Below are 55,604 nucleotides of genomic sequence, written 5' to 3' on the forward strand. Positions count from 1 at the left end.
CGAAAAAAGACGCTCAGCGCGACTGTTCGCCCGCGGTGGCCGTCATCCGGTCGACCAGGTCGCACCAGCCGGCCTCCAGGCGCTCCAACGGCATCCCGCACTGCCGGGTCAGGTGATGGATCAGGTCGGGGCTCACATATCCCATCAGCGTGTGGGCGAGGAGCTCGACGTCCGCGTCCGGGACCGCCTGGCGCAGCAGCAGGGCGACATGGCTGCGCAGGACGCGGCGGGGCGGGGCGTTGAACCGGCGTTCCGCGCTCGGTTCGGCCGCCAGTTGCAGGTCGAGTTCGTCGACCGAGCGGCGCAGCAGGGCGCAGCCGAAGGCGCGCAGCCGCTCGGCGGGGGGCGCCCCGGGGCCCAGCGGGGCGGGGCCGCTGAGGAAGGCGGCCTGGAACTTCTTCTCGGAGTGGTCGAGCAGGGCGGTCAGCAGGCCGGTGCGGTCTCCGAAGCGCCGGAACACCGTCCCCTTGCCGACGTTGGCGGCCACGGCCACCGCCTCCATCGTCACGCCGGCCGCGCCGTGCTCCGCCACCAGGCGGGCTGCGGCCTCCAGCAGCCGGGCCCGGTTGCGCGCGGCGTCGGCGCGCAGGCAGGGCTCGTCCTCCAGGGCACCGACCTGCAGCAACTCGGGCTGGGCGACGGGCTCCTGAGGCTGCGGGAACGGGGGCAGGACGGCGGACATGAAAACAGCGTAAAGCATCGGGAACAAAACTGGACCGCGGTCCGGTTAGGGTGCTAGAAAGTTAAACGGACCTCGGTCCGGATCGTGACGGCACTGTTTCAGCACCCAGGAGTTTCGCATGTCTGTTCGTATCCTTGCGCTCGTCGGCAGCCTCCGCGCCGGTTCGACCAACCGCCAGCTCGCCGAGGCGGCCGTCAAGCACGCACCCGAGGGCGCGGACGTGGTGCTGTTCGAGGGACTGGCCGACATCCCCTTCTACAACGAGGACCTCGACGTCGAGGGCAGCGTCCCGGCCGCCGCCGCCACGCTGCGTGAGGCCGCCGGCTCCGCCGACGCCTTCCTGCTCTTCTCCCCCGAGTACAACGGCACCATCCCGGCCGTCCTGAAGAACGCGATCGACTGGCTGTCCCGCCCCTACGGCGCCGGCGCCTTCGGCGGCAAGCCCGTCGCCGTGGTCGGCACCGCCTTCGGCCAGTACGGCGGCGTCTGGGCGCAGGACGAGGCCCGCAAGGCCGTGGGCATCGCCGGCGGCAAGGTGATCGAGGACCTCAAGCTCTCCATCCCCGGCTCCCTGACCCGCTTCGCCGAGACCCACCCGGCCGACGACGCCGAGGTGGCGGCGCAGCTCACCGAGGTCGTGGCCCGTCTGCACGGCCACGCGGGCGAAGCGGTCGCCGCCTGACGGGTCCGGACCCCTCAAGGGGCTGGAACCGCCGTATCACCGCAGGTCCCGAAGGGGGCCGGAGCGCGCACAGCGCTCCGGCCCCCTTCGGCGTTTCCCGCGCGGGCGCTTCCTGGTACGTCACGGTTTCCTGCGCGGGCGCTTCCTCGTACGTCACGCCACCGCCGTGGGCGCCAGCTCCCGCAGCTCCGCCAGCGCGGCCACCACGGCGGGGCGGGTCCGGCCGCCCCGCCGGGTGCAGGTGAGCAGCTTGCGGTGCGGGTTGCCGGTGCAGTGCACCCGGACGATCGGCAGGTGCGGCGTGAGGTGGGCCAGCCGGGGGATCAGCGCGACGCCGAGGCGGTGGGCGACCAGGTGGGCGGTGACGTTCCAGTCCAGCGCGTGATGGACGATGTCCGGCGTGAATCCGGCCTCACCGCACGCCGACAGCACATGCGGACGGCAGGGGCTCTCCGGGACCGGGGCGATCCAGTCCTCGTGCCCCGCCTCCGCGAGGTCGACGCGTCCGCGCCCGGCCAGCGGATGGTCCGCGGGGACGACCAGGTCGAAGGGGTCGTCCAGGAGGGGCTGCTGGTCGAAGCGCGCGTCGCCGAGCGGCGGGTTGTGCGGGGTCGCCTCGACGACCGCCAGATCGGTCTCCCCCTCGAAGAGCAGGTCGAAGCTCTCCGGCACGCCCGCCTCCTGGATGCGGACGGCCAGTCGCGGGTGCCGCTCGCGCAGCCGGACCGTCATCGGGGCCAGCAGCACCGAGACGGCCACCGGAAAGCCGCTCGCCCGCAGGGGCCCGGCGGGCTCGCCGTGGTCGGCCCGGAGGTCGAGTTCGGCCAGTTCCCAGCGGGCCTGGATGGCGTCGGCGTGCGCGAGCAGGCTCTCGGCGGCCGGGGTGAGCCGTACCCCGCGCCCCTGCGGTTCGAGGAGGTCGACGCCCAGATCACGGGCGAGCTGGCGGATCTGCTGGGAGGCGGCGGAGGTCGTGAAGTGCAGGGCGGCCGCCGCGGCGGTGACCGTGCCGTAGTGCGCCACCGCCCGCAGGACATGAAGCCGGCGCAGGTCAATCATGAAGCCCACGCTTCAAGGTCGGCTCCAGAAAGTCAACCTGGACGTGTACGAAGCCTCCGACGCACCCTGGCTGTGTCGCGACGGCCCATCAGACCCGTACGAAGGAGTCCTCATGACCAGCACGACCGGCGCCGTCTGCCCGCACTGCGGTTGGCCCGACGGCGCCGAGCCCTTCCACGTGGTGTCCCGCCACGGCACGGCGGAGGGGAGCACGGTGTGGACCCGCTGCGGCTGCGGTTCGCTGCAGGTCCGGATCGTCGACGGCCGGGGCACGCGGATCGTCTCCCGCAGCCGCCCGGCCGCGGCTCAGTCCAGCTCCGCCAGCCGCTGAACGGCCGGGGCCGCGAAGCGCTCGATCCACTCGGCCGGCTCACTGATGCGCGGCGCCAGGATCACCGTGTCGATGCCGAGACCGGTGTAGCCGGCGATGTCCCGGGTGAAGGCGTCCAGGTCGCCCTCGGTGGCGGGCTCGCCCATGTAGGCGACGGTCCTGCGGATCTCGTCGGGATCGCGGCCCTCGGCCTCGCAGTGGCCACGCAGGACGTCGAGCTTGTGCCGGACCTCTTTCGGCGAGGTGGCGAACAGGTTGCAGGCGTCGCCGTACCGGGCGACCAGGCGAAGGGTCTTCCGCTCGCCACCGCCGCCGATCATGATCTCGGGGTGCGGGCTGCTCACCGGCGCCGGGACGCACAGGGTCTCGGCGAGCCGGTAGTGCTCGCCCTCGAAGGGGCCGTTCGCCTGCGGGTCCCACATCCGCAGACAGATCCGCAGGGTCTCCTCCAACCGCTCGAAGCGCTCCGCGAGCGGCGGGAACGGCACGCCGAGCCCCTCGTGTTCACGGTCGTACCAGGCCGCCCCGATGCCGAGGGTGGCCCGCCCCCCGGACAGCACGTCGAGAGAGGTGACGATCTTGGCCAGCAGTCCGGGGTGGCGGTAGGTCACGCCGGTGACCAGGGCGCCGAGCCGGACCGTGGAGGTGTGGGCCGCGAGGTAGCCCAGCGTCGTGTACGCCTCCAGCATCGGGGCCTCGGCGCCGCCGTTGAACTCCATCTGGAAGTAGTGGTCCATGACCGACAGCCGGCTCACGCCCGCCGCCTCGGCCGCGGCGCCCGTCGCGGCCAGTTCGGGGCCGAGGGCGCTGCCGCCCCCACTGTGCTCGAACCGGTTGATGTGCACGCCCACCCGCATGTCCGCCTCCGCTCACCGCGACCGTCCGGCCCTTCGCCGACACCGTGACGCTAGGTCTTGAAGCGCTCTCGAAGTCAAGCGTGGCGGCGGCGCCGTCAGGCCACCTGTTCGGGCTCGGCGGCCTCCTGCCGCTTCGCGGCCCGCAGGCTGGTCAGCGTGGTGACCGCGAGGACGAGCACGATGAAGCCCAGCGAGAAGGGGATGCCGATCTCCGGGACGTGGACGCCGGACTCGTGCAGCGCGTGCAGGACCAGCTTGACGCCGATGAAGCCGAGGATGATCGACAGGCCGTAGCTGAGGTGGACCAGCTTCCTGAGCAGGCCGCCGATCAGGAAGTACAGCTGCCTGAGGCCCATCAGCGCGAACGCGTTGGCCGTGAACACGATGTACGGGTCCTGGGTGAGGCCGTAGATGGCGGGGATCGAGTCCAGGGCGAACAGCACGTCGGTGGAGCCGATCGCGAGCATCACGACCAGCATCGGTGTCATGACCCGCTTGCCGTTCTCCGTGATGAACAGCTTGGTGTCGTGGTAGCGGTCGGCCACACCGAAGCGCTTCTCCACCGCTTTCAGCAGCTTGTTCTCCTGGTACTCCTCATCGTGCCCTTCCTTACGGGCGTCCTGGATCAGCTTCCAGGCGGTCCAGATCAGGAAGGCCCCGAAGAGGTAGAACACCCACGAGAACGCGGAGATGATCGCCGCGCCGGCCGCGATGAAGCCCGCGCGCAGCACCAGGGCCATGATCACGCCGAACATCAGCACGCGTTGCTGGTACTGGGACGGCACCGCGAACTTTCCCATGATCAGCACGAAGACGAAGAGGTTGTCGACGCTCAGGGACTTCTCGGTGACGTACCCGGCGAAGAACTCACCAGTGGGTTCGCCGCCGCCGAAGAGGAACAGCCCGAACCCGAACAGACAGGCGAGGACGACCCAGACGACGGTCCAGGTGCCCGCCTCTCGGACCGACACGTCATGGGGCTTTCTGCCGATGAAGAAGTCCGCGGCGACCAGCGCGCACAGGGCGGCGACGGTCAGCAGCCAGACGGTGAGAGAGACGTTCACGGGTACTCCTGATGCGTGGGGGGCATCGACAGCGTTGTCAGCGCATCCGGTCCCTTCCACCGACGGAAGATGAAGAACTGGCCATGTCCTGGTAAAGAACGGCAGGTCACACTGGGGCATGGCCGAGAAGCGCGGGCGCTCACCCGCCGTACGGCGGACAGCTTCCGCCGGACGGCGGCGCTCCGGAGACCGGCCGGTGCGCGAATCATGGCGCAACGAAGCGCCGCGCCCCGCGTCAGGAGATCCCATGAGCCACGTCCCGCCCCCGTTCGACCCGGAACTCGCCGCCGCCCTGGAAATGATCAAGGACCTTGTGTCACCCGGTTTCACCCCGGACGAGATCGACGCCGTACGCCAGGGCCCGGGCGTCCAGCTGCTGGCCGAGCCGGACCTGACCATGGACGGCCATTTCAAGGTCGAGGACCGTACGGTGCCAGGGCCCGCGGGTGCTCCCGAGATCTCGCTGCTGATCTGCCGGCCCACCGCTCCTGAGTTGGTTGGTGTGCCGCAGCCCGTCGTGTACCACGTGCACGGTGGCGGCATGATCCTCGGCACCAACCGGTTCGGGGTGGACGGGCCGCTGGCCTGGGCGAAGGAACTGGGCGCGGTCGTGGTGTCGGTGGAGTACCGGCTGGCGCCCGAGCATCCGCACCCGGCGCCGGTCGAGGACGTCTACGCCGGTCTCGTCTGGACGGCCGAGCACGCGGCGGAGATCGGCGGCGACCCGGACCGCATCGTCGTGGCGGGCGCCAGCGCGGGCGGCGGTCTGTCCGCGGCGCTGGCGCTGCTCACGCGGGACCGCAAGGGTCCGCGGCTGATCGGCCAGCTGCTGATGTGCCCGATGCTGGACGACCGCAACGACAGCGTCTCCAGCCACCAGATGGCGGGCCTCGGCGTGTGGGACCGTACGGCGAACGAGACCGGCTGGGGAGCGCTGCTCGGCGAGGCGCGCGGCGGTCCGGACGTGTCCGCGTACGCGGCGCCGGCCCGCGCCGAGGACCTGTCCGGACTGCCGCCGGCCTTCCTCGACGTGGGTTCCGCGGAGACCTTCCGGGACGAGGTCGTCGCCTACGCCTCCCGGCTCTGGCAGGCGGGAGGGGTGGCCGAGCTGCACGTGTGGCCCGGCGGCTTCCACGGCTTCGACGGCTTCGCCCCGCAGGCGGCGCTCTCGCAGACGGCCCGGGCGGCGCAGTCGGCGTGGCTGGGCAGGCTCCTGGGCGGCGACCACTGAGGCACCGACCGGGCCTCCGGACCACACGCCGCAACAGGCTTCGCCCGCAGGCAACACACCCGCTGACCGCCAACGCGGCGCAGTCGGCGTGGCTGGGCAGGCTCTTGGGCGGCGACCACTGAGGCACCGACCGGGCCTCCGGACCACACGCCGCAACAGGCTTCGCCCGCAGGCAACACACCCGCAGACCGCCAACGCAGCGCAGTCCGTCCGGCTGCGAAGACTCCTGGGCAGCGACCACAGAGGCACCGACCGGACCTCCGGACCACACGCCGCAACAGGCTTCCCCCGCAGGCAACGCACCCGCTGACCGCCAACGCGGCGCAGTCGGCGTGGCTGGGCAGGCTCTTGGGCGGCGACCACTGAGGCACCGACCGGGCCTCCGGACCACACGCCGCAACAGGCTTCGCCCGCAGGCGACACTCCCGCAGACCGCCAACGCTGCGCAGTCCGCCCGGCTGCGTAGACTCCTGGGCTGCGACCACTGAGGCACCGACCGGGCCTCCGGACCACACGCCGCAACAGGCGTCGCCCGCAGGCGACACTCCCGCAGACCGCCAACGCAGCGCAGTCCGCCCGGCTGCGAAGACTCCTGGGCAGCGACCACTGAGGCACCGACCGGCCTCCGGACCACACGCCGCAAGTGGCCGCATCCCGCAGGCTCCCCGGAACGGGACCGCATAGCGCACCATGGACGCATGAAAGAGCTGGCCGGGCGCCTGACCGCGCTGGACCCGGACGCCGGCGCCGCCGTCCGGGTCATCGCCTACTTCGACCGGCTGGCCGAGTCCCGGGCCGGGCTGGAGGCGCTGGTCCGTGGGGCCGCGGTGCTGGCCGGGGTGCCCGCGCGGCTGGTCGACGCCGACCGGCGGGTACACGTCCGCGTCGAGGCCGACGGCACCCGCCGGGACACGGACCGTCCACCGGACGCTGCCTGGCCGTCCGCCGCGCTGGCGCCGGGCGGGGTCGCCGCCCTGTGGCTGGAGCGGGCGGAGGCGGCGCCCAGCGTGGTCGACGCCGTGATCCTGGAGCGGGCCGCCGGCGCCGTACGGCTCGTCCTCGACCGCACCCGGGGGCGGGCCCGCGCCGACGATCCCGCACTGATCGAGACGGTCCTGGACGCCTCGGCCCCGGAACCGGCCCGGCTGCACGCGGCCCGCGGGCTGGGCCTGGACCCCGCGGCACCGGCACGCGCCCTGGCCCCGCGCGAGGGCCGGCCCCGGATCGTCGCCGCGCACCCGGATGCCTCACTCCCCACCGGGCGGCTCGGCGTCGGGCCCGCCGTCCCGGTCCTGGACCTGCCGCGTTCCTGGGCCGCCGCCCGTACCGCCCTGCGGTTCACCGCGGACGGCACCGCGCAGGACCCCGGACCGCGTGTGGTGTACGCCGACGAACTCGGCGGCATCGCCCTGCTGGCCGGCCTGGTCGCCCCGGGCGCCGAACCGCCGCCCGACGTCCGGGCGCTGGAAGCGGCGGCCGCGACCACGCCCTGGCTGCCGGCCACCCTGCACGCCGTGGCCGCGACGGCGAGCCTGCGCGCGGCGGCCGCCGAGATCAACGTGCACCACTCCACGCTTCAGGACCGGCTGACCCACGCCGAGCACCTGCTCGGCTGGCCCCTGCGCACACCGCAGGGCCGGCTCAGACTGCAGCTGGCCCTGACGATGAGGCACCTGGCACGGTCGTAGCGGTCACGCGGGCGCCGAGGGGCGGTCACCTGGTCGGAACTCGTGGACGACCTGGATCCTGCCGACGATGTGGTCGTTGAACTCGTCCAGCTCCTCGGCGGGAACCCACAGTTCGAGGATCGTCCGGCCGCCGGCCCGCTGGACGGGGTAGCGGCCGAGGAACTCGGTGTCGACCTCGAAGCGGGTGACGTAGCCGGCGCCGTCGTGCTTGACGTTCCAGTCCCGGGCGATCCGGACCGCGTAGTCCTCGTTGAGGACCGGGTAGAAGATCGGCTGCTCGGGCAGTCGTGGCGGCCAGGCACGCCAGTCCAGCGCACGGACCAGCGCCAGCTCCATGGGTCCGGTGGGACGCCAGAGGGTGGTGGTGGCTCGACGGCCGGTCATGGGGCTCACTCTCCGTGCCTGGTGACAGTGGGGGTCCGGACCCTATCGGGGGCGCGTGCGGGACGGCCACGGAGTTATAGACAATGCTTGCATGCGCGCTATAAGCGCATACGCTGGAAATTTCAAGCATGCCCTATCCTGGATGGTCAGTCACCTCGGGACGGAGGAGCAGGCCCCATGACCGCCACAGACCCCGCACTCACCGCTCTCGCGCAGGGCTGGTGCGCCCTCTCCCTGCTGCACGGCAGGATCGAGGCCCACATCGAGCGGGCCCTGCAGGCGGGACACGACCTGAGCGTGCGCGAGTACTCCCTGCTGGACGTCCTCGGCCGCCAGCACGACGGCGAGGGCGGCCACCTGCAGATGAAGCAGGTCGCCGACGCCGTCGTCCTCAGCCAGAGCGCCACCACCCGCCTGGTCACCCGCCTCGAGGACCGCGGCCTGCTCTCCCGCTACCTGTGCCCCACCGATCGCCGCGGCATCTACACCGACGTCACCCCCGCCGGTCGCGAACTCCTCGAAGAAGCCCGCCCCACCAACGAGGCAGCCCTGCGCGAAGCCCTCGACGAGGCCGCGCGGAACCCCGAACTCGCCCCGCTGGTACGGGCCGTCGAGACCCTCGGCGCAGCCGCATGAGCCTGCCGCCGCTTCCGCTGTCCGGGATCACCGTGGTCAGCCTGGAGCAGGCGGTCGCCGCTCCCTTCGCCACGCGGCAGCTCGCCGACCTCGGCGCCCGGGTCATCAAGGTGGAACGGCCGGGCGACGGCGACTTCGCGCGCCGCTACGACACGACCGTGCACGGCCACTCCAGCTACTTCGTGTGGCTCAACCGGTCCAAGGAGTCCCTCACGCTGGACCTCAAGGCCCCCCGGGGCCGCGAGATCCTGCACGAACTCCTCGACGGCGCCGACGTGTTCGTCCAGAACCTCGCACCGGGAGCCGCCGACCGGCTCGGCCTGGGCGTGGACCTCCTCCAGGAGCGGTGGCCGCGGCTGATCCCGTGCACCATCTCCGGCTACGGCACGACCGGCCCGTGGGCCGGCCGCAAGTCGTACGACCTGCTGGTGCAGTGCCAGACGGGCCTGGTGTCCCTGACCGGCACCGCCGACGAGACCGCCCGCGTCGGCATCTCGGTCGCCGACATCGCGGCCGGGATGTACGCCTACACCGGCGTCCTCACCGCCCTGTTCACCCGCGCCACCACCGGCACGGCACACCCGGTCGAGGTGTCCCTGTTCGAGGCGCTGGCCGAGTGGATGGGTCAGCCCGCCAACTACACCCGGTACGGCGGCACCCAGCCCCCGCGCCTGGGCACCCAGCACGCCACCATCGCGCCGTACGGCGCCTACACGGCCGCCGACGGCAAGGACGTGCTGTTCTCCATCCAGAACGAACGCGAGTGGGTCGCGCTGTGCGCCGACTTCCTCGGGCGGCCCGACCTGGCCGGCGACCCGCGCTTCGCCACCGGCTCCGACCGGGTCGCCCACCGCGAGGACCTCAACGCCGTCGTCGCCGAGCGCGTCGCGCGCTCCGACGCCGAGGAGGTCCTGAAGGACCTGGAGACCATCGGCATCGCCTGCGCCGGGGTCAACGACATCGCCGGGTTCCTCGACCACCCGGTCCTCGCCGCCCGTGGCCGCTGGCGCGACGTGGGCGTACCGGGCGGGGAAACGGTGCGGGCACTGCTGCCGCCGGCCGACCTGGCGGGGCTGCCGGCGCGCATGGACCCCGTACCGGGCGTGGGCGAGCACACCGAGGCGATCCTCACGGAACTCGGCCGCGGCCGCGACGACATCGAGGCACTGCGGGCCGACGCCGTCATCTGAGCACGCCGTCATCTGAGCACGCCGTCATCCGAGCACGCCGTCATCCGAGCGAGGAGGACCGCCTGCGGAGCTGCCGGGGTCGGCCGGGTCTCACCAGGGCAGTCGGCCCTCGGCGTCGAAGTAGCCTCCGGTGGGACCGTCCGGGGCCACCTGGGCCATCCGCACGATGATCTCGGCGCCCTCCTCGACGGTCTGCGTGCCCGTGTTCCCGTTCAGGTCCGTCGCGGTGTAGCCGGGCTCGACGGCGTTGATCCGCATGTCCGGGAACGCCTTCGCGTACTGCACGGTGATCGCGTTGACCGCCGTCTTCGACGTCGGGTAGGCGACACCCGGGTAGAAGGACGCCGGATGGTCCGGGTCGGAGAGCGCGGTCAGCGAGGCCAGGCCGCTGCTGACGTTGACCACGACCGGCGCGGCCGACCGGCGCAGCAGCGGGAGGAAGGCGTGGGTGACGCGGACCACGCCGAAGACGTTCGTGTCGAACACGGTCCGCATCTGGTCGGCGGTCACCTCCGCGGCGCCGATCACGCTGTTGCCCTCTCCCCTCGCCTCGATTCCGGCGTTGTTGACGAGGACGTCGAGTCCGCCCTCGGCCTCGACGGTCTTCGCCGCGGCCTCGACGGAGGCGTCGTCGGTGACGTCGAGGAGGACGAACCGGGCGCCGATCAGTGCGGCGGCCCGGCGTCCGCGCTCGGCGTCGCGGCTTCCGAGGTGGACCGTGTGGCCCGCGGCGACGAGCCGGCGAGCGGTCTCGAAGCCCAGGCCCTTGTTGGCTCCGGTGATCAGTGTTGTCGTCATGCGTCCAGGTTCCGGCGCGGTGCCGCGATCGGCCAGAGACCCTTCTTCCTGGGAGTGCGGGTACCAGGCACGTCCTGGGCGGACGGTGTTCACTGGGGGCATGACTGCGACGGAACTCGGACACGCACTGCGCCGCTGGCGCGACCGCGTCTCCCCCGAGGCGGCCGGTCTGCCCACCGGCGACAGGCGGCGCGCTGCCGGGTTGCGGCGCGAGGAACTGGGCTTGCTGGCCGGGATCTCCGTCGACTACGTCACCCGCCTCGAACAGGGCCGGGCATCCCACCCGTCCGGGCAGGTCGTCGAGGCCCTGGGGCGCGCGCTGCGCCTGACGGGGGACGAGCGGGCCTACCTGTTCCGGCTGGCCGGGCTGGTGCCGCCGGGCCCCGAAACGGTGCCCGCCCACATCACACCCAGCGTCCAACGGCTGCTGGACCGGCTGGTGGACACTCCCGTCGGGGTCTCCGACGCGGCCTGGACGCTGCTCCTGGCCAACCCGATGTACGCGGCGCTGATGGGTGATCCGTCGGCACTGCGCGGCTTCGAACGCAACGGCGTCTGGCGCAACTTCATGGGTGCGAGCACCCGGGTCCGGCACACTCCGCAGGAGATGCGCGCCTTCGAGGTCGCCATGGTCTCCGAACTGCGCGCGACCGCCCAGAGGTACCCGACGGACCCGCAACTGGGGCGCCTGATCGTGGAGTTGCGTGCCAACAGCGCACGGTTCGCCGAGCTGTGGGAGGCGGGCGTGGTGGGCCGGCTGGAAGGCTCGCGCAAGACCGTCGAGCATCCGCAGGTGGGTGTGCTGAGGCTGGACTGCGACGTGCTCAGCGTGGCGGGCAGCGATCTGCGCGTCATCGTCTACACGGCCCGGCCCGGCACGGAGGACGCCGAGCGGCTGCGGCTGCTCTCGGTCCTCGGCATCCAGACCCTGGTCGGCTAGCCGTACGTCGCGGAACGCGTGACGCGGAACCCCACGTCGTCCACCCGGAACGTCGGATGGCTGCGCCGGCGTACGGACGCCCGGCAGCTCCAGTGCTCGTCGAACCAGCCGCCGCCCCGAAGGACCCGGTAACTGCCGTAGACCTCCGGGTCGTAGAGATCCCAGCACCACTCCCAGACGTTGCCGAGCATGTCGTACAGACCCCACGGGTTCGGCCGTCTGCCGGCCACCTCGTGGAGCCGTTCGTCCGAGGTGCCGCGGTACCAGGCGATCTCGTCGAGGGGCCCGTACCGCGGCCCGGTGGTGCCGGCGCGGCAGGCGTGCTCCCACTCCGCCTCGGTCGGCAGCCGGTATCCGTCGGCGTCCGCGTCCCAGTCGACTCCCTCGCCGTCGGAGTGGAGGTGGTACGCGGGCGTCAGGCCGGCGCGCTCGGACAGTGCGTTGCAGAACCGGAGCGCGTCCCACCAGGAGACTTGCTCGACGGGTAACCGGTCGCCGCGCGCGGCGCTGGGACGCTGCCCCGTCACCTGGGCGTACAGCTCCTGGGTGACGGGGTACGCGGACAGCCGGTAGGGCGCGAGTCCGACCTGCCAGCTGCGTTCGGTCCGCCGGTCGGCCAGCGTGACCTGTCCGGCGGGGACGGCGATCATCTGGTGCTCCGCGCTCAGGTTCATACGCGGATGATCTCACCGGGCGGAGAGCCGGCCGGATGGATGATCCGCTACGACGGGTCTCAGTAGCCGTAGCGGTTCTTCACGTGACGCCAGAAGTCGCGGAACATCCACGTGTCGAACTGGGTGATCTGCGCGGCACTGCCCGCGTTCATGAGGAAGCAGCACTGGCCGGTCGGGGTCCAGTCGTAGAAGTCGTCGAGGCCGAAGGTGTGGCCGACCTCGTGCAGGTAGATGTGGATGTTCTCCTGGTCCAGCGCGCCGGTGAAGTACTCCTGGCCGACCCGCTGGCCCCAGTCGCCGCCGGCACCGCCCTGGAATCCCTTGGTCAGCCACAGCGACTGGTCGTAGTGGCGGGCCGCGCCGCCCGGGCACCTGGAGTAGTCGCCGTCCTGGTGGAAGAAGCGGCCGCAGTCCGGCGCGCACTGCGGGGCGCCGCCGTCGTCGAGGTTGCCCGCGTAGATGTCGACGGAGTTGTCGGTCCACTGCAGGGTGGAGCGGGACTTGACCGCCCAGCCGACGATGTTGACGGGGACGGTGGTGTACGGCCAGGCGTTGTGTCCCTTGCCGCCTTCGACCATCGCCGCCATCCACTTGCCGAACTGCTTCTTCAGGGCGGTGTGGATGCGGTCGCGCAGGGCGGCGCTGACGGGGGCGTCGGACTCCCAGCGGACGCAGTAGTTGACGCTTCCCTTGTTGGCCATGACCTGGTCCCAGCCGTAGTTCCGGAAGCCGTACAGGTCCGGGTAGGTCGACTGGACGTGGTTCCAGACCTCGTTCAGGGGCTGGACCAGGTTGGCGGGGGGATTCCAGTCGTCGGCGGCCTGGGCCGGGAGGGCCGCGGCCCCGGCCGGGTTCGCCGCCGCCTGTGCCGGGATCGCCGACATGCCCGGCAGGGCGAACACTGCGGCCAGGGCGGCGAGGACGGCGATCAGACGCGCGATGCGGGTGCGCATGGTGAACTCCCTTGGTGGGGTACGGGATTTCACCTTCGTGTCGCCGCCGACGCCCGGCGGGTTGCCGCGTTCTTCCCCGAAGGGGGTACGGCCCGGTTCAGCCGGCCGGCGGTGCCGCCGCCGGCAGGTCCGCCGTGGGCACGCCGGTCAGCTCCGTCGCCCCCGTGAGGTCCGCCGTGGGCACGCTGGTCAGCTCCGTCGCCGCCGGGAGGTCCGCCGTGGGCACGCTGGTCAGCTCCGTCGCCGCCGGGAGGTCCGCCGTGGGCATGGTGGTCGCCCCTGTCGCGCCGCCGCCCAGCAGCCCCGTGACCAGTCCGACCACCGGCGTCAGCAGCCCCGTGACCTGGCCCAGCACCGCGTCCAGGTCGAGCGAGGTGAGCGCCCCCAGGATTCCGTCGACCGACGACTGGAGCTCGGCGAGCAGATCCGAGACCGGGTCGGCTGCCGCGGCCCCCGGCACCGCAGAGGCCAGCCGCTGCTGAACAGCGGCATGCGAGGTCCGTACGGCGTGTTCGTACGCGGCGGCCTCTGCCGGGTCGAGACGACCGTCCTCCGACACGGCGATGGAGCGCACCGCGTCGACGAGCGGGGTGAAGACGGCGGTGCGGTCCGCGCTCTCCAGGGCGTCGAGCCGTGCCATGACGGCGTCCGCCGCCGGGGCGGAACGTGCCACGGCGGCCCGGGCCGCGGCCTCCGTGGAGGTGTCGCTCGCGGCAGCGGCGGTGCCGGCTGGGACGAGCAGCAGGGCCGAGCACAGCAGGGGCGGCAGGAGGAGACCGCGGGTTATCAGGGGACGCATGCACGTTCCTTTCCATGACGCTGTTCCTGCGCCCACCGTGGAAAGCCCCGTGATCCGCCGCAACCGTTCCGGACGCCGGTGTCCCGTCCCACGCCTCGGCGAGTGCCCGCTGACCAGCATTTTTCCCGGGCCGCACGGCTCCTTTCGACGGTACGGGCGCGTTCGCCCGTCAGGGTGCGCCGCCTTGTCCTGCCGCTCCGTCGTCGGCACTTGGCGGCGAGCCGCGTCGCGTCGCGGCCGCCGCCGCCCGGGCGGCCGACACCTTGTCGCCAAGCCGTCGGCGCCGACGACCGGCGGAGAATTCCGGCAACCTTTGCGGGAGCGGTGGCGACTGGTGGGTGACGCGCTCCACGAACCGCGAACCGCCGAACGAAGGTCACCCCGTGAGTACAAGAGCAGCCCTGCACCGCCGGACGCGGCGCGGGAGAACGAACCGTCGCACTGTTCTGATCAGCGTGGTGGCCACCGCTCTGGTCGGGGGCGCGATCACCGGGGGCCTGCTGATGAGGTCACCTGACTCCGGACCGGTGGCGGCCAAGTCCTTGTCCTCGCCGCCCGCTTCGGCGTCGTCTTCCCCTGCGGCTTCGGCATCGGCTTCCTCCCCCTCACCGTCCGTGTCGGCTTCCGCCTCGGCCTCGGCCTCGGCCTCGGCTTCGGCTTCAGCGAGCAAGAGCGCGTCCGCGTCCGCCGCCAGGCGCCCCTCACCCGTCTCCGCCCTCGGTTCCTGGCCTACCGCCACCGGAGGCAGGGCGGTGACGTCCACCATCAAGGTCTCCGGCAGCTACGACGGCGGCCTGCGACGTTTCTACGGCTCCGGCGCCCTGGGCGGAGCCGGGCAGGACGAGGACCAGGACCCGGTCTTCGAACTCGCCGACGGAGCCGTCCTGAAGAACGTCGTCCTCGGCGCGCCGGCCGCCGACGGCGTGCACTGCCTGGGCAGTTGCACCCTGCAGAACGTGTGGTGGCAGGACGTCGGCGAGGACGCGGCCACCTTCAAGGGCACCTCGCCCTCGGCCACGTACCTCGTCGTCGGCGGCGGGGCGCGCAAGGCGGACGACAAGGTCTTCCAGCACAACGGCGCCGGCACACTGACGATCAGGAACTTCCAGGTCGCCGAGTTCGGCAAGCTCTACCGCTCGTGCGGCAACTGCGAAACGCAGTACAAGCGCCACGTCGTGATCGAGAACGTGAGGGTGACCGCCCCCGGCAAGGTGCTGGCCGGCGTCAACGCCAACTACGGGGACACCGCGACCCTTTCCGGTGTGACGATCGTCGGCGGCAGCGGCAGGGACATCACGGTCTGCGAGCGCTTCCAGGGCAACACCACCGGCGCGGAACCCAGCAAGGTCGGCAGCGGCCCGGACGGCACGTCCTGCCGCTACGACGCGTCGGCCATCGCCTACAAGTGACCGGACGCCGAGTTCCTGTGAGGCTCGGTGTTACGGCCATGCAAGCGAAAAGCTGTGGCTAGACTCGCGCCCCATGCGTAACTCCAGTCCCGTCAGGCAGTGGAAGAAGACGTCCCCTCGCGCCTCGCGCCCCGACACCCACGACTGGAGAAGAACGGCCCGGAACGTGGCTCGTCGGGGCGCGAGGCGCTTCAAGTCGCCTGTGCCACAGGCCACTTGCCCTCTGCTCGGCACCTCGGCCGCAAGGGGGGACGACGTCCCGTGACAGCACGGCACAAGCAGTCCCGCGACCCGCGCGGACACTGGCTGTTACTGATACTCGTCCTTCCCGCGATGTTCGGGGCCCTGCTCTTCGAGGGGTGGACCAACCACGAGGTCGACGCGGCGAAGACCCGGTCCGCCTGCACCTCGCCCGTACCCGACGCCGTGGCGGGCGGCGGCCCGGTGGTGGGGATCAACCGCAACGGGATACAGACCGGCTCGATGCCCGCCCGCACCGTCGCCCTCACCTTCGACGGCGGCCCCGACCCCGTGTGGACCCCGCGCCTGCTCGACCTGCTGCGGCAGCACCGGGCACGCGCCACCTTCTTCCTCATCGGCTCCCAGGCGGCCCGCCATCCCGACCTCGTACGGCGGATCCGCGACGAGGGGCACGAGATCGGCTCGAACACCTACACCGGCGCCGCCCTGGGTGAGACGTCGTCCGCCCGCTTCGCCGCCGAACTGGACCTGACCCAGAGCGCGTTGGCGGGAACCGCGGGCCTTCGCACCAACCTGCTGCGGATGCCGCGGACCACCTCGCCGGACACCCTGTGCGGCCGCGAGTGGCAGGCGGCACGGCGCGCCACCGCCCAGGGCTACGTCCTGGTCGCCGCCGACAAGGCGTCCCGGAAACCGGCCCAGGGCCTGGTCCGGCAGCTCAGCCAGACGGCAACCGCGTACCGGCAGACGGAGAAGCTGCTCGAGAACCGGGGTGTCGACCGCTTCACCACCGTCTCGGCGGGACTCCGGCTCACCCCGTACGCCCCGGTGTCGGCCCTCGAGCGGTGGGGCGGCACCACCCTCGTCCAGGCCACCAACGTCGGGCACGCGTTCTCGAACGCCATGACCTGGACGCTCGGCATCGCGGGCGCTCTCGGGGTGCTGCGCCTGACGCTGCTCGCCGTCTTCGCACGGGCTCACGTCCGGCGTCTGGAGCAGTCCCGGCCCGGCGCGCCCTGGCTGCGGGAGGTGACGGAACCGGTGACGGTGCTCGTGCCCGCCTACAACGAGGAGGCCGGGATCGAGTCCACCGTCCTTTCCCTGCTCGCCTCCGACTATCCCCACCTGCAGATCATCGTGGTCGACGACGGCTCGACCGACCGTACGGCGGAGCTCGCCGAGGGCATCCGCGATCCGCGCGTGCTGGTGATCCGCAAGCCCAACGGCGGAAAGGCCGCCGCACTCAACACCGGCCTCGCCTACGCGAGTCACGGCATCGTGGTGATGGTCGACGCCGACACCGTCTTCGAACCGGACGCCATCCACCATCTCGTGCAGCCGCTGGCGCACCCGGCCGTCGGCGCGGTCAGCGGCAACACCAAGGTCGGCAACCGGCGCGGCCTGCTCGCCAAGTGGCAGCACCTCGAGTACTGCTTCGGCTTCAATCTCGACCGCCGGATGTTCGAGGTGCTGGAGTGCATGACCACCGTCCCCGGTGCCATCGGGGCGTTCCGCCGGGACGCGCTGACGGGCGTCGGCGGGGTCAGTGACGACACCCTCGCCGAGGACACCGACCTCACGATGGCGCTGTGGCGGGCGGGCTGGCGGGTGCTCTACGAGGAGTCGGCCGTCGCCTGGACCGAAGTGCCCACCTCGCTGCGCCAGTTGTGGCGCCAGCGCTACCGCTGGTGCTTCGGCACCATCCAGGCCATGTGGAAGCACCGCGGTGCCGTCCTGGAGGTGGGCGTGGCCGGGCGCTTCGGCCGGCGCGGACTCACCTACCTCGCACTGTTCCAGGTCGTCCTGCCGCTGCTCGCGCCGGTCATCGACGTCTTCGCCCTGTACGGGGTGCTGTTCCTCGATCCGCTGAGTTCGGCCGCGGTGTGGTTCGCCTTCCTGGGCGTCCAACTGGTCTGCGCCGGATACGCGTTGAAGCTCGACGGGGAGCGCAGGCGGGCCTTGTGGTCGATGCCCTTCCAGCTCTTCGTCTACCGCCAGTTGATGTACCTGGTCGTCATCCAGTCCGTCGTCGCCGCCCTGTTGGGCAGCCGGCTGACGTGGCAGCGCATGAAGCGTTCCGGTACGGCCGCTGAACAGATCGGAGGTCCGGCCTCGTATAAGAGCCTGCCGACGAGATGATCCCGATGTGGTGAGGGACTGAGCAGGCTGATGAGTGACGGGACCGACCGCCCGGCGGGCCACTACGACCTGAGCGGTGGTGTGAGGGAGCCACCGGGCGTCGTCACGGGACGGGTGACGCGAGGGAACGCGGCCTTGCCCACGACGCGTACGGCACCACTGCCGGGCATGCCCTCCCCCGCCACTCCGGGCCGCACGAACCACGGGCGCGGGCCTGCCGGGGAAGCGGGCGGCCGTCGCTCTCCCAAGCCGCCTCCCACCCGGCGCCGCAGGGTCACGCGGCTGGCGGTCCTCCTGGTCTGCGCGCTGTCCGTCTCCGGCGTCGGTACCTACGTGTGGGCGGACACCGAGCTCGACCAGGAGGTCGACCTCGGTGCGCTGCCGGACCGCCCGGCGGACGGGCGGGGAACCAACTACCTGATCGTGGGCTCCGACAGTCGCGAGGGCCTGTCCGAGCAGGCCCGGAAGGACCTGCGCACCGGCTCCGCCGAGGGCCGCCGCACCGACTCGATGATCCTGCTGCACACGGGCGCCAACGGCACCACGATGATGAGCCTGCCGCGCGACTCGTGGGTGACCCTCCCGCCGTACGTCCGTCCCGAGACCGGCAGGAACCACCGCGCCGAGCCCGACAAGCTGAACGCCGCGTTCTCCCTCGGCGGCCCCGACCTGCTCGTGCGGGCCGTGGAACGCAACACCGGGCTGCACGTCGACCACTACGCGGAGATCGGCTTCGCGGGCTTCGTCGGCGTGGTGGACGCGGTCGGCGGCGTGGACCTGTGCCTGGACCGTGCCGTCAAGGACGAGAACTCGGGCGCCGACCTGGCGAAAGGCTGCCAGACCCTCGACGGCACCCAGGCGCTGGCGTTCGTCCGGCAGCGCAAACAGGAAGCCCAGGGCGACCTGGGACGCACCCGCAACCAGCAGAGGTTCCTGGCCGCGCTCGCCGAGAAGGCCGTCACTCCACAAACGCTGCTCAACCCCGCGAAGGCGTTCCCGGCCCTCGGCGCGGGCCTCGACACGCTCGTCGTGGACAAGGACACGGAGCTACCGGATCTCATGTCGCTGTTCCAGGCGATGCGGGGCGTCACGGCGGGCGGCGGCAGACAGATCAACGTGCCCGTCTCCGACCCCGCCCTCGCCACCTCCAAGGGCAGCGCCGTGAAGTGGGACGACCGCCGGGCGCGGAAACTCTTCGCGGAACTGAGGGACGACCGGCCGGTCACGCTCCCGCGGGAGAAGTGACCACGCCCGGCCGGCGGTCTGTCAGGCCGGGTGGGCCGAGGAGCTCATCGCCGGGGTGCGGGCACCGGCCGGGGCCTCGGGGGCGTGGGGATAGGCGGCCGTCCGGTGCTGGAAGGACAGGATCTTCGGGTTCTGCACGACACCGTCGCAAATCTCGATGGCCTTGCTGACCGTGACGTCGGCGTCCCAGGCCTCGGGGCCGCTCATGACCTTGCGCAGATACGGCAGGAGCGCCTCGCTGATCTCCCACGTCGCGGAGTTCCACAGGTGGGACGGACTGTGGTCCACCGCGTAGTAGTGGCAGCCCCGGCCCACCGTGTGCATCGGCTCGCCGAAGGTGGTCGGCCGGGCCCACTCGAAGCCCATGCCCTCGTCGCAGGAGACGTCGATGAAGATGGTCCCCGGCCGGAACAGGGCCAGCTCCTTGTCGGTGACGAACGTCAGCGGCGCGTCGGTGTCCTGAAGGACACAGTTGACCACGATGTCGAACCCGGCCAGGTACTCCGCCATCGGCACGGAACCGGCCGCGGTGACGGCCCGCAGTCGTGAGGGATCCTCCTCATGCTCCTCGAAGTGGCCCATCACGACCGACGGCATCGGCGAGGCCACCGCCGCCGCGGCGCGTTGGGTGAGCACCGTGACGTCGGAGACGCCCATGGCGCCCAGGCCCGTGACCGCTCCGCGCGCCGTGGCGCCGAAGCTGATGACCGCCGCGCGCATGCGGCGCCCGTAGCTGCCGGTCAGCCCGCCGAGCTGCAGGGCGTGCAGCACCGAGCAGTAGCCGGCGAGTTCGTTGTTCTTGTGGAACACATGGACGCTGAAGGCGCCCGTGGAGGTCCAGTGGTTCATGGCCTCCCAGGCGATGAGGGTCAGCCGTCGGTCGATGGCGAGCTGGGTCATCTTCTCGTCCTGCACGCAGTGCGGCCATCCCCACAGCACCTGGCCCTCGCGCAGCGCGGCCACGTCCTCGTGCACGGGTTTGGGCAGCAGCAGCACGTCGCACTCGGCGACCAGTCGCTCACGGGAGCGCAGGCCCGCCACGAGCGGCCGCAGGGCGTCGTCGGCGACACCGAACCGGTCCCCGTACCCCTCTTCGAGGAAGATCCTCTCGCGGACGTCCGGCGCGATCCGCTCGATGTGGGCGGGGTGCAGCGGCAGCCGGAACTCGTTCTCCTTGCGGGAAGAGGCGAGTACTCCGAGGGTCTTCAGGCTCATGCGCTTCCTCAATCATTCAGTTTTGTGGTGCCGGGGTCATGCGTGAGGTCCCGGGATGCCTCTCGGGACCTCGGGAAACAGGAAACCGCCGATGCGGGGCGCGGCGCGGAACGGGATACGGACGGCCTGTGCCGTGCTCCGAGGGCGACGCCGAAAGGATGACGGCGTGCGAGGTGCGCTCGATACCGCAACCGTACTCCTCCGCCGGCCCCGGAGCCGACCGTCCGGGCGTGGCCCGGCCGCTGCCCGGCCCGGCCGGGAACCTTGCCGGCACCCCGGACGTTGTAAGGAGTGGTTGTAGTTGAAGTTTGCGAACGTGTGAGCGCCCGCGGAGTTCTGACAGGCGGGCGCTTCGTTCTTTCGGGGTTTTCTTCGACGGCTGGCGACCAGCAGCCCGGAATACGCGCGAGCGCGCGTACTCCGACGTACTCGCCATCTCGAAGGAGACCGCACATGGCCGACCTTTTCGCCCCCCACTCGGCGATCGACACCTCGATGTTCCTGCGGGCCGACCAGGTCCGCGCGCTCTGAGGACACCCCGTTTTGATGCAGGCCCGCGCCGCGGGCCCGCATTGCGTTGCTTCCCCACGGGCCTCACGCATCCGACGCCCTGCCCCCGCGCCGGCACCGGCCCGCACGCACTTCGAAAGGCAATCCGTGACCACTGACATCATGAACCGGGGCACCGATCCGGCAGATCCCGCCGGGACCACACAACCCCCGCCCGGCAGCCGGGGCAGCGACTACGCCGTGCTGTCCCGCGAGGTGAAGCAGAGCGGGCTGCTGAAGCGGCGCCCGGGCTACTACTCGGTCAAGGTCGGGGCGAACCTGCTTCTGCTGGCCGCCGGATGGACCGCGTTCGCCCTGATCGGGGAGTCGTGGTGGCAGCTGCTGACCGCCGCCTTCCTCGCGGTGATGTTCACCCAGACCGGGTTCATCGGACACGACGCCGGGCACCACCAGATCGCCGCCTCCAAGCGCGTCAACAACCTGCTGGGCCGGGTGCACGCCGATCTGCTGATCGGCCTCAGCTACGGCTGGTGGATCGCCAAGCACAACCGGCACCACTCCCACCCCAACCACGTCGACCGCGACCCCGACATCGCCGACGGCGCGATCGCCTTCACCGAGGACCAGGCGCGCGTGCGCACCGGGGCGTACGCCTGGCTGGGCCGTCACCAGGCCTGGCTGTTCTTCCCGATGCTGCTCCTGGAGGGGCTCGCCCTGCACGTGGCCGGCGTACGGGCGCTGTTCGACCGCGCCGGTACCCGTGACTCGCGCGCGAGCAGGCTGTCCGGGGCGGGACTGCTTATCGCGCACCTCGTCGGCTACCTCGCGGCCGTGTTCCTGGTCCTGCCCCCTGTTCAGGCCGTGTGCTTCATCGCCGTGCACCAAGGACTGTTCGGGCTGTACATGGGGTGCTCGTTCGCGCCCAACCACAAGGGCATGCCCATGTTCGCCAAGGACGACAAGGTCGACTTCCTGCGCCGACAGGTACTCACCTCACGCAACATCCGGGGCCACCGGCTCACCGACTTGGCCCTCGGCGGTCTGAACTACCAGATCGAGCACCACCTGTTCCCCTCCATGCCGCGGCCCAGCCTGCGCCATGCCCAGGAGATCGTGCGCACGTTCTGCGCCCGGCACGGCATCGCCTACCACGAGACCGGGCTCCTCGACTCCTACGCCCAGGTACTGCGGCACCTCCACGCGGTGGGCGGACCGCTCCGCCCCGAACTCGAGTACTGATCCGTCGCAATCGCCGTCTGATGCGACCCCGCTTGCCGCACCTATCGAATATCGATAAATTTCCATCGTTTCTCGATCGAAAGAGAGACGAAGGGGAAGCTGACAGTGCTCGTGGTGCTGCTCGCCGGTTCGGTGGGCGTGCAGGCGGTGATGGTGCCACTGCCGGCCGCCGACCTGCGGGACTTCGACCGGCGCACGCCGGTCCTCGTGATCGTGGTCCTCGGGATGGTGACGGTCCAGGCCGTCCTGGTCTGCGTGTGGCGGTTGGTGACGATGGTGCGGCGGGGAACGGTGTTCTCCGCCGCCGCCTTCCGGTACGTGCACACCGTCATCGGCGCGATGGTGTCGGCCGCGCTCCTGGTGTTCGCGCTCGGAGTGGTCCTGGCGCCGGGCGAGGATGTCGCCCCTGGCGTCGTGCTCCTGCTGGGCGGGATCGCCCCGGGCATCCTGGGCGTCGCGCTCATCGTGCTCGTACTGCGGATGCTGCTCGCCCAGGCCGTCGCACGTGACGTCGAAGCGGCGCAGCTGCAGGCCGAGCCGGCCGAGGTGATCTGATGCCGATCGTCGTCGACATCGACGTCATGCTCGCCAAGCGGAAGATGTCCGTGGGCGAGCTCGCGGACCGCGTCGGCATCACGCCCGCCAACCTGGCGGTGCTCAAGAACGGCCGCGCCAAGGCCGTGCGCTTCGCGACCCTCGCCGCGCTCTGCGAGGTGCTCGAGTGCCAGCCGGGAGACCTGCTGCGCTGGGAGGCCGAGGACACCGGCGACGAGCTCGCCGCCCTCCAGACCACACCGGCGCCGCCTGGCGGCACGGAGGGATGACCACGGTGTTCGCGGCGACCGCGGGAACTCGGGTCGACGGCGGGCCGATCAGCCGGCGCCGCCGGGCCGGAGGTTCTGCACGGTGAGCTGCATCCAGGTGCCGGCGTTCGACACGAAGTTCGCGACGGACCACCAGCGCATGCTGCGGTACCGCAGGGACCGCCACGGCGAGCGTGAGGCCTCCGTGACCGGAGCCGCAGAAACGTTCGAGGCGGAGGCAGAGGCGGGGGCGGGGGCGGGGGCGGGGGCGGGGGCGGGGGAAGACGAAGGCGAGGATGCGGAAGACACGGTGCGGTAACCGAGTGGCGAGGCAGGAAGTCGAACGGGTCGGCGAAACCGAGGGACGCCGGCTGCGCCGCGCGGTCACTCCACCGAGTCGGTCACGGCGCGGACCATCGTGGCAGACGGGACGGGCGAGCCGACGACCGCGCACCCCGCCGCAGCGCGCTCCGGGCACCAAATCCCCCTCGCCCACGAGTGCTTGCCGCGCCGAGTGTGGTTGCTCACCGACCCGTCGGGCCGCCGCCTCGCGCGGGGCCGCCGGGGATCTTCCGGCGTCCCGGGCGACCTCATCTCGGTGATCGGACGGCACCCGAGCGTGCGCCGAACGAGGCGAAACGGTTCTAGCCTGTGCCGGTGATGACAGCCGACGACGTGGTGTCCGTCCTGGCCTTGCTGCGGCGGGCGGAGGTGGACGTCTGGATCGGTGGCGGATGGGGAATCGACGCCCTGATCGGCGAGCAGACCCGAGACCACCGTGACCTGGACCTGATGCACCGGCAGGACCAGGAGGCCACGGTGACGGCAACTCTCGCGGAGGCGGGTTTCGCCGAGAGTCTGGACTGGAGGCCCGTCCGGTTCGTCGTGACGGCTCCCGACGGGCGGGAGATCGACCTTCACCCGCTCGTCTTCGCCGCGGACGGCTCGGCGGAACAGGCCTCACCCGAACCGGACCGTCCCTTCCCCTACCCGTCCTCGTGCTTCGTGACGGGCACGATCCGGGGGCTGCCCGTCCCGTGCCTGTCCGCCGAGCAGCAGGTCTTCTTCCACCAGGGATACGAGCCGTCGCACCGCGATCGGCACGACATGGCACAACTGCGCCGCGCCTTCGGGATTTCCACACACTTCTGATCGACGGCGCGGCCCGGCGCGAGGCACGAAAGACGGCCCCGACGCTCTCAGGATCCCGCACCTGCCGTAATTGCGATCTTTGCCTGCTTAGCATTCAGGCGTCTGCTTCATACGGCTTTGTCGTACGTGGCTCACAGGTCCTTCGTGCAACCCACCGCGAGAGGAGACCCCATGGCCTCGACAGGCCTTCGTAGATCGCTGCTGCAGGACACCTCTTCGCGACACGACCCCGAACTGCGGGCCGCCGCCCGGCACTTCGGGCGGCGCCGCTTTTTCACGGTCACCGCAGCGGCCGCCGCCCTTGCCTTCACCACCAACCTGCCGGCCCGCGGCGCGGCGGGCTCACGCGAACTCGACGCGGCGAGGATCTCCTCCGATCCGTTCACGCTCGGCATCGCCTCCGGAGACCCGCTCCCCGGCTCCGTACTGCTGTGGACCCGGCTCGCCCCCGCCCCGTATGAGACGGGCGGCGGTCTGCCCGAGCAGTACGTCGTCGTCCATTGGGAGCTGGCCATCGACGAGCGCTTCGCCCTGACCGTCCGCAGCGGTGTCGCCGTCGCCTATCCCGAGTACAACCACTCCCTGCACGTCGAGGTCGAGGGCCTCGAGCCCGACCGCGTCTACTACTACCGGTTCAAGACCGGAGCCTGGATCAGCGAGACGGGCCGTACCCGCACGGCGCCTGCCACCACCGCCGCCGCCGCGACGCTCAAGTACGCCGCCGTCGCCTGCCAGGCGTACCACGACGGGTACTACACGGTGCACCGCCACCTCGCCCAGGACGACGTCGACGTGGTCCTCCATCTCGGGGACTACCTGTACGAGTACGCCGTGAACTCCACCGGCGGCGCGCGCCAGTACACGGACCGGAAGCTGCCCGACGTCTTCAACCACGAGGCCACGACGCTGGAGGACTACCGGCTGCGCTACGCCCTCTACAAGAGCGATCCGGACCTGCGGGCGGTGCATGCCGCGCACCCCTTCGTCGTGACCTGGGACGACCACGAGACGGAGAACAACTACGCGGGTTCCATCAGCGAGAACGACGACCCGCCGGAGGTGTTCCTGCTGCGGCGCGCCGCCGCCTACCGGGCGTACTGGGAGAACCAGCCGCTGCGCAGCGCGAAGTTGCCGAGCGGTCCGGACCTGCGGCTCTACCGTCGACTCCAGTGGGGCACGCTCGCCCAGTTCGACGTCCTCGACACCCGGCGGTACCGCTCCGACCAGTTGTACGGGGACACCAAACACGTTCTCGGCGCCGAGGTGGACGACCCGTCGCGCACCATCACCGGGGCCTCGCAGGAAAGCTGGCTGATCGACGGCTGGCACGCCTCGCAGGCCCTGTGGAACGTGATGCCGCAACAGGTCTGCTTCTCGCAGCGCAAACTCGACCTCAACGCCGAGGCGAAGATGTCGATGGACGCCTGGGACGGCTACCGGGCCTCGCGTCGGCGGATCCTCGACGGGGCGAAGTCGGCCGGGGTCGAGAACCTCGTGGTGATGACCGGGGACGTGCACGTCGGCTACGCCTTCGACATCAAGGACGACTTCGACGATCCGGCGTCCACCACCCTGGGCACGGAGATCGTCGCCACGTCCGTCGCGAGCGGCAGGGACGGCGTCGAGAGGCCCCCCAACTGGGACACCTACCTCAAGGCCAACCCGCATCTGAAGTTCTACAACGGGCAGCGCGGCTATGTGAGGGTCGAACTGGACCGGCAGGCGGCCCGGGCCGACTTCAAGACCGTGTCCGCCGTGACGACGCCGGGGGCGCCGATCAGGACCACCGCGTCCTTCGTGTCCGAGGCCGGCAACCCAGGCCTCACGCCCGTGTGAGGCACCCGTACCCGGTATGCCGGCCCGTCAGCATCCCGTACTCCGCCGGGCGGGCTGTTCCTGTCGTCCGATGCGCGGAACGGCCGGGAAGCGGACATCTTCTGAGCCCTTTTCGGCAAAACCTAGGGTTTCGAGGCCCTTCCGCCACCGAAGACCGAGGAGACACCCGATGGTCCACAGACACGCCGGAGTCGGCTGTGCCGCCTTGACGGTGCTCGGCGCCCTCGTGCTCACGGGGCTACCCGAAGCCGCGGCCGTCGAGCCCCCCGCGCCGGCGCCCACCGCAGCCGAGACGCTCGGCGCCGCCGGCCCGTCGCCCGTGGTACTGAGCGCACTGCGGCGCGATCTGGGCTTGACGGACAGCCAGGCCAGGACGCGCCTGGTGAACGAGGCGGAGGCGGGCACGCGCGCCGGCCGGCTGCAGAACGCGTTGGGCAAGCACTTCGCGGGCGCATGGGTGCGCGGGGCGACCTCCGCCGAGCTGACCGTCGCGACCACCGACGCGGCGGACGTCGCCGCCATCGAGGCCGGTGGAGCGCGGGCGGCGGTCGTCAAGACCGGGCTGGAGGACCTGCGCAAGGCCAAGGCGAGGCTGGACGGCGCCGTCACCGGCAAGGCCCTCGACACGCCGGTCCGGTACGTCGACGTGCGGACCAATCGGGTGACGGTGCAGGCGACGAGCCGTGCCGCCGCGGACAGGCTCATCGCGGCCGCCGGCGTCGGCCGGGGGGTCGTGAACGTCAGGGTGTCGGCGGACCGGCCTCGCGCCCTGCACGACGTCCGGGGCGGTGACGCCTACTACGTCGACGACATGGCTCGCTGTTCCGTGGGGTTCGCCGTCACCAAGGGCGACCAGCAGGGGTTCGCCTCGGCCGGCCACTGCGGGAGGGCGGGGGCCAAGACCACCGGCTTCAACAAGGTCGACCAGGGCACCTTCCAGGCCTCCGTCTTCCCCGGTCAGGACATGTCGTGGGTGGGCGTCAACAGTGACTGGACCGCGACGCCCGACGTGAAGGCGGAAGGCGACCAGAACGTCCAGATCGCCGGCTCGGTTCAGGCCCTGGCGGGCGCCGCGATCTGCCGGTCCGGTTCCACCACGGGCTGGCACTGCGGAACGATCGAGCAGCACGACACCAGCGTCAGCTACGCCGAGGGCACCATCGACGGCGTGACCCGCACGACGGTGTGCGCGGAGCCGGGCGACTCCGGTGGCTCCTACGTCTCGGGAACCCAGGCCCAGGGCGTCACGTCGGGCGGCTCCGGCGACTGCACGAGCGGCGGAAACACCTTCTACCAGCCGATCAACCCGCTGCTCGGCGAGTACGACCTCACCCTCAAGACCGTTACGGGCGAGAGCGGTACGCCCGCCCCCCAGGACAGCCAGTCGGGCGGCTGGGCCACGGGGCAGGTCTACGAGGTCGGAGCGCGGGTGACCCATGACGGGGTCTCCTACCAGTGCCTGCAGGCGCATCAGGCGCAGGGCGCCTGGCAGCCCGCCCTCACACCGGCCCTGTGGCAGCGCCTCTGACGACCGACGATGACGCCCCGGCGCGAGGTCCTGGTCCACGGACTCGGTCCTCGCGCCTGCCATGACCTCGGGCCCGCCCGGCTCCTCGGCTATGCCTCGGCCAGAAGCGCGTACGCGGTCGGCACGAAGGCGTCGCGGGCGCGGAAGCGGCGGGTGCACATGGCGGCCGGCGCCGTTCCGGTGTCGGGCCGGAAGCCCAGGAATGCCTGCTGCCCCAGTGTGGCCCCACCGTGGAAGTACATCGGGCCGTCCTCCGTGGGGTGTTGGAACCAGGCCACCGTGTGCCGGTGCCGGTGCCCGAGACCGCGCCGGAGCACGGGGTGGCGTACGGCCCGCAGCGCATCGGCCAGGGGCCTGCCCGACGGGTCCAGGTGTGCTTCGAGGAACGTGAGCAGGTCGTCCGGGGTGGCCCGGACGGCGGCGGCCGCCTGGAAGCCGCCGACGAACAACGGGGGCGTGGGTGTGATGCCGTCCCTGCGGTGTCCGGTGGCGGCGGTGTCCGGGTCGCCGGGACACAGGACGGTCTCGCTCAGCCGGAGCGGAGTCAGCACATGACCGGTGAGCAGGTCGTCCCACGGGGTCGCGGTCGCCGCCGCCGGGGAGTGACCGAGCACGGCGACACCGAAGTTGGAGTAGTGCCGGCGGGTGCCGGGCCGGCGGTGGTGCCGATGGCGCAGAAACGCGTCGACGACCCGCTCCGCCGGATAGCGGGCGTAGGGGTTGGTGCGCCACGCGGGCAGGGCCCGGACGAAGAAGTCGGCCGGCAGGGCGGGCAGTCCGGAGGTGTGGGTGATCAGGTGGGCGAGCGTGACGGGTTCCGGGCCGGCTCACCCGCGGACAGCAGATCTGACTGTGTCCGGTGCGCCAGCAGCAGTCCGGTGAACGTCTTGGACGCCGACCCCAGTTCGTAGCGCAGCCGATGGCGCGGAACGGGCGGGGGCGGCGCGGTGCCCGCGCACCGCACGGTGCGGTGACCGTTCCGGGAGGCGCGAAGACGACGTCGGGCGCGTCCACGGCGCTGACGGTCGCGTCGAGCCGCCGCACCACCTCGCCGTCCGAAGGCACGTCCCAAGACCTCTCCTTCCATGTGACTATATGGGAGAGAGTTATGCAAAAAACCTGAGTATGTCTTTTTTATTCTCGGGAAGGCCGAACTGTCCCCGGTTCACGGCCAGTTCTGGCTGACGATTCCATCAGAGATGTGATCACTTACACTGCGGCCATGAAGCCAGCACGCTCGGGGACCCCTGACGACGCGAAGCCGGTGTCCCGGCTGGAACGCCGGAAGGCCCAGACCCGCCAGAAACTAATCGACGCCGCACGGGCGATGCTGGCCGACGACACCGCTCGCCACGCGAGCATCCAGAGCATCACCGAGGCCGCCGACGTCGGCTTCGGCTCCTTCTACAACCACTTCTCCAGCAAGGACGAACTCTTCGAGGCAGCCGTCGACGACGTACTGGAGGAAACCGGGGCGCTGTTCGACCAACTGAGCACCGACGTCGACGACCCGGCGGCCGCCTTCGCCCAGTCGGTCCGGCTGGCGCTGCGCGTGAACCGGTCGCACCCCGACATGGCGAAGGTGCTGGTACGCCACGGCTTGTCGTACATCGACTCCGACCAGGGCCTGGCACCCCGCGCCCTGCGCGACATCCGCGCCGGCGTCACGGCCGGCCGGTTCCAGGTGGAGAACACGCGGCTGGCCCTGGCGACCGTGGCCGGCTCACTGCTGGCCACCTTGCATCTGTCCCTGTCCGACCCCGAACTCGTCGACGACCGCGCGTGCGACCAGGTCGCCGAGCAACTGCTGCGCATGCTCGGCCTGCCGCCCGACGAAGCCAGACAGCTCGCCACGGCGCCACTGCCCGACCCGGACGCCCCCCGGTCCTGACTCGACGCGGCCCCGGCACGGGCACCCGCCCGGCCGAGGCCCTTCCCCCGTGGTGGGCGGGCGGGTCGTCGTCGCCCGCCCACCATGCCCGGGCTTGGAGGGCGGGCTACTTCTGCGTCAGGGGTGTGACGGCGATCTGGTCGATCACCGGCGCGTAGGGGGATCGCTGGTCGTACTGGTTGTAGGTGTCGCCGTTGAAGTCCGGCAGTTCCTCCGCCGTGAAGGTGAGCCGGTTCGCGCCCTTCTTCAGCGTGACCGGGACCGTGAGGTCACGGAAGTCGTTGAAGTGGAAGGTCGTCGGGAACAGCACCCGGCGGGCCGGTCCGCCGTTGACCGAGAGGTCGGCGTGCCGGGCGATCGGGTCGGGGTTGTAGTGGGTGGCGGGCGCCTGTTCGGCGTTGGAGTAGCGGATGGTCACCGCGTGCCGTCCGGACCTGGCGGCCGTCACGTCGAAGGTGAGGGAGTTGGCGGTGCCGTTGCCGATGTCGGTGACGGACCTGCCGTTCGCGGCGAAGGTGTACTGGTCGGTCGTTCTGGCCGCTCCGGAGAGCGTGCCGTCCTCGGCCTGGTACACGGTGGGCACCAAGGTGCCCTCGGACGGCGACACCCTGAGCCGGTCGAGCACCAGTTCACGGGAGGTGCCGGTGACGGTGATCTTGTTGATGCCGGCGGACAGGAACATCTTGACCGCGTCCGTACCCGGCTCCCCGCTTCCGATCCTCGGACGGTCGAGTTCCTCACCGTTGAGCGACAGGCTCGCCTTGCCGCCGCCGAGGTGGTCGACGGACACCGTCGATTCGCCGTCGGTGGGTGAGTGGACCCAGAAGGTGGCGGAAGCGCGCTTGGGCAGGGGCACCGCGCCCGGGCCGGAAGCCCCGGCGTGCGTGTAGTCGGGGCGGGTTCCGGTGACAGTGGCGTACTCGGCCTCGTAGATCGCCGGCTGGGTCACGTGCTGGTCGCGCAGGGCCAGGTCGAGCTTGTCGATGATCGCGTCGCCCTTGGTGACGCCGAGGTCCGCGTCCTTCGCGGCGAGGGTGATCCGGTGCTTGCCGGCGGTCAGTTCCACTGTGGTGTCGGTGTGGCCCCAGACCACCCACTTGTAGCCGAGCGGCATCCGCAGCTCCTGCGGGTCCTTGCCGTCGACCCGCAGGAAGACGTTGGTGGGGCCCTGTTCCCTCACCCTGGCGTCCAGGTTGTAGGAGTTGGCGAAGACGCTCAGGTCGTACGTGCCGTCCTGCGGGACCTCCACGTCGAAGGCGAGCACGCCGTCGGAACCGGTGCGCAGCCCGCCGACGTTGTAGTCGCCGGACGTGGCGAACTTGCCGACGTCGGAGGGCGTGCCCTCAGGCCCGTTCCTGGAGTAGCCGCCGCCGGTGTAGGTGGCGTTCTCCGCCTCGTACGTGGTGCGCCAACTCGTCGACGGTGTGGCCGGCTTCCCGCCGTTCCCGCCCGGGGAGAGGATGACCTGGTACGCGGACATCGCGTTCATGCCGGTCATCGGCAGGGTCACGCTGCCGTCCGCGCCGACCGCGACCTCATGGTCCGCCAGCCGCAGCGGCTCGGCCGAGTCGCCGACCTGTCCGGTCCACGGCATCTCCTGCACCGTGGCGTGCACCGTTGTCCCGAACAGCTTCGGGTCGACGTTCTCGAAGACGACGTCGGCGTCACCGCTCTTGCCGCCGAACAGCACCCTGGACTGCTTCTTGCTCTTGTCGAGCGTGGCCACGCCCTGGAGGGTGTACTGCTGGTTGGGGTGCGGGGCGGTCACCGCGACCGTGCGCCCGGACATCTGGCCGTAGGCGTTGAACAGCCACCACTGGCCGTTGCCCTTGTTGGCCTCCACGGCCGAGTCGTTGAGGTTGCCGTCGATGTTCCAGTACGCCAGGTCGGCGTCGATCTTCGACTCCTCGATGGCGGACACCCACTGGACGACCTGGCCGGGCACGGAAAGGTGGTAGTTGTGCCCGTACTCGTTGACGTTGATCGGCAGCGGGCCGACCCCGGCCTCCTTCTCCATCTGCCGGTACTTCGCCACGTTGATGCGGACCGCGGCGGGCGACGACAGCTCGTGCCAGGTCATCACGTCCGGGACGACGTCATGCGCCTTGGCGTACTGCAGGAACCCCTTGACCTCGGGGTAGAGGACGGAGGTGTTCGGGCCGGCGATCCGCGCGTCCGGGTCCAGGCTCCTGATGAGCTGGTACGCCTCCTTCCACGCGGCGAAGTAGTACTGCGGGTCGGTGCGCCAGGAGACGCCGTTGTAACTCCACTTGCCGGTGCCGAACATGTTCCCTTCGGGTTCGTTGAAGGGGACGTAGACGACGTTCTTCTTGTAGTCGCCCATCGTCAGGACCTGTTGGACCTGCTTCTTGATCTTCTCCTTGAAGTCGGCGAGCCGCGCCGGGCCGTCCGCGCCGGGCCACTCGTAGGGGAAGCCCCGGTAGATGTCGGTCATGTAGATGTAGACGTCCTTGCCGCCCGAGTCCACGAACGACGGCAGGATCTCCAGGGCGTCCGCTCCCGGGTGCTGCGGACCGTCCTGCGCCTTGGTGGACACCGTGCGGACGTGCATGCCCTCGATGAGGTTGCGGCTCGGTACTCCGTCGCCGTAGATCCCGTACAGCGTGCCGCCGGCACCGCCATGGAAGGCGCCGGTGTCGGTGGCGAGGTCGATGACGAGCTGTTCCGGCTCGGCCGCCCGGGCCGGACCCGCGGCGGGCACGGCGAGCATGGTGGCGAGGACCGAGGCCATCATGACGCCGGTTCCCGTGGTTCTTCTTGGTCGCACTGCGGTCTCCAGTTTCGTGATCGAACCGGTTCGAATACCGGGCGGCGCTCCGGGCCTCACGTCGGCCAGGAGGCGTTATCGCAGGTCAGAGCGTAGGACCGGGATTCAGTGAGTCCCGGGAGGTAGTGCGGGATCTTGGTACGCCGGGCACGCCGGTCCCCTCACCACGGTGTCGAACCGGTTCGGGGAAACTAGCACCCGCGAAACAGGCCAGCAATACCTCCGACACGGACTTCCACGCGGGTTCAGCGCGGTCCCCATGATCAGCACCCCGTTCCCGGGAGGCAGGAAACTGGCTGTTCAGACGGCATGACAAAGCATGCGGACAGCAAAACCTGGCCCCGGCCCGAAGGATTTCCCGGCCGTTACAGGAGATACCGCGCCAGGCGTTGACAGCTCGTTCGGTTGCTCCTACCTTCACTTCACGCGAACCGGTTCGACAGACCGTCGCCCCTTCCTCCTCTTGCCCCCAGCCCACAGGACCGGCAGGCTCCTCACCCAGGAGTCGTCGAACCGGTTCGAGCAAGGAGTTCCGTGAACATCGGTGAGATCGCCCAGCGGGCCGGTGTCTCGCGGAGCACCGTGTCCTACGCACTGAGCGGCAAGCGCGCCGTCTCGGACGAGACCCGCCAGAAGATCCAGCGGGTCATCGACGAGCTGGGCTACCGGCCCAACGCGAGTGCCCGTGCCCTGGCCAACGGCCGGACCAACACCATCGGTCTCGCCTTCCCGCCGGCCGGCAGTCACTACACCGGGATGCAACTGGACTTCATCGGCAGCGTCGTCGAGGCCGCCGCGGCCCACGACTACGACGTGCTGCTCTCGCCCAGCGGCAGGGACAGCGACCGCTCGTTCCAGCGGCTGCTGGGCGAGCGGCGCGTCGACGGCGCGATCCTGATGGAGATCAGGCTGCAGGACGACCGGGTCGACCACCTCACCGCGGCGGACTTCCCCACCGTGGCCATCGGCCGGACCGCGCACCCGGAGGGCGGCTGGTGGGTGGGTTTGGATCACACCGCGCTGGCGGCGGCCTGTGTCCACCATCTCGCGGATCTGGGTCACCGCCGGATCGCCTTCGTCAACCGGCCCGAGCAGCTTCTGCGGGCCGGGTACGAGTCGGCTCACCGAGGGCTCGACGGGTTCACCAAGGCGGCCGCGGAGCGCGGGCTGACCGTCCGGACGTACTGCTGCGGAGACGATCCCGCCTCGGGGCAGGCATGTGTGGAGCGGATCCTCCACGACGATCCCGCCACCACGGCCCTGGTCACGCTCAACGAGGCCGCGCTGGGCGGGCTGTACCGCGGGCTGTCCGAGGCCGGCCGCCACGTGCCGCGTGACTTCTCCGTCACCGGGGTCGTGGCCGGCCGGTGGGCGGAGACGGTGACCCCGCAACTCACCGCCGCGGACGTTCCGGCGGAGGAGATGGGCCGCCTCGCCGTCGACCTGCTCGTCGAGCGGCTCGACGATCCAGCCGCACCTTCCCGGCACCACCTGCTCAGGCCGCCGATCTCGTTGCGCGCCAGCACGGCGCCCGCCGGAACCGGGCGCACTCCGGCAGAGCTCGAACCCGGCTCCGGTACCGCCCTCTGACCGCACCTCTCCGCACAGCCACCCTCTTCTCCCTCCCCCGAACGCGCGGGTGTGCCGCGGTAGTTCGCCACACCCTCCCCCGGCCCTGCGCCCCCTGCCTCGGCACCGGCATGCCTCGAACACGAAGGAACGCGTCATGAACAGAGCCACCCGACGGCGTCTCACCGCCGCAGCCCTGACCGTCGTCACCGTCGCCGCAGGCGGCACCGCGTGCTCCTCCGGCGCGAGCGGCACCGCCGACGACGCGGCCGCGAGCGGCACCTACACCGTCTGGGACCCCTACCCGCAGTTCGACACGTCCTCGGCGTGGGCCAAGCTGCTCGACGGCTGCGGCACCGAGGCCGGCGTGAAGATCAAGCGCACCGCCTTCGACACCAGCGACCTGGCGAACAAGGCGCTGCTGGCGGCGCAGCAGGACAACTCCGCGGACGTGCTCATCGTCGACAACCCCGTCGTGTCGACCCTGGCCGAGGCGGGGGTGCTCACCACGACCGACGACAGCAAGCTGGACACCTCGGGCGTGGACCCCAACCTGCTCGCCGCGGGTCAGTCGGGCGGGAAGACGTACGGCACCCCGATCGGCGCGAACACCCTCGGTCTCTACTACAACAAGGCAGTGCTGAAGAAGGCCGGGGTGGACATCGCCTCGGTGAAGGACTGGAAGACGCTGACCGCGGCGCTGGCGAAGGTCAAGGCGGCGGGCAAGAAGGGCATCACCTTCTCGGCGATCGGGACGGAGGAGGGCAGCTTCCAGTTCCTGCCGTGGTTGTGGGGCGCGGGCGCGCAGCTGACCGAACTGGACTCGCCTCAGGGCGTCTCGGCGCTGTCGCTGTGGAGCGACTGGCTCAAGGATGGCTACGCCCCGAACTCCGTGCTCAACAACACCCAGACCACCAGTTGGCAGGAGTTCGCGAGCGGGGACTACGCGTTCGCGGAGAACGGCACCTGGCAGCTCGCCAATGCCGAGAAGGCCGGCTTCGACTACGGAGTCATCCCCGTCCCGGCCTCCGGCGGAGGCAGCGCCGCCGCCCCGACGGGCGGCGAGTTCGTCACCCTCCCGGTGCAGGGCGACACCGGCCGCTACGCCACCTCGCAAAAGCTCGTGTCCTGCCTGACCAACAGCCAGAACCTGCTCGACACCGACACCACCCTCTCCTACGTCGCGCCCACCGGTGAGGTCCAGGACAAGCAGGTGGCGGCCAACGCGCAGCTGAAGCCCTGGGTCGAGGCGGTCAAGGCGGCCAAGGGACGCACCAGCGACGACCTCGGCACCAAGTACCCGAAGATCTCCGAGCAGATGTGGAAGGCCGTCCAGTCCGCCCTGAGCGGATCCAAGTCGCCGAAGGACGCGCTCTCGGCCGCCCAGTCCGCCGCCAAGTGACCGGGGAACAGGCTTCCCGATGAGCCACACGACACACCTGCCGGACAGCCGGCCGGTGCGCGAGCGGAACGGGGCGGCCACCGCCGCCCCGCCCTCCGCACGCCGCCGTCCCACCTCCCAGCAGTGGGCCGCCTGGGGATTCCTCACCCCCGTCGTCCTCTACCTCGGCCTCTTCTACGCCTATCCCCTCTACCGCAACATCGACCTGAGCCTGCGCGACTACACCGTCCGCTCCTTCGTGCAGGGCGACGCGCCGTTCACGGGCCTTGCGAACTACCGGACGGTCTTCGAGGACCCGACGTTCGCCCCCGCCCTCGTGCACACCGTGGTGTTCACGGCCGTGTGTCTGGTCTTCCAGTACGCGATCGGTCTGGCCCTCGCGGTCTTCTTCAACCAGAACTTCCGCCTCTCCGCCACCCTGCGCGCACTGTTCCTGGTGCCGTGGCTGCTGCCGCTGATCGTGTCGGCGTCCACCTGGTCGTGGATGCTCAACAGCGACTCCGGCATCGTCAACGCCGCGCTGCACGCCGTCGGTGTGGGTCCGGTGAACTGGCTGACCTCACCGTCCTGGTCACTGGCCTCGGTGATCATCGCCAACATCTGGATCGGCGTCCCGTTCAACCTGGTGGTGCTCTACAGCGGACTGCAGTCCATCCCCGCCTCGCTGTACGAGGCGGCGGCTCTGGACGGGGCGAACGCCTGGCAGCGGTTCTGGCGCATCACCTTCCCGCTGCTGCGCCCGGTGTCCGCGATCACCCTGCTGCTGGGCCTGGTCTACACGCTCAAGGTCTTCGACATCATCTGGATCATGACCAAGGGCGGCCCGGCGGACTCGTCCACCACCTTCGCCACCTGGTCCTACCAGCTCGGCTTCGGCAACCTCCTGCCCGCCTTCGGGCCGGGAGCCGCCGTCGGCAACCTGCTCGTCGTCGCCGCCCTGGTCTTCGGCCTGGTCTACATGCGGGTCCAGCGAAAGCAGCAACTGTCGTGACAGGAATCGCCATGAACCGACGCAGCCGTACGTGGTGGAAGACGGCCATCGGCCTCCTGCTGACCGCGCTCATGCTCTTCCCGGTCTACTGGATGCTGAACGTGTCCTTCACCCCCGACCAGGACATGCGCAAAAGCCCGCCGGACCTGTTCCCCGCCGACGCCACCCTGGAGGGCTACCGGGCCGTCGTCGACCAGCAGTTGCCCTACCTCGGCACCAGCCTCGTCATCGGCCTCGGCACCGTCGCCCTGACCGTGGCCCTGGCCGCACCGGCCGGCTACGCGCTCGCCAAGCTGCGCCCGCGCGGCGGCGGCATCCTCGGCTTCGTCCTCCTGGCCGCACAGATGATCCCCGGAATCATCATGGCGATGGGCTTCTACGCCATCTACCTCCAGCTCGGCCTGCTCCAGTCCGTGCCCGGCCTGATCATCGCCGACTCCACCCTGGCCGTACCCTTCGCGGTGCTGATCTTCACGGCGTTCATGTCCGGCATCCCCGGCGAACTGCTCCAGGCCGCGCAGATGGACGGAGCAAGGCCGTTGCGCACCTTCTGGTCCATCGTCCTGCCGATGAGCCGCAACGCCGTCGTCACGGTGTCCCTGTTCGCGTTCCTGTGGTCCTGGTCCGACTTCGTCTTCGCCGGCACCCTGGTCAACGGCGGGGCGCACGAGCCGATCACCCTCGGCATCTACCACTACATCGGCAACAACAACCAGGAGTGGAACGCCATCATGGCCACCGCCGTCGTGGCCTCGCTCCCGGCCACGGTAATCCTCGTCCTCGCCCAGCGTTACGTCGCCGCCGGCGTGACCGCCGGAGCCGTCAAGGACTGACCCAGGGAATCACCGTCCGTGCCCCAGCCCGGCCGAAGCCGCTGACCACTTCGCGACAGAGCCACAGCTCGAGAAACGAGTAACGCTTCATGACCGCCGTCCGATCCGGCCCGTCCTTCTCCGTGGACGACATACCGTTCAGCATCCACGGCTCCTGGTTCGGTATCTCTCCCGTGCTCGCGGAGAAGACCCGCTCCGAGGACCTCCACCTCGTCTCGCACCAGAACGGCATGCACGCCGTCCTGCGCTTCGTCCCCCTGGACACGGCGACGGGTGACCGGGCGGAGACCGCCGTGCAGGCGACACCGAGCCGGCTCAGCTGGACCGGCGTGAGCGGCCGCGTGGATCTCGCCTACGAGTCGCCGGACACCGTGCGCCTGCGGGGCGAAGGGCTGGATCTGCACGTCGCCGCCGCGGCGCGGGCCCTGACCCCGTTCAGCGGCACCTACTTCTACCGCGACCCGGTGGACGGCGCGCACGTGTTCACGTCGTACGAGACCGGGCGCCGCTACCGGGTCACCGTGCTGTCCGGCTCGATCGCCGAAGAGGCCGGTACCCAGACGCTGAGCGACGGGGCGCGCGGTGTCACGATCACCGCCGACGGCGGCGACGCCTGGGAGATCGCCGTCGAGGAACTCGACTCGGCACGGCGGCCCTTCACCTCGTCGGCCTCGTTCGGCCAGGTCGTGGCAGCCGCGCGGCACTCGTTCGACGAGTTCACCGGCGCGGTGACCCCGTGGCGCTCGGCCGGCACCCCGGCCGCCGAACTCGCCGCCTACGTGGTGTGGTCCGCGACGGTGCGTCCGGCGGGCCTGGTCACCCGGCCCGCGGTACTGATGTCCAAGCACTGGATGGACAAGGTGTGGAGCTGGGACCACTGCTTCAACGCCCTTGCCCTGGCCCCGGGTTCACCGGAGCTGGCCCGTGACCAGTTCGCGCTGGTCTTCGACCACCAGGACGAGAGCGGGGCACTGCCCGACTCGGTGACCCACTCCGAGGTCCTCTACAACTTCGTCAAACCGCCCATTCACGGCTGGGCCCTGCGCCACCTGCGCAGACGGCTACCCGTCCCCCTCGACACGGCGGAACTGACGAAGACGTACCACCGGCTGGCCCGGTGGACGGACTTCTGGCTCACCCACCGGCGGACACCCGGCGCAGCCCTGCCCCACTACCAGCACGGCAACGACAGCGGCTGGGACAACGCCACGGCCTTCGACCCCGAGCGAGTGGTCGTCACCGCCGACCTCGCCGCGTTCCTCATCCTCCAGCTGCGCGAACTCGCCGACCTCGCCGTCGAGTTGGGGCGACCGGACGACGTCCGCCACTGGACGAGCACAGCTGACGCGACCCAGGCGGCGATGCTCGACCGGCTGTGGACCGGCGACCGGTTCGTCGCCCGCTCCGCCCACGGCGAGGACGCCTGGGGCACTTCCGGTCTGCTCGACCTGATGCCCATCGCGCTGGGCGAGCACCTGCCGGAGAGCGTCAGCGGCGTGCTGGCCGAGCGCATCGAGGCCCACCTCACCCCGCACGGGCTGGCCACCGAACTGCCCACGTCACCGCACTACCGCTCCGACGGCTACTGGCGCGGCCCGATCTGGGCACCGGCCACGGTCCTCATCGAGGACGGCCTGCGCCGCAGCGGCCACCACCGCCTGGCGGACGAGATCAGCACCCGCTTCCGCGCCCTGTGCGAGACCTCCGGCTTCGCGGAGAACTTCGACGCCCTGACCGGCACCGGCCTGCGCGACCGCGCCTACACCTGGACGGCCAGCAGCTACCTCCTCCTCGCCGAAGCCCACGAACTCCGGCGTACCGCGCCCGCCGAGGCCGTCGGCGGCTGAGAGACCGGGGACCGCCCGGCCTGACCGGCCGGGCGGTCGCGGGTTCACTGCTGAGTCAGTGGCGAACGCCTCGACGCGGCGCTCCCCCGCGTCGGCCGCGAGGTAGGCGCGCACGGCCGGGTTGAAACAACGCTCCCGCGAGCCGGTGGCCGCCGAGGCGGCCAGCAGCGCCGGAACCGAGTCCACCAGGCCGAGCGTGGCGAAGCCCACCGTCCGCAGCACGCACCGCGACGACCGGCGTGACGCCGCGTCAGCTCTTGCCGCGTCACGGCGTCATCGCAGGCGCAGGGGCTCACCGGCCCCCGCGTCCCGGGCGGCCCTGCCCCGCCCCGCCCAGGAAGCGCGACAGCCCGGCCGTCTACTATGACCTTGCGTATTCGCTTGCGCATTCGGTGGCGAAAAGGAGTCGGGGCCATGCGACGGCTGGGGGACCTCGAGGCGGAGATCATGGACCGTCTCTGGACGTGGAACCGTCCGGCCACGGTGCGTGAGGTCGTCGACGACATCAACAAGACCCGACCCGTCGCGTACACCACGGTGATGACCGTCACCAACATCCTGTACACCAAGGGCTGGCTGTTGCGCGGCAAGCAGGGCCGCGCCTGGCTGTACACGCCGGTCCGCAGCCGCGAAGCGTACGCCGCCGCGCTCATGGAGGACGGCCTGGGCGAGAGCAAGGACCGGCCGACCGCGCTGGTCCACTTCGTCGAGAACATGTCCGAGGAAGAGGTGGCCGCCCTGCGGAAGGCCCTGCGGAACATGGGACGACAGGCGAAGTCGTGAACGCGGCCCCCGTGCTCATCGGCTACACGGTCGCGGTGGGTTTCCTGGCCCCGCGCCTGATGCTGCGGGCGGGCTGGCCGCACCGGGCGCCCGCCCTGGCCGTCGCCGTGTGGCACACCCTCGCGGTCTCCTTCTCGATGGGGATCGCACTGTCCGCGTACAACCTCGCCATGCCGACCCAACACGTGCACGCGGGCCTGATGGGCCTGCTGCACTCCTGCGGGCTCGACATGGCTGCGGGCAGGCCCGGTCCCGGCACGGCGGACCGACTGGCCGTCGTCGTGCCCGCGGCTGTCGCGATCGCCCTGGTGGGCGGCTTCGTCTTCCACCTGGCGCGGGCCCGTCGGGCGCGGACAGAGCACCGGGAGGCCCTCGACCTGGTGGGCCGCCACTCGCCGCTGCTGAGCGCCACCGTCCTGCCCTACGACATCCCCGCCGCGTACTGTCTGCCAGGCCGCCGCCCCCGGATCGTGATCAGTGACGCGGCCGTGCGCGAGCTGACGCCGGCGCAGCTCGGCGCTGTACTGGAGCACGAGCAGGCGCACATCACGGGCCGCCACCACCTGGCCCTGGCGGCCGTGGAAGCCTTCCACTCGGTGTTCCGCCGGCTGCCTCTCGCCCGCCACGCCCGTGAGCAGACGGCACTGCTGCTGGAGATGATCGCGGACGACCGTGCCCTGCGCAGCCACTCCGACGAGGTGCTGGCCACCGCCATGTACGAAATGGCCGCGGCGCGTGCTCCCAAGGGCGCGCTCGCCGCGGGGGGCCATACCGTCCTCATCCGGCTGAAGCGGATCCTCGGTCCGCGCACGGCGCCCCATCCGGCCCTGTGGGGGTCGGTCGCCGCCGCGGCCGTGGCGGTCGCGCTGGTGCCGCTCCTGTTCGCCTGCCCGCCCGGCCTCGGCTGACCGATGCACGCCGGAGGCCCCCGACTCGGACTCGCTTGCGATTCCATCTACGAATCTACTAAGTTCTACCGCACTTGACTGGTCGGCGCCCTGAGCGCCGACGACGGCCACCGGCCCGTCGCCTGGTACACAGACCGCGCAGAGGAGTCATCCCACGATGGGAACCCACCGTCGGCCCAAGCCGCCCAGCCGCGCCCGGACAGCCACCCTCGGCATTGCCGCCGGCGCCTTCAGCCTGCTGCCGACACAGAGCCAGGCGGCCCCCGGGCCCACGGTGGACGAGGTGCGCAAGCAGGTCGAGAAGCTCTACGAGGAGGCGGAGGCTCCCACGGAGGAGTTCAACGCCATCAGCGAGAAGCAGGAGAAGCTGCGGCGCGAGGTGGCCGGCGCGCGGGACCGACTGGCCCGCAAGCAGCAGGAGGTCAACGAACTCCGGGCCGAGACAGGCCCGTTGGCGGCCGCGCAGTACCGCGGCGGCGGCATCGACCCGAGCGTGCAACTGTTCCTGTCCGGCGACCCCGACGACTACCTCGACCAGGCCGCGATGCTGGACCGCACGAGCAGTCGACAGGCCGAGGCGCTGCGGACGATGCGGGCCAAGCAGCGCGAACTCACCCAGGAGCGAGAGGACGCCCAGAAGCGTCTCGACGCCCTGGAGGAGACACGCACCGAGGCGGCCGAGAAGAAGGACGAGGTCCAGGGCAAGCTCGCCAGGGCGCGGAGGCTGCTGAACAGCCTGACCGCGCAACAGCGCGCCAGGATGGAGGCCGCCCAGGAGCGCGACGACGCCTCCGCGGGCGCCGACGACTCCCCGGCCACCTACGACGGCCCGGCCGGCGGTCGGGCCGGGACGGCGCTCGACTTCGCGTACGCGCAGCTCGGCAAGCCGTACGAGTGGGGTTCGACCGGCCCCGACTCCTACGACTGCTCCGGACTCGTGGGAGCGGCCTGGCGCTCGGCGGGTGTGTCCCTGCCCCGCACGGTCCAGCAGATGTACGACGCGGGCCGCAAGGTGTCCAAGGCGGACCTGCAGCCGGGCGACATCATCTACTGGTACAACGACAACCAGCACAACGGCATGTACGTCGGCAACGGCAAGGCCATCCACGCGCCGCGCACCGGCAAGAACATCGAGGTCGTCCCGCTGGACTCCATGCCGTTCTTCGCCGCGTCCCGGCCCTGAGCACGGCGAGTAAGTCGGCTGACTCCGGCTGCTGGGGGCCTATGAGAGCCGTCTGGAACTGGCTCGGATCCTGCTCGCGGACTTCGGCCGGAGTGTCGTACGCATCGCGGCTCAGCCCTTTCACCGCAGGCTCACCGCCGCGGGACGCCGAGCCGTGGAGCACGGACTCCCGCCACGCGCACCGCAGCTCACCTCTCCCCTTGCCACACCGGCAGAGCGCGATATCGGTCGAACGCCTCGCGAGCATCCGGGACGAGCTCCCGATGCCGGACCACGTCCATGAGTTCGGACCCAGTCAGCCAATCATGCCAAGCGACCTCTGAAGGGTCGGGCTGGACCGGTTCCGTGACGACGACCTCATGCAGACCCAGCCAATACGGGCTGATCACGCCCTCGCACAAGAACTTGAACCGGAAGCGAGGACGGGCATGAACACCGACTTCTTCCCTCAACTCCCGTGCGGCAGCGTCCTCGTACGACTCGGCCACGTCCACCGCGCCTCCGAGCAGCCAGTTGATCTGTCCCGGGAAGAGAGCGACATCGTCCGCACGGCGATGGACAAGGAACCGCCCCGCACTGTCGCGGCACACGATTGTCGATATGCGGTGCAGCCACCGGTGACGAATCGCCTCCCCCCTCTCCACGACATCCAGCACCTCGTCACGCTCGTCGACCCGCTCAACAAGTTCACCCACGGGGCACACGATGGCATGAGGCCAACGGCCTTGCGCCGCTGCCGGAATGAGCGGTCCTGAACACACACCGACCCCGGTACGTACTAAGGGCACTAGGAGTTGGCGGCCGGGAGGCACCCGCGAGTGCTCTGCGCGAGGAAGCTGCTTCGACACCGCAGTTCGTCGACGCTCGGACGAATCGGGAAGGTGAAGATGGGGATCATGGCGCTCAGTTGGGCCATCGCGGCGGTCGCCGCCCTGGTGGCCGCCGTCAGCGCGGTCCGGGTGGTGACCACCAGCGGTGAACCCCGCTTCGTGGCCGGAGGTGATCTGCTGATGGGTCTATGCATGGTCACCATGGCCCTGCCGGCGACGGTCGCCTGGTACGCGGACCACGGCATGTGGTGGTCGGGCGCCTTCGCCCTCCTCGGGCTCGCGGGCGCGGCGATGGCGGTCGGGCACACCCGCACGCGCGGGTGGAAGCACGGCCGTCACTGGCTGCATCTCGTCGTCGGCAGCGCGGGCATGGTGATCATGACGCTCGCCATGACGCGTACGTCCTCCGGCCCGGTGCTCGCCCTGGGCCATTCCGCCACGGGGCACATGCCGGGCATGGAGAACACGGCGAGCGCGTCGGACACGCACCAGATGGCCGGCATGGAGTCCATGGAGGGATCGGGATCCATGGACGGGATGGACATGTCCGGCATGACGCACGCCGCGGCCGACACCGGCGCCTCGGCGGGTTCCGCCTCCCTGTGGCGGCTGCTGATCGTGGCGCTCGCCGTGTACTTCGCGCTGTCGATCGCCGCGTCCGTCTGGGCCAGGGTCCGGGGCACCGGCAGGCGTGGCCGGGGCACGGGCTCGGGGGGCGGCCGGGGTCGCTGGTTGCTCGCGATGCCGGACACCGTGTTCGTCGTCCTGGCCTCGTTGACGATCTCGGTGTGGGACCGGGCCCGGACCGTACAGCGGACCGGCCACGGCCGCCGCCGCAAACTCGGAGCCGCCCCGGACGCGGCGCTGGCGGCCCACATCGGCATGGGCGGGACCATGTCCGCCATGCTGCTGATGATGGCGGTGTGAGGGGCGGGCATCACGGGCCGGCCCGGGTCGACACCGCCCGTCGGGGCGCCCGGACGGGGGACCGCGCACCTGCCTGGCACCTCCACGGGACTGCCTGGCGCCCGGGGAACCGGGGCGGAGAATGGACCCAAGCGATTCATGCGCCCGGGCGGACTCGGGCCCCCTGATCCCCGGCTCAGGCCGCCCGTGGGCGCCCGCACGAAGGGCCCGGTCCGATGTCGCCTTCACATCGCCGCCTACATGCCGTACCACTGGCGCTCGGAGTTGCCGGCGCCCTGCTGCTCGCGGTCGCCTGTTCCGACGGGGACGACACATCCTCCCCTGCCTCCCCCAGGCCCACCGCCTCGTCCACACCACCCGCCCCGTCGTCGTCCGCCCCGTCGTCGTCCGCCCCGCCCTCGTCCGAACCCGCGGGCGCGCCGCGCATCACGATGGAGGACTTCGCGTTCAGCCCGGCCGATCCGCAGGTGCGGCCGGGCCAGAAGGTCACCGTGGTCAACAAGGACTCCGCCGCACACACCGTCACGGCCACGGACGGCGAGGCCTTCGACACCGGGAGCATCTCCGGTGGCGGGTCCAAGACGTTCACCGCCCCCTCCGAGGCGGGCCGCTACGCCTTCGTCTGCACCTTCCACCCGAACATGACCGGCACGTTGATCGTGCGTTGAGTCACCGAAGACCTCGGCCGTCGCCCGTGCCCCGACACGCGCGCCGGCCGACGTCATGCCGTGGGGATGCTCAGGGGGTACCGGCAATACCCCTAGGGGGTATAGTGTTGGTGACTGCGGGAGGGCCGGGGAACCACACCCCTCCCGGAGGACGGCCCACGCATCCACACACTGAGGAAGTAGCCATGACCACCGAGACGAACCCCGGTTCCTGCTGCGGCTCCCACTCCTGCGGTTCCGACGCCGCGGTCGACGTCCAGGGCTCCGGCGTCACCACGGTCTACAGGGTGTCCGGGATGACCTGCGGCCACTGCGAGGGCGCGGTGTCCGAGGAGATCTCCGCTCTGGACGGCGTCACCGCGGTCAAGGCCGTCGCCGACACCGGCGAGGTGACCGTCACGTCCGCCGCCCCGCTCGACGAGGCGGCCGTCCGCGCCGCCGTCGACGAGGCCGGTTACGAGCTCGTCGGCCGCGCCTGACACTCTGGTCGGGGCCACGACGACCCCGGCCGCGAATCCTCCCGCGCCGGGACGTACCGCTCCGCTGATACGGACGCCGTACGTCCCGGCCTCCCCCTGGAGACACGCAATGACCAGCACTGCTCCCGAGAAGACCCTCCCCGGCCCGGCGTCCGGACCCGCCGCCGAGGTCGAGCTGTCCATCGGCGGCATGACCTGCGCCTCCTGCGCGGCACGCATCGAGAAGAAGCTCAACCGCATGGACGGCGTCACGGCTACCGTCAACTACGCCACGGAGAAGGCGAAGGTCTCGTACGCGGACGGGATCGAGGTCGCCGACCTCATCGCCACCGTCGAGAAGACCGGATACACGGCCGAGGAACCGCCTTTGCCCGTATCCAGCACGGGAGACGAAGACGAGGCCCGGATCGCTCCGGCGGCGGACGGTGAGCTGCTGTCCCTGCGCCAACGTCTGTACGTGTCGCTGGCGCTCACCGTGCCGGTCGTCCTGATGGCGATGGTGCCGGCCCTGCAGTTCGACAACTGGCAGTGGCTGTCGCTCACCCTGGCCGCTCCCGTGGTGGTGTGGGGCGCCTTCCCCTTCCACAGGGCCGCCTGGACGAACGTCCGGCACGGCGCCGCGACCATGGACACGCTGGTGTCGATCGGCACGCTCGCCGCGCTCGGCTGGTCGGTGTGGGCGTTGTTCTGGGGAGACGCCGGGATGCCGGGCATGCGGCACGGCTTCGAGTTCACCGTGTCCCGCGGGGACGGTTCCTCCTCGATCTACCTGGAGGCGGCGGCCGGGGTGACCACGTTCATCCTCGCCGGGCGCTATCTGGAGGCGAAGTCCAAGCGCAAGGCGGGTGCGGCGCTGCGGGCCCTCATGGAGCTGGGCGCCAAGGACGTGTCGGTGCTGCGGGGCGGCAAGGAAGTACGCGTCCCTGTCGGCCGGCTGGCTGTGGGTGACCGCTTCGTCGTACGGCCCGGGGAGAAGATCGCCACCGACGGCACCGTCGTGGAGGGCGCGTCGGCGGTGGACGCCTCCATGCTGACCGGCGAGTCCGTGCCGGTGGACGTGAGCGTCGGGGACGCCGTGACCGGCGCGACCGTGAACGCCGGGGGCCGGATCGTCGTCGAGGCGAGCCGCATCGGCGCGGACACCCAGCTCGCCCGGATGGCGAGGCTGGTCGAGGACGCGCAGAGCGGCAAGGCCGAGGTGCAGCGCCTCGCCGACCGGATCTCCGGGATCTTCGTGCCCGTGGTCATCTTCATCGCGGTCGCGACCTTCGGGGTGTGGCTCGGTGCCACCGGCGACACCGTGGCCGCCTTCACCGCGGCCATCGCCGTCCTGATCATCGCCTGCCCCTGCGCCCTCGGACTCGCCACGCCGACCGCGCTGATGGTCGGCACGGGCCGCGGCGCCCAGCTCGGCATCCTCATCAAAGGCCCCGAGGTCCTGGAGTCCACCCGCCGCGTCGACACCGTCGTCCTGGACAAGACCGGCACCGTGACCACGGGCCGCATGAAGCTCCAGGACGTCTTCACCGCACCGGGCGTCGACGAGACCGAGCTGCTGCGGCTGGCGGGCGCGCTGGAGAACGCCTCGGAACACCCCGTCGCGCAGGCCATCGCGGCCAGGGCCGCGGAGCGGGCCGGAAGCCTTCCCGTGCCGGAGAACTTCGAGAACGTCGCCGGCCTCGGCGTCCAGGGGGTCGTCGACGGCCACGCCGTGCTCGTCGGGCGGGAGAAGCTCCTCATGGAGTGGGTCATCGAGCTGCCCCGCGAGCTGGCCGAGGCCAAGGCCGCCGCGGAGGGCGAGGGACGTACGGCGGTCGCCGTCGCCTGGGACGGCAAGGCGCGTGGTGTCCTCACCGTCGCCGACGCGATCAAGGAGACCAGCGCCGAGGCGGTGGCCGAGCTGCGCAGGCTGGGACTGAAGCCGGTCCTGCTGACCGGCGACAACCAACTCGTCGCCGAGTCGGTCGCCAGGGCCGTCGGCATCGACGAGGTGATCGCCGAGGTCCTCCCGCAGGACAAGGTGGACGTGGTCAAGCGACTGCAGAGCGAGGGCCGTACGGTCGCCATGGTCGGTGACGGCGTCAACGACGCGGCCGCCCTCGCCACCGCCGACCTGGGCCTTGCGATGGGTACGGGCACGGACGCGGCGATCGAGGCGGGCGACCTGACCCTCGTACGCGGCGACCTGCGGGTGGCCGCCGACGCGATCCGCCTGTCCCGCAGGACCCTGGCCACCATCAAGGGCAACCTCTTCTGGGCCTTCGGCTACAACATCGCCGCCCTGCCGCTCGCCGCCGCCGGCATGCTCAACCCGATGATCGCGGGAGCGGCGATGGCGTTCTCCTCGGTGTTCGTGGTGACCAACAGCCTGCGGCTGCGGTCCTTCAAGTAGGCGTGACTCCGACAACCGGGGCGCCTGGCCGGACGGCCCGGCGCCCCGGGCGCGTTCGCGTCACCGTGCCGTCCCGCCGGGAGCGATGTGCCGGGGACACACGGGTGCGGCAGCATCTTCCCTGAGTAACGGCTGCCTTGACACGATCCCGTCCTCCGTGAACCATCTACTAAGCAGCTTCATATAACAGATGAGGCTGCCGTCCGAGGACGCACCTCCTGTGTTTCCGGTGTCGCAAAAGCCGTACCCGGCTACGGACTGACATGCTCCCTGGCGTGGCAACCGTGGAGGACGATCCTTGGAGGGCGGCCTGTGCAGACATGGGACTGGCAACCGGTTTTGGTCCTCCTGGTACTGGTCACCGGGGCGGTGGTGCTCCTTCACGCCCTCTCCGTCGCCGTCAGGGCGGTCCGGGAACCGCTGCACACCGGGCCGTTCAGCGGAGGACTTGAGCCGCGGGAGCACGCGTTGTCCCGGTTCCACGTCCGCTGGTATCCGGTCACGATGGTCTTCCTGGCCTTCGACATGGAGATGCTGTTCATGTACCCGTGGACGAAGGTCGTCTCGGCGGTGGGCACGCCCGCGGTCGTCGAGATGTTCCTCTTCCTGGGCATCCTGCTGGCGGGGGTCGGATACGCCTGGCGGGAAGGGGCGTTCCGGTGGAGTTGAGACGCCGACTCATGAGAACAGCCGTGTCCCGTCCGGGAGTTCTGCTCGCGGCGTCTCCCGGAGCCACGCGCGAACGGCTGGCCCTCGAAGCGGAGCTCGTGCAGCGGCGATGGCCTTCGGTGAGCACGCCCGCGGCGGCGGATCTCCTCGTGGTCCTCGGCACCTGCCACGCGGAGCATCAGGACTGGGTCATGAACCTGTGGCGTGCCATCCCGGCACCCAAGGCACGGGTGCTGCTGACGAACGCCGACGAGGTCGCCGCGGTCCTCGATCGCGGGCTGGCTGCCCTCCGGAACGGGGAGCCGCACCGACAGGACCACGAGGACCACCCGCATCACGAGGATGAGCAACACGGCCGGCATGGCCACCATGGTCAAGCAGACCATGAGGGGCACGACGGGCACGACGGGCACGACGGGCACGGCGGCCACGACGGGCATGGCAGCCACGACGCGCACGACGGCCACGACGCGCACGACGCGCACGGCGGGCACGGCGGGCACGACGCGCACGACGGCCACGACATGCCTGGCGCGGATCACGGTCACGCCGGGCACGGCATGGGCGGTGCCGTGGCCGGGTTGCCCATGGCGGATCGTGCCGATGACAGGGACGGGCTGAGGCTCGACCGGCTGCGTGTGCCGCTGGGTCCGGCCCTCGTCGACTGGCCCGCCGGGCTGGTGCTTCGGCTGACTCTGCAGGGCGACGTGGTTCAGCAGGCCGACGTCGAGACGATGGTCCCCGACCACCCTCGCCCGGCCTTCTGGGACGAGCCGTGGCTCCGTGCCGTCGCGGGCGAGCCCGTGACCCGTGGCGAGGCGGCGCGGCGGTTGTGCGCGGCGCACCTGGACAGCCTGGGCCGGTTCTTCGCGGTGACGGGGTGGGCCGACCTGGCCGCCAGGGCCCGGTACGCCCGGGACAGCGCCCTGGCAGGGGCGGGAGCCACCGAACTCTCCGCTCTCGTACGCCCCTTGATCCGCCGGGCCGGGAGATCGCGGGCCTTGCGGTGGCTGATCGCCGGGCTGGGACCGCTGGACGCCGGGTACGCGGTGCGTTTCGGGATCACCGGTCCTGCCGCAATCGCCGACGGGGACGCGTACAGCCGGATGCTCGTGTGGCTCGACGCGGTGGGGCGCAGTGCGGCCGCCTGTGACGACGGCCGCCTGCTGGACGCGGCCGAAGCCGTCGGGCCTCGTGGGCGGGTCGACGGGCCGGTGCCCGCGTCGCGGGCGCTGCTGGATGTCCTGCCCGGCCTGCTGGAGGGTGCCGAGTTCGCGAGCGCGCGGATCATCGTCGCCGGCCTGGACCCGGATCTCGACGAGCTCGCGCCCGTTGCCGTGACGGGGGCAGCCGATGGCTGAACGTACCCCCCTGTGGGCGGTGTTGGTCCTGCCGGCCCTCATGGTCGCGGCCGCCCTGGTGGTGGCGGGGCTCGACGCCGTGTTCGCGTCCGGCGCGCGGAGCGGGCGCGCGGGATCCCTGCGTGAGGCTGCCTCCCGCGCGGTGGGACCCGGCCGCGAGGTGCTGCGGCAGCTCGTGCAACAGCCGCGACGCACCCGGGCCTCCGACGTGCCGCTGGCCCGCATCGGTGCGGCTCTCCTTCCCGTCGCCGCCGTGCTGGCCGCCGTCGTCCTGCCGCTCGGCTTCCGGTCGGTGAGCGACCTGCCGGAGGGGATCGTCTGGTTCAACGCCATGGAGGCGTTGGCCTGGGCGGCCGTTTGGCTGGCCGGCTGGGGTCCGAACTCGGCGCTCTCGCTCATCGGCGGGTACCGGTTCCTGGCCCAGGGACTGGCGTACGAGCTGCCGCACATGCTCGCGATCACCACCGCCGCGCTGGGGGCAGAGTCGCTGCGGGTGGGCGATGTCGTCGATGCTCAGGCCGGGTTGTGGTTCGCGGTGTGGATGCCGGCCGCTTTCGGGATCTATCTGCTGAGTGCGATGGCGATGGCGTTCTGGGGGCCGTTCGACCAACCCGTCGGCCACGACCTCGCCGGGGGCGCGGCCCTGGAACTGTCGGGCGCGGACCGGGTGCTCTTCCTCGGTGGCCGGTGGCTGCTGCTGGTCGTGGCGGCGGCGTTCAGTGTGCCGCTGTTCCTGGGCGGCGGGCACGGGCCGCTCCTGCCCGGGTGGGTGTGGACCGTGCTCAAGACGGCAGCCGTGCTGGCCTTCCTGGTCTGGGCCCGGCGCAGGGTGCCGACCCTGCGTATGGAGCGCTATCTGGAGCTGACCTGGGTCGTGTTGACCCCGCTGGCCGTCGTGCAGGCGCTGGTCGTGGCCGTCGTCGTCCTGAACCGGTGACGTCGATGGCGAGAGTGAGGTGTCGTACGTGATGGATGTCGTGGTGTTCTGGGTGTCGGCCGTCCTCGGCGTCGTCAGCGGCGTGATGGTGTTCCGCTTCGACTCCATGGCCCGGGCGACGTTCTCGCTGCTGACCTCGCTGCTGTGCGTGGGCGGCCTGGTCGTGCTGCTGGGGCTGGACTACCTGGGGATCGTCATCGTGCTGATGATGACGATCGAGATGGCCATCATGGCGGTCTTCATGGTGATGTACATGATGAATCCGGCCGGGCTGATGCCGATGACGATGACGCACAACAAGAAGGGTGCGGCCGTCGTCTGCGGCCTCGTCTTCCTCCTCCTGGCCGCCGGGATCCTGTTCGCGCCCTGGCCCGCCCGGCGCGGAAAGGCAGCCTCCGATCCGACCATGGAACTCGGCATGTCCCTCATGGGCCCGCAGATGCTGACGATGATGACGCTGGGCATGGCCCTGTTCGCGACGATCGTCGCGACCGTGGTGCTGGCCACCCGACGAGGACGGTACGACCGGCTCGGCGACGACCTGCGGGCGCGGCGCCCGGAGGATCCCGTACGAGGCGGTGTCGGCCGGTGAGTCTGGAACTGTTTCTGCTGTTGGCGGCGGCACTGTTCTGCGTCGGGCTGTTCGGAGCCCTCACCCAGCAGTCGATCGTGATGCTGATGATGGGCCTCGAACTGATGCTGGGCGGGGTCATCCTGGGCGCCGCGGCCGTCTGGCACTACATCGCTCCGGCGGCGGCCGACGGGCAGGTGCTGATCGTCCTCGCGGTCACGGCGATGGCGCTGGAGATGGCGGTCGGGTTCGCCGTGGTCACCGCCCTGTTCCGCTCCCGCGAGGTCGACATGACCGACATGGCGGCGGAGTTGAAGGAGTGAGCGCCCTGCTGTGGGCCCTGGTCGCCCTGCCGCTCGGCACCGGTGTGCTGCTGCTCGTGACGGGACGTCGGGCCGATCGCGCGGCGCCGGCGGTGGCTCTCACCGTGGTGACGGCCGCCCTGGGGCTCGCGATCGCCGCTGCCTTCCGGCATCCGACCGCGCGGGCGCCGTTCCTCGACGGACTGCCGATGCGGTTCGCGGTGGACGGCCTGTCCGGGCTGCTGGCCGTCACGGTCGCCGCGGTCACACTCGCCGTACTCCTCTTCAGCGCCGCCGAGTTCGGCGCCGACGAGGCCCGGGCGCGGTTCTTCGGACTGATGCTGCTGTTCGCCGGGAGCATGCTCGCCACGGTGACCGCCGCGACCCTCCCGGTCCTGCTCATGGGCTGGGAGGCCATGGGCGCCACCTCGTGGGCGCTGATCGGCTACTGGTGGCGGGACCCGGAGCGGACGAGAGCGGCCGACACCGCGTTCCTCACCACCCGTACCGCGGACCTCGGCCTCTACCTGGCGGCGGGCGCGGCCCTCGCGAGCGGCCAGGACCCGACGCTGTCCCTCGACGGCCTGGCGCGCGCCGACGACCCGTGGCTGTCCTTCGTCACCGCGGGCATCATCGTGGCCGCCCTGGGCAAGTCCGCCCAACTGCCCTTCAGCTTCTGGCTGTCGAAGGCCATGCAGGGCCCGAGCCCGGTCTCCGCGCTGCTGCACTCCGCGACGATGGTGGTCGCGGGGGCGTATCTGCTGCTGCGCACCGGCCCGCTGCTGGACGCCTCCGGCTGGGGCGACGACGTCGTCGCGTGGACGGGCGCCGCCACCGCGCTCTGCCTCGGGCTCGTCGCCGTGGCGCAGACCGACCTCAAACAGCTGCTGGCCGCGTCGAGTTGCGCCCAGATCGGCTTCATGGTGCTGGCCGCCGGTGCCGACGCGACCTCCGGCGGCACGCTCCAGCTCCTCGCCCACGCGGCGGCGAAGAGCCTGCTCTTCCTCGGCGCGGGCGCCTGGCTGACGGCGCTGGGCACGCAGCGGCTCCCCGAGCTGCTCGGCGCCGCCCGCCACAGCCGGACCGTCGGCGTGGCCTTCACCGTGGCCGCGCTCTCCCTGGCCGGGTTTCCGCCGCTCTCGCTGTGGGCCGCCAAGGACGTCGTCCTCGCGGGAGCCCTGGAGCGCAGCCCCTGGCTCTACGCGGCCGGCCTGGCCGCCGCCCTCCTGTCCGCGGTCTACAGTGCCAAGGCCCTCTGGTACGTGTGGCGGCACGCGGCGCCACGGTCCGACGCCCGGCGCGTACCGGCTGGTGCGATGCCGCCCTTGGTCCTGCTGGCCCTTGCCTGCGTCGCGCTGACGCCGTTGGCCTTCCCTCCACTGCGTGACAGCCTCGGACGCGTCCTCGCCCAGCCCGGTCAACCGGATCCACTCGCCTGGGAGTTCGTGCTGTCCGGGGCGCTCGCTGTCCTCGCCGGCATGGCCGCGTGGGTGTGGGGAGCCCGTCCGCTGCCGCTGCCCGAGCGTGCCACGTCCGCCTTCGTGGACTGGCTGCACCTGGAGCGCGCCGCGCAGACCCTCCTGGTCGTCCCCGTGATGCGGCTCGCGCACCTGGCCGCCGCGGTCGACGACCGGGTCGTCGACCGTGCCGTCGACGATTCGGCCGCGGTGGCCCTGCGGCTCGCCCGCTGGACGGACGGTGCCGTGGAACGTGCCCTCGACGGGACGGTCACCGCCCTCGCCGCCGGGACCCGCGCGCTCGGCCGCTGGTCCCGCCGCCCGCAGACCGGGCAGGTGCACCAGTACCTCGCCCAGGCCGTCGCCGCCTTCACCGTCCTCGCCGTCGTGTTCGTCCTCGTGAGGTGACCCGCTTGCTGACCGCCCTCGTCTTCGCGCCCACGGCCGTCGCCCTGATGCTGTTCGCCCTCCCCCGCCGTACGACGCCCGCGGTGTTCCGCGCCGTCTGGGTGGCGGTGTCCGGTGCCGAGCTCGCCCTGGTCGTCGCCCTGTGGGCCGGGTACGACGCCGGCGGCGGCATGCAGTACGAGGAGCGGGCCCGCTGGATCCCGAGCGCGGGCGTCGGCTACCACGTCGGCGTGGACGGACTCTCCCTGCCGCTGCTCGCCCTCACCTGCCTGCTGTTCCTGGCCTGCGCGCTGTACTCGCTGCGGGAGAACCGCCGGGTCCGCGAGTTCGCCGCGCTGTTCCTCTTCCTGGAGACCACCTGCCTGGGGCTGTTCGCGGCCCTCGACCTGATCCTGTTCTTCGTCTTCTTCGACCTGTCCATCGTGGCGATGTACTTCGTCATCGCCGGCTGGGGGCACCGGCAGGCGGCCCGGGCCGCGCTGAAGTTCTTCCTCTACACCTTCGTCGGTTCGCTGGCCCTGCTGCTCGGCTTCATCGGCCTGTACCTCGCCGCGTCACCGCACACCTTCGACATGGTCGAGCTGACCGAGCAGAACCCGCTCGCCGGACGCTCCGTCTACGGAGCCCTGGTCCTGCTCGCCGTGGTCGTCGGCCTGGCGGTGAAGACCCCGACGGTGCCCTTCCACACGTGGCTGCCACCGGCCCACGTCGAGGCGCCCGCCGCCGGCTCGGCCATCCTCGCCGGGGTGCTGCTGAAGATGGGCACGTACGGGTTCGTCCGGATCGCCATGCCGATGCTCCCCGAGGCCTGGCGCCGTTACGCCCTCGTCCTGGTCGTCATCGGCGTCGTCTCCGTCCTCCACGGGGCCCTGGTCGCCCTCGCCCAGACCGACTTCAAGCGGATGGTCGCCTACACCTCGGTGAACCACATGGGCTACGTCGTCCTCGCCGTCGGCGCCGCCGCCGCGACGGCGGACAGCTCCGCGCAGGCCCGCTCCCTCGCCGTCACCGGAGCGGTCACGCAGATGGTCAGCCACGGGCTGCTCACCGGCGCGCTGTTCCTGCTCGCCGGGGTGCTGTACGAGCGCGGCCGGACGTACGACATGGCCGCCTACTCCGGACTCGCCGCCGCGGCCCCGGCCTTCGCGGCCATGACCGGGGTCGCGGCCTTCGCCTCGCTCGGGCTGCCCGGGTTCTCCGGCTTCGTCGCCGAGTTCCAGATCTTCACCGGCAGCCTGGGACCGCGGCCGGTGGCCACGGCGCTCTCGGTACTCGGCATCCTGCTCACGGCAGGGCTGTTCCTGCGCGCGCTGCGGCAGGTCTTCACCGGGCCGCTGCGCCTGCCCGACGCGCCCGGCACGCCACGCGTGTTCCCCGACATGCGCGCGCACGAGGCCCTCGCCGTCGTGCCCCTGCTCGTCCTGGCCGTCGTCCTGGGAGTGGCGCCCCGCTTCCTGCTGGACGTCATCGAGCCGGCCTCCCGGTCCGTCCTGGAGCTGCTGGCCCGATGACCGAGATGAACGAGAACCCGCTCGACCTCCTTCCCGAGGTGCTGCTCGCCGCGTCCGCCGTGCTCGGCCTGCTGCTCGGTTCCTGGCTGCCGCGCGCCCGGCAGTGGGCCGTCGGCCTGCTGGCGGCCCTGGCGTGCGTGGCCGGGATCGTCGCCGCCGCGGTGGCCGCCGCCGAGCCCGCCACGACCGCCTTCGGCGAAGCGTTCGCCGTCGACCCGGTGACCAGCACGTCCCGGATCGTGGTCCTCGGCGGCACGCTCCTCGTCCTCGCCGTCTCCTTCGGCCCCCTGCGCGCGGACCCGCGGGAGAGCGAGTTCTACGTCCTGCTGCAACTGGCCGCCCTGGGCGCGCTGATGATGGCCGGAGCACAGGACCTGCTCCTGCTCGCCGCCGCGTACCTGCTGGCGAGCATCCCCGCCTACACCCTCGCGGGGTTCCGCAAGGACGGGCCGGGCACCGAGGCCGCCCTCAAGTACTACGTGGTCGGCGCCCTGCTCGGCGCCCTCCTGCTGACCGGGATCACCGTCCTGTACGCGGCCGGACGGGGCACCGGCTACCCGATGCTCGGGGACGCCTTCCGCGACGCGCCCGAGGCGCTGGTGGCCACGGGGGCGATCGGGCTGCTGGCGGGCATCCTGTTCAAGGCCGGCGGTGTGCCGGCGCACTTCTGGGTGCCCGACGCCGTGCAGGGCAGCAGCCCGCCGGTCGCGGCCCTGCTGACCACCATCCCGAAGATCGGAGCGCTCGCCGCGCTCTTCCGGCTCGGCGAGGCGGTGTTCGCGGACAGCACGATGCCCTGGCCCGCGCTCGTCTCCGTCCTCGCGGCCGCGTCCATGACGCTCGGCAACCTCGGCGCGTTCTTCCAGCAGGACGTGAAACGGCTGCTCGCCTACTCGACGATCAGTCAAGTGGGCTACCTGCTCGTGCCGGTGGCCGTCGCGGGCCGGTCCGACCTCGCCCAACAGGCGCTGCTGTACTACCTCGCGGCGTACACGGTCACCAACCTCGGTGCCTTCGCCGTGGTCTGTGCCCTTCCCCGCGCACACACCGTGGACGACTACAGAGGCCTCGCCGCAGAGCGTCCCCTGCTCGCCGCGAGCCTCGTCGTCTGTCTGCTGGGGCTCGTCGGAACGCCCCCGACGGCCGTGTTCCTCGGCAAGCTCGAGGTGTTCGGCGCCGCGTTCGACGGTGACTACGCGTGGCTCGCCGTGCTGGCCGCGGTCAACACCGTGGCGTCCCTCTTCTACTACCTGCGCTGGATCGTGCCGGCGGTCTCGCGGGGCGGGGCAACACCGGTTCCTGCCGACGGCGACCGCGTGGCGCGCGTCGTGGCGTACGTCGCCACTGCGGTGTCAGTCGGGCTCGGCCTGGCGGGTGGGCCGGTGCTCGATGCCCTGACCGGACGTGCGTGACCTGACGCCGGCCGGGCCCGGCCGGCGTCAGTCACCGGGTCAAGGGAGCGTCACGTCACCGGGTCGAGGAAGGTCAGCACCGAGGCGTCCTCCTCGATCAGCGGAGTGAGCGCGGCGTTGAACGGGCCGCCGTAGGGGGCCTTCAGATGTGCCTGGAAGGCGTCCTCGTCCCGGTACACCTCGAAGATCCAGAAGCCGCGGGGGTGGGTCGCCTTGGTGTAGACGTCGAAGGCGAGGTTG

50 protein-coding genes and 3 pseudogenes (1 of these 53 only partly in view) are annotated in these 55,604 nt (G+C 71.1%); 37 read left to right on the forward strand and 16 right to left on the reverse strand.

Translation table 11 applies throughout. The annotated features are described in order from the left end of the window. Window positions 1–13: 13 nt before the first annotated feature. Window positions 14–682 (reverse strand): TetR/AcrR family transcriptional regulator, encoded by a 669-nt coding sequence (locus ACWBNA_RS26560; protein WP_482707024.1) that lies wholly within the window; start codon window positions 680–682, stop codon window positions 14–16. Window positions 683–800: 118 nt separating this feature from the next. Here ACWBNA_RS26560 and ACWBNA_RS26565 point away from each other — a divergent pair, with 118 nt between their 5' ends. Further along, window positions 801–1,364, forward strand: a complete 564-nt coding sequence (locus tag ACWBNA_RS26565; protein ID WP_482707025.1) for an NAD(P)H-dependent oxidoreductase — start codon at window positions 801–803, stop codon at window positions 1,362–1,364. 153 nt (window positions 1,365–1,517) lie between these two features. Here ACWBNA_RS26565 and ACWBNA_RS26570 read toward each other — a convergent pair whose 3' ends face one another. Beyond that, the gene (locus tag ACWBNA_RS26570; protein ID WP_482707026.1) at window positions 1,518–2,423 is read right to left on the reverse strand and encodes a LysR family transcriptional regulator; all 906 of its coding nucleotides are present in this window, start codon (window positions 2,421–2,423) and stop codon (window positions 1,518–1,520) included. Between the two features lie 112 nt (window positions 2,424–2,535). On the opposite strand from ACWBNA_RS26570, the gene ACWBNA_RS26575 reads away from it, so the two are divergent. After that, a complete protein-coding gene (locus ACWBNA_RS26575; protein WP_482707027.1) occupies window positions 2,536–2,754 on the forward strand; it encodes a hypothetical protein in 219 nt (72 codons plus the stop codon). Here ACWBNA_RS26575 and ACWBNA_RS26580 read toward each other — a convergent pair. Together ACWBNA_RS26580 and ACWBNA_RS26585 are read right to left on the reverse strand one after the other, a co-directional pair. Further along, window positions 2,730–3,611, reverse strand: a complete 882-nt coding sequence (locus tag ACWBNA_RS26580) for an LLM class F420-dependent oxidoreductase (protein ID WP_482707028.1) — start codon at window positions 3,609–3,611, stop codon at window positions 2,730–2,732. The genes ACWBNA_RS26575 and ACWBNA_RS26580 overlap by 25 nt on opposite strands. 95 nt (window positions 3,612–3,706) lie before the next feature. Continuing rightward, window positions 3,707–4,675, reverse strand: a complete 969-nt coding sequence (locus ACWBNA_RS26585; RefSeq protein ID WP_482707029.1) for a TerC family protein — start codon at window positions 4,673–4,675, stop codon at window positions 3,707–3,709. Between the two features lie 247 nt (window positions 4,676–4,922). Here ACWBNA_RS26585 and ACWBNA_RS26590 point away from each other — a divergent pair, with 247 nt between their 5' ends. Both ACWBNA_RS26590 and ACWBNA_RS26595 read left to right on the forward strand, forming a co-directional pair. Next, complete coding sequence (locus tag ACWBNA_RS26590; RefSeq protein ID WP_482707030.1) at window positions 4,923–5,906, forward strand: alpha/beta hydrolase; 984 nt, start codon at window positions 4,923–4,925, stop codon at window positions 5,904–5,906. A 698-nt stretch (window positions 5,907–6,604) separates the two neighbouring features. Further along, complete coding sequence (locus ACWBNA_RS26595) at window positions 6,605–7,594, forward strand: helix-turn-helix domain-containing protein (protein ID WP_482707031.1); 990 nt, start codon at window positions 6,605–6,607, stop codon at window positions 7,592–7,594. 3 nt (window positions 7,595–7,597) lie between these two features. Here the strand turns inward: ACWBNA_RS26595 and ACWBNA_RS26600 are convergent, their stop codons facing one another. Continuing rightward, window positions 7,598–7,978: a hypothetical protein gene (locus tag ACWBNA_RS26600; protein WP_482707032.1), complete on the reverse strand. Its 381-nt coding sequence runs from the start codon at window positions 7,976–7,978 to the stop codon at window positions 7,598–7,600. A 177-nt stretch (window positions 7,979–8,155) separates the two neighbouring features. On the opposite strand from ACWBNA_RS26600, the gene ACWBNA_RS26605 reads away from it, so the two are divergent. Together ACWBNA_RS26605 and ACWBNA_RS26610 are read left to right on the forward strand one after the other, a co-directional pair. Next, a complete protein-coding gene (locus ACWBNA_RS26605) occupies window positions 8,156–8,614 on the forward strand; it encodes a MarR family winged helix-turn-helix transcriptional regulator (RefSeq protein WP_482707033.1) in 459 nt (152 codons plus the stop codon). Continuing rightward, complete coding sequence (locus ACWBNA_RS26610; RefSeq protein WP_482707034.1) at window positions 8,611–9,804, forward strand: CaiB/BaiF CoA transferase family protein; 1,194 nt, start codon at window positions 8,611–8,613, stop codon at window positions 9,802–9,804. Before ACWBNA_RS26605 ends, ACWBNA_RS26610 begins: the two co-directional genes overlap by 4 nt. 90 nt (window positions 9,805–9,894) lie before the next feature. On the opposite strand, the gene ACWBNA_RS26615 is transcribed toward ACWBNA_RS26610, so the two are convergent. Then, the gene (locus ACWBNA_RS26615) at window positions 9,895–10,602 is read right to left on the reverse strand and encodes an SDR family oxidoreductase (protein WP_482707035.1); all 708 of its coding nucleotides are present in this window, start codon (window positions 10,600–10,602) and stop codon (window positions 9,895–9,897) included. A gap of 100 nt (window positions 10,603–10,702) precedes the next feature. Between ACWBNA_RS26615 and ACWBNA_RS26620 the strand changes: the two genes are divergently transcribed. After that, window positions 10,703–11,542, forward strand: a complete 840-nt coding sequence (locus ACWBNA_RS26620; RefSeq protein ID WP_482707036.1) for a helix-turn-helix transcriptional regulator — start codon at window positions 10,703–10,705, stop codon at window positions 11,540–11,542. Here ACWBNA_RS26620 and ACWBNA_RS26625 read toward each other — a convergent pair. The 3 genes from ACWBNA_RS26625 to ACWBNA_RS26635 all read right to left on the reverse strand — a co-directional run bounded on the left by ACWBNA_RS26625 (window position 11,539) and on the right by ACWBNA_RS26635 (window position 13,968). After that, complete coding sequence (locus ACWBNA_RS26625) at window positions 11,539–12,216, reverse strand: formylglycine-generating enzyme family protein (RefSeq protein ID WP_482707037.1); 678 nt, start codon at window positions 12,214–12,216, stop codon at window positions 11,539–11,541. The genes ACWBNA_RS26620 and ACWBNA_RS26625 overlap by 4 nt on opposite strands. Window positions 12,217–12,275: 59 nt before the next feature. Next, window positions 12,276–13,169, reverse strand: a complete 894-nt coding sequence (locus ACWBNA_RS26630) for a hypothetical protein (RefSeq protein WP_482707038.1) — start codon at window positions 13,167–13,169, stop codon at window positions 12,276–12,278. Window positions 13,170–13,266: 97 nt separating this feature from the next. Further along, the gene (locus ACWBNA_RS26635) at window positions 13,267–13,968 is read right to left on the reverse strand and encodes a hypothetical protein (protein WP_482707039.1); all 702 of its coding nucleotides are present in this window, start codon (window positions 13,966–13,968) and stop codon (window positions 13,267–13,269) included. A gap of 614 nt (window positions 13,969–14,582) precedes the next feature. On the opposite strand from ACWBNA_RS26635, the gene ACWBNA_RS26640 reads away from it, so the two are divergent. The 3 genes from ACWBNA_RS26640 (at window position 14,583) to ACWBNA_RS26650 (ending at window position 18,962) form a co-directional block, all read left to right on the forward strand. Next, window positions 14,583–15,377 carry a pectate lyase gene (locus ACWBNA_RS26640; RefSeq protein WP_482707040.1) on the forward strand — a complete coding sequence of 265 codons (795 nt, stop codon included), beginning with the start codon at window positions 14,583–14,585 and terminating at the stop codon, window positions 15,375–15,377. A gap of 333 nt (window positions 15,378–15,710) precedes the next feature. Then, on the forward strand, window positions 15,711–17,717 hold the full coding sequence (locus ACWBNA_RS26645; RefSeq protein WP_482707077.1) for a bifunctional polysaccharide deacetylase/glycosyltransferase family 2 protein: 2,007 nt from the start codon (window positions 15,711–15,713) through the stop codon (window positions 17,715–17,717). A gap of 30 nt (window positions 17,718–17,747) precedes the next feature. After that, entirely contained in the window at window positions 17,748–18,962 is a 1,215-nt protein-coding gene (locus ACWBNA_RS26650; RefSeq protein WP_482707041.1) for an LCP family protein, read from the forward strand. A 21-nt stretch (window positions 18,963–18,983) separates the two neighbouring features. On the opposite strand, the gene ACWBNA_RS26655 is transcribed toward ACWBNA_RS26650, so the two are convergent. Next, window positions 18,984–20,177 (reverse strand): N(5)-(carboxyethyl)ornithine synthase, encoded by a 1,194-nt coding sequence (locus tag ACWBNA_RS26655; protein WP_482707042.1) that lies wholly within the window; start codon window positions 20,175–20,177, stop codon window positions 18,984–18,986. Window positions 20,178–20,849: 672 nt separating this feature from the next. Between ACWBNA_RS26655 and ACWBNA_RS26660 the strand changes: the two genes are divergently transcribed. From ACWBNA_RS26660 to ACWBNA_RS26670, 3 genes are all read left to right on the forward strand, one after another. After that, window positions 20,850–21,926, forward strand: coding sequence for a fatty acid desaturase family protein (locus tag ACWBNA_RS26660; protein ID WP_482707078.1), 1,077 nt, complete (start codon window positions 20,850–20,852; stop codon window positions 21,924–21,926). A gap of 150 nt (window positions 21,927–22,076) precedes the next feature. Next, window positions 22,077–22,481 carry a DUF2975 domain-containing protein gene (locus tag ACWBNA_RS26665; protein ID WP_482707079.1) on the forward strand — a complete coding sequence of 135 codons (405 nt, stop codon included), beginning with the start codon at window positions 22,077–22,079 and terminating at the stop codon, window positions 22,479–22,481. Beyond that, on the forward strand, window positions 22,481–22,750 hold the full coding sequence (locus ACWBNA_RS26670; RefSeq protein WP_482707043.1) for a helix-turn-helix domain-containing protein: 270 nt from the start codon (window positions 22,481–22,483) through the stop codon (window positions 22,748–22,750). Before ACWBNA_RS26665 ends, ACWBNA_RS26670 begins: the two co-directional genes overlap by 1 nt. Before the next feature lie 69 nt (window positions 22,751–22,819). Here the strand turns inward: ACWBNA_RS26670 and ACWBNA_RS26675 are convergent. Continuing rightward, window positions 22,820–23,038, reverse strand: a pseudogene (locus ACWBNA_RS26675) (MFS transporter); the annotation flags it as partial. Between the two features lie 351 nt (window positions 23,039–23,389). Here ACWBNA_RS26675 and ACWBNA_RS26680 point away from each other — a divergent pair. From ACWBNA_RS26680 to ACWBNA_RS26690, 3 genes are all read left to right on the forward strand, one after another. Next, complete coding sequence (locus tag ACWBNA_RS26680) at window positions 23,390–23,881, forward strand: nucleotidyltransferase domain-containing protein (protein ID WP_482707080.1); 492 nt, start codon at window positions 23,390–23,392, stop codon at window positions 23,879–23,881. Window positions 23,882–24,052: 171 nt separating this feature from the next. Continuing rightward, entirely contained in the window at window positions 24,053–25,717 is a 1,665-nt protein-coding gene (locus ACWBNA_RS26685) for an alkaline phosphatase D family protein (RefSeq protein WP_482707044.1), read from the forward strand. 169 nt (window positions 25,718–25,886) lie between these two features. After that, window positions 25,887–27,245 carry a carbohydrate-binding protein gene (locus ACWBNA_RS26690; protein WP_482707045.1) on the forward strand — a complete coding sequence of 453 codons (1,359 nt, stop codon included), beginning with the start codon at window positions 25,887–25,889 and terminating at the stop codon, window positions 27,243–27,245. Between the two features lie 89 nt (window positions 27,246–27,334). Here ACWBNA_RS26690 and ACWBNA_RS26695 read toward each other — a convergent pair. Next, a pseudogene (locus ACWBNA_RS26695) lies at window positions 27,335–28,340 on the reverse strand (serine hydrolase domain-containing protein). 127 nt (window positions 28,341–28,467) lie between these two features. On the opposite strand from ACWBNA_RS26695, the gene ACWBNA_RS26700 reads away from it, so the two are divergent. Then, window positions 28,468–29,136 carry a TetR/AcrR family transcriptional regulator gene (locus ACWBNA_RS26700; protein ID WP_482707046.1) on the forward strand — a complete coding sequence of 223 codons (669 nt, stop codon included), beginning with the start codon at window positions 28,468–28,470 and terminating at the stop codon, window positions 29,134–29,136. Window positions 29,137–29,242: 106 nt separating this feature from the next. On the opposite strand, the gene ACWBNA_RS26705 is transcribed toward ACWBNA_RS26700, so the two are convergent. Next, window positions 29,243–31,891, reverse strand: a complete 2,649-nt coding sequence (locus tag ACWBNA_RS26705) for a cellulosome protein (protein WP_482707047.1) — start codon at window positions 31,889–31,891, stop codon at window positions 29,243–29,245. 567 nt (window positions 31,892–32,458) lie between these two features. Between ACWBNA_RS26705 and ACWBNA_RS26710 the strand changes: the two genes are divergently transcribed. From ACWBNA_RS26710 to ACWBNA_RS26730, 5 genes are all read left to right on the forward strand, one after another. Continuing rightward, window positions 32,459–33,514, forward strand: a complete 1,056-nt coding sequence (locus ACWBNA_RS26710; RefSeq protein WP_482707048.1) for a LacI family DNA-binding transcriptional regulator — start codon at window positions 32,459–32,461, stop codon at window positions 33,512–33,514. Window positions 33,515–33,650: 136 nt separating this feature from the next. Further along, window positions 33,651–34,895 (forward strand): sugar ABC transporter substrate-binding protein, encoded by a 1,245-nt coding sequence (locus ACWBNA_RS26715; RefSeq protein ID WP_482707049.1) that lies wholly within the window; start codon window positions 33,651–33,653, stop codon window positions 34,893–34,895. A gap of 19 nt (window positions 34,896–34,914) precedes the next feature. Further along, the gene (locus ACWBNA_RS26720) at window positions 34,915–35,886 is read left to right on the forward strand and encodes a carbohydrate ABC transporter permease (RefSeq protein ID WP_482707050.1); all 972 of its coding nucleotides are present in this window, start codon (window positions 34,915–34,917) and stop codon (window positions 35,884–35,886) included. An 11-nt stretch (window positions 35,887–35,897) separates the two neighbouring features. After that, a complete protein-coding gene (locus tag ACWBNA_RS26725; RefSeq protein WP_482707051.1) occupies window positions 35,898–36,719 on the forward strand; it encodes a carbohydrate ABC transporter permease in 822 nt (273 codons plus the stop codon). Window positions 36,720–36,808: 89 nt separating this feature from the next. Further along, window positions 36,809–38,566 (forward strand): amylo-alpha-1,6-glucosidase, encoded by a 1,758-nt coding sequence (locus tag ACWBNA_RS26730; protein ID WP_482707052.1) that lies wholly within the window; start codon window positions 36,809–36,811, stop codon window positions 38,564–38,566. A 60-nt stretch (window positions 38,567–38,626) separates the two neighbouring features. Here the strand turns inward: ACWBNA_RS26730 and ACWBNA_RS26735 are convergent. Then, window positions 38,627–38,791, reverse strand: a pseudogene (locus ACWBNA_RS26735) (MFS transporter); the annotation flags it as partial. Window positions 38,792–38,980: 189 nt separating this feature from the next. Between ACWBNA_RS26735 and ACWBNA_RS26740 the strand changes: the two are divergent. The 3 genes from ACWBNA_RS26740 to ACWBNA_RS26750 all read left to right on the forward strand — a co-directional run bounded on the left by ACWBNA_RS26740 (window position 38,981) and on the right by ACWBNA_RS26750 (window position 41,440). Further along, window positions 38,981–39,349 (forward strand): BlaI/MecI/CopY family transcriptional regulator, encoded by a 369-nt coding sequence (locus ACWBNA_RS26740; RefSeq protein WP_482707053.1) that lies wholly within the window; start codon window positions 38,981–38,983, stop codon window positions 39,347–39,349. Next, window positions 39,346–40,257 (forward strand): M56 family metallopeptidase, encoded by a 912-nt coding sequence (locus ACWBNA_RS26745; RefSeq protein ID WP_482707054.1) that lies wholly within the window; start codon window positions 39,346–39,348, stop codon window positions 40,255–40,257. Before ACWBNA_RS26740 ends, ACWBNA_RS26745 begins: the two co-directional genes overlap by 4 nt. 157 nt (window positions 40,258–40,414) lie before the next feature. Further along, window positions 40,415–41,440: a C40 family peptidase gene (locus ACWBNA_RS26750; RefSeq protein ID WP_482707055.1), complete on the forward strand. Its 1,026-nt coding sequence runs from the start codon at window positions 40,415–40,417 to the stop codon at window positions 41,438–41,440. Between the two features lie 188 nt (window positions 41,441–41,628). Here the strand turns inward: ACWBNA_RS26750 and ACWBNA_RS26755 are convergent, their stop codons facing one another. Further along, the gene (locus ACWBNA_RS26755; RefSeq protein WP_482707056.1) at window positions 41,629–42,135 is read right to left on the reverse strand and encodes an NUDIX hydrolase; all 507 of its coding nucleotides are present in this window, start codon (window positions 42,133–42,135) and stop codon (window positions 41,629–41,631) included. A 201-nt stretch (window positions 42,136–42,336) separates the two neighbouring features. On the opposite strand from ACWBNA_RS26755, the gene ACWBNA_RS26760 reads away from it, so the two are divergent. The 12 genes from ACWBNA_RS26760 to ACWBNA_RS26815 all read left to right on the forward strand — a co-directional run bounded on the left by ACWBNA_RS26760 (window position 42,337) and on the right by ACWBNA_RS26815 (window position 55,364). After that, a complete protein-coding gene (locus tag ACWBNA_RS26760; RefSeq protein ID WP_482707057.1) occupies window positions 42,337–43,197 on the forward strand; it encodes a DUF5134 domain-containing protein in 861 nt (286 codons plus the stop codon). A 215-nt stretch (window positions 43,198–43,412) separates the two neighbouring features. Continuing rightward, the gene (locus ACWBNA_RS26765; protein WP_482707058.1) at window positions 43,413–43,865 is read left to right on the forward strand and encodes a cupredoxin domain-containing protein; all 453 of its coding nucleotides are present in this window, start codon (window positions 43,413–43,415) and stop codon (window positions 43,863–43,865) included. A gap of 185 nt (window positions 43,866–44,050) precedes the next feature. Further along, window positions 44,051–44,344 carry a heavy-metal-associated domain-containing protein gene (locus tag ACWBNA_RS26770; protein ID WP_482707059.1) on the forward strand — a complete coding sequence of 98 codons (294 nt, stop codon included), beginning with the start codon at window positions 44,051–44,053 and terminating at the stop codon, window positions 44,342–44,344. Between the two features lie 109 nt (window positions 44,345–44,453). After that, a complete protein-coding gene (locus ACWBNA_RS26775; protein ID WP_482707060.1) occupies window positions 44,454–46,736 on the forward strand; it encodes a heavy metal translocating P-type ATPase in 2,283 nt (760 codons plus the stop codon). A 312-nt stretch (window positions 46,737–47,048) separates the two neighbouring features. Next, window positions 47,049–47,405: an NADH-quinone oxidoreductase subunit A gene (locus tag ACWBNA_RS26780; RefSeq protein ID WP_482707061.1), complete on the forward strand. Its 357-nt coding sequence runs from the start codon at window positions 47,049–47,051 to the stop codon at window positions 47,403–47,405. 23 nt (window positions 47,406–47,428) lie between these two features. Continuing rightward, a complete protein-coding gene (locus ACWBNA_RS26785) occupies window positions 47,429–48,766 on the forward strand; it encodes a hypothetical protein (protein ID WP_482707062.1) in 1,338 nt (445 codons plus the stop codon). Further along, window positions 48,759–49,703, forward strand: a complete 945-nt coding sequence (locus ACWBNA_RS26790; protein ID WP_482707063.1) for an NADH-quinone oxidoreductase subunit H — start codon at window positions 48,759–48,761, stop codon at window positions 49,701–49,703. The genes ACWBNA_RS26785 and ACWBNA_RS26790 overlap by 8 nt, the downstream gene beginning before the upstream one ends. A gap of 28 nt (window positions 49,704–49,731) precedes the next feature. Continuing rightward, window positions 49,732–50,295 (forward strand): NADH-quinone oxidoreductase subunit J, encoded by a 564-nt coding sequence (locus tag ACWBNA_RS26795; RefSeq protein WP_482707064.1) that lies wholly within the window; start codon window positions 49,732–49,734, stop codon window positions 50,293–50,295. Further along, window positions 50,292–50,597, forward strand: a complete 306-nt coding sequence (gene nuoK, locus ACWBNA_RS26800; protein WP_482707065.1) for an NADH-quinone oxidoreductase subunit NuoK — start codon at window positions 50,292–50,294, stop codon at window positions 50,595–50,597. Before ACWBNA_RS26795 ends, nuoK begins: the two co-directional genes overlap by 4 nt. Further along, window positions 50,594–52,441, forward strand: coding sequence for an NADH-quinone oxidoreductase subunit 5 family protein (locus ACWBNA_RS26805; protein ID WP_482707066.1), 1,848 nt, complete (start codon window positions 50,594–50,596; stop codon window positions 52,439–52,441). Before nuoK ends, ACWBNA_RS26805 begins: the two co-directional genes overlap by 4 nt. A gap of 5 nt (window positions 52,442–52,446) precedes the next feature. After that, on the forward strand, window positions 52,447–53,952 hold the full coding sequence (locus tag ACWBNA_RS26810; protein ID WP_482707067.1) for a complex I subunit 4 family protein: 1,506 nt from the start codon (window positions 52,447–52,449) through the stop codon (window positions 53,950–53,952). After that, entirely contained in the window at window positions 53,949–55,364 is a 1,416-nt protein-coding gene (locus ACWBNA_RS26815; protein ID WP_482707068.1) for an NADH-quinone oxidoreductase subunit N, read from the forward strand. Before ACWBNA_RS26810 ends, ACWBNA_RS26815 begins: the two co-directional genes overlap by 4 nt. 50 nt (window positions 55,365–55,414) lie before the next feature. Here the strand turns inward: ACWBNA_RS26815 and ACWBNA_RS26820 are convergent, their stop codons facing one another. Further along, window positions 55,415–55,604, reverse strand: partial view of a putative quinol monooxygenase gene (locus ACWBNA_RS26820; protein WP_482707069.1) — the 3' portion only. The gene runs 104 nt beyond the window's last position; only the last 190 of its 294 coding nucleotides appear in the window; the start codon falls outside the window, past its right edge; it ends in the stop codon at window positions 55,415–55,417.

It is taken from the genome of Streptomyces sp. Q2, assembly GCF_056820935.1.

What these genes read in the sequence shown, in the direction of transcription:
- ACWBNA_RS26635 (WP_482707039.1), bottom strand. Translation starts at nt 13,968, where the DNA reads ATGCGTCCCCTGATAACCCGCGGTCTCCTCCTGCCGCCCCTGCTGTGC.
- ACWBNA_RS26600 (WP_482707032.1), bottom strand. Translation starts at nt 7,978, where the DNA reads ATGACCGGCCGTCGAGCCACCACCACCCTCTGGCGTCCCACCGGACCC.
- ACWBNA_RS26625 (WP_482707037.1), bottom strand. Translation starts at nt 12,216, where the DNA reads ATGAACCTGAGCGCGGAGCACCAGATGATCGCCGTCCCCGCCGGACAG.
- ACWBNA_RS26670 (WP_482707043.1), top strand. Translation starts at nt 22,481, where the DNA reads ATGCCGATCGTCGTCGACATCGACGTCATGCTCGCCAAGCGGAAGATG.
- ACWBNA_RS26660 (WP_482707078.1), top strand. Translation starts at nt 20,850, where the DNA reads ATGAACCGGGGCACCGATCCGGCAGATCCCGCCGGGACCACACAACCC.
- ACWBNA_RS26765 (WP_482707058.1), top strand. Translation starts at nt 43,413, where the DNA reads ATGTCGCCTTCACATCGCCGCCTACATGCCGTACCACTGGCGCTCGGA.
- ACWBNA_RS26790 (WP_482707063.1), top strand. Translation starts at nt 48,759, where the DNA reads ATGGCTGAACGTACCCCCCTGTGGGCGGTGTTGGTCCTGCCGGCCCTC.
- ACWBNA_RS26680 (WP_482707080.1), top strand. Translation starts at nt 23,390, where the DNA reads ATGACAGCCGACGACGTGGTGTCCGTCCTGGCCTTGCTGCGGCGGGCG.
- ACWBNA_RS26725 (WP_482707051.1), top strand. Translation starts at nt 35,898, where the DNA reads ATGAACCGACGCAGCCGTACGTGGTGGAAGACGGCCATCGGCCTCCTG.
- ACWBNA_RS26575 (WP_482707027.1), top strand. Translation starts at nt 2,536, where the DNA reads ATGACCAGCACGACCGGCGCCGTCTGCCCGCACTGCGGTTGGCCCGAC.
- ACWBNA_RS26615 (WP_482707035.1), bottom strand. Translation starts at nt 10,602, where the DNA reads ATGACGACAACACTGATCACCGGAGCCAACAAGGGCCTGGGCTTCGAG.
- ACWBNA_RS26565 (WP_482707025.1), top strand. Translation starts at nt 801, where the DNA reads ATGTCTGTTCGTATCCTTGCGCTCGTCGGCAGCCTCCGCGCCGGTTCG.
- ACWBNA_RS26685 (WP_482707044.1), top strand. Translation starts at nt 24,053, where the DNA reads ATGGCCTCGACAGGCCTTCGTAGATCGCTGCTGCAGGACACCTCTTCG.
- ACWBNA_RS26720 (WP_482707050.1), top strand. Translation starts at nt 34,915, where the DNA reads ATGAGCCACACGACACACCTGCCGGACAGCCGGCCGGTGCGCGAGCGG.
- ACWBNA_RS26650 (WP_482707041.1), top strand. Translation starts at nt 17,748, where the DNA reads ATGAGTGACGGGACCGACCGCCCGGCGGGCCACTACGACCTGAGCGGT.
- ACWBNA_RS26560 (WP_482707024.1), bottom strand. Translation starts at nt 682, where the DNA reads ATGTCCGCCGTCCTGCCCCCGTTCCCGCAGCCTCAGGAGCCCGTCGCC.
- ACWBNA_RS26590 (WP_482707030.1), top strand. Translation starts at nt 4,923, where the DNA reads ATGAGCCACGTCCCGCCCCCGTTCGACCCGGAACTCGCCGCCGCCCTG.
- ACWBNA_RS26705 (WP_482707047.1), bottom strand. Translation starts at nt 31,891, where the DNA reads ATGATGGCCTCGGTCCTCGCCACCATGCTCGCCGTGCCCGCCGCGGGT.
- ACWBNA_RS26730 (WP_482707052.1), top strand. Translation starts at nt 36,809, where the DNA reads ATGACCGCCGTCCGATCCGGCCCGTCCTTCTCCGTGGACGACATACCG.
- ACWBNA_RS26595 (WP_482707031.1), top strand. Translation starts at nt 6,605, where the DNA reads ATGAAAGAGCTGGCCGGGCGCCTGACCGCGCTGGACCCGGACGCCGGC.
- ACWBNA_RS26690 (WP_482707045.1), top strand. Translation starts at nt 25,887, where the DNA reads ATGGTCCACAGACACGCCGGAGTCGGCTGTGCCGCCTTGACGGTGCTC.
- ACWBNA_RS26665 (WP_482707079.1), top strand. Translation starts at nt 22,077, where the DNA reads ATGGTGCCACTGCCGGCCGCCGACCTGCGGGACTTCGACCGGCGCACG.
- ACWBNA_RS26700 (WP_482707046.1), top strand. Translation starts at nt 28,468, where the DNA reads ATGAAGCCAGCACGCTCGGGGACCCCTGACGACGCGAAGCCGGTGTCC.
- ACWBNA_RS26630 (WP_482707038.1), bottom strand. Translation starts at nt 13,169, where the DNA reads ATGCGCACCCGCATCGCGCGTCTGATCGCCGTCCTCGCCGCCCTGGCC.
- ACWBNA_RS26645 (WP_482707077.1), top strand. Translation starts at nt 15,711, where the DNA reads ATGTTCGGGGCCCTGCTCTTCGAGGGGTGGACCAACCACGAGGTCGAC.
- ACWBNA_RS26610 (WP_482707034.1), top strand. Translation starts at nt 8,611, where the DNA reads ATGAGCCTGCCGCCGCTTCCGCTGTCCGGGATCACCGTGGTCAGCCTG.
- ACWBNA_RS26760 (WP_482707057.1), top strand. Translation starts at nt 42,337, where the DNA reads ATGGCGCTCAGTTGGGCCATCGCGGCGGTCGCCGCCCTGGTGGCCGCC.
- ACWBNA_RS26605 (WP_482707033.1), top strand. Translation starts at nt 8,156, where the DNA reads ATGACCGCCACAGACCCCGCACTCACCGCTCTCGCGCAGGGCTGGTGC.
- ACWBNA_RS26815 (WP_482707068.1), top strand. Translation starts at nt 53,949, where the DNA reads ATGACCGAGATGAACGAGAACCCGCTCGACCTCCTTCCCGAGGTGCTG.
- ACWBNA_RS26740 (WP_482707053.1), top strand. Translation starts at nt 38,981, where the DNA reads ATGCGACGGCTGGGGGACCTCGAGGCGGAGATCATGGACCGTCTCTGG.
- ACWBNA_RS26715 (WP_482707049.1), top strand. Translation starts at nt 33,651, where the DNA reads ATGAACAGAGCCACCCGACGGCGTCTCACCGCCGCAGCCCTGACCGTC.
- ACWBNA_RS26770 (WP_482707059.1), top strand. Translation starts at nt 44,051, where the DNA reads ATGACCACCGAGACGAACCCCGGTTCCTGCTGCGGCTCCCACTCCTGC.
- ACWBNA_RS26655 (WP_482707042.1), bottom strand. Translation starts at nt 20,177, where the DNA reads ATGAGCCTGAAGACCCTCGGAGTACTCGCCTCTTCCCGCAAGGAGAAC.
- ACWBNA_RS26620 (WP_482707036.1), top strand. Translation starts at nt 10,703, where the DNA reads ATGACTGCGACGGAACTCGGACACGCACTGCGCCGCTGGCGCGACCGC.
- ACWBNA_RS26570 (WP_482707026.1), bottom strand. Translation starts at nt 2,423, where the DNA reads ATGATTGACCTGCGCCGGCTTCATGTCCTGCGGGCGGTGGCGCACTAC.
- ACWBNA_RS26775 (WP_482707060.1), top strand. Translation starts at nt 44,454, where the DNA reads ATGACCAGCACTGCTCCCGAGAAGACCCTCCCCGGCCCGGCGTCCGGA.
- ACWBNA_RS26750 (WP_482707055.1), top strand. Translation starts at nt 40,415, where the DNA reads ATGGGAACCCACCGTCGGCCCAAGCCGCCCAGCCGCGCCCGGACAGCC.
- ACWBNA_RS26580 (WP_482707028.1), bottom strand. Translation starts at nt 3,611, where the DNA reads ATGCGGGTGGGCGTGCACATCAACCGGTTCGAGCACAGTGGGGGCGGC.